This is a genomic window from Pseudomonas sp. LRP2-20, from assembly GCF_024349685.1.
Classification (GTDB): Bacteria; Pseudomonadota; Gammaproteobacteria; order Pseudomonadales; family Pseudomonadaceae; genus Aquipseudomonas.
In genome coordinates this window covers 4974733-5029979 of sequence record NZ_AP025944.1, presented here as the reverse complement: position 1 = coordinate 5029979, position 55247 = coordinate 4974733, and the positions used below count along the sequence as shown (strand labels likewise).

Annotated in this window: 52 protein-coding genes and 2 pseudogenes (2 of these 54 only partly in view); 29 read left to right on the top strand and 25 right to left on the bottom strand. The window is 63.5% G+C overall.

Going from position 1 to position 55247, the window contains the following annotated elements; genetic code table 11:
- Positions 1-1191 carry the 3' portion of an MFS transporter gene (locus tag OCX61_RS22540; protein WP_261941457.1) on the top strand. Its footprint begins 54 nt before the window's first position, so only the last 1191 of its 1245 coding nucleotides appear in the window; its start codon lies beyond the left edge, outside the window; the stop codon is at positions 1189-1191.
- Positions 1192-1366: 175 nt separating this feature from the next.
- Here OCX61_RS22540 and OCX61_RS22535 read toward each other — a convergent pair whose 3' ends face one another.
- A complete protein-coding gene (locus tag OCX61_RS22535) occupies positions 1367-2914 on the bottom strand; it encodes an AmpG family muropeptide MFS transporter (RefSeq protein WP_261941456.1) in 1548 nt (515 codons plus the stop codon).
- A gap of 43 nt (positions 2915-2957) precedes the next feature.
- A complete protein-coding gene (locus OCX61_RS22530) occupies positions 2958-3311 on the bottom strand; it encodes an MGMT family protein (protein ID WP_261941455.1) in 354 nt (117 codons plus the stop codon).
- A 153-nt stretch (positions 3312-3464) separates the two neighbouring features.
- Between OCX61_RS22530 and OCX61_RS22525 the strand changes: the two genes are divergently transcribed.
- The 5 genes from OCX61_RS22525 to groL all read left to right on the top strand — a co-directional run bounded on the left by OCX61_RS22525 (position 3465) and on the right by groL (position 8153).
- On the top strand, positions 3465-4475 hold the full coding sequence (locus tag OCX61_RS22525) for a DUF481 domain-containing protein (RefSeq protein WP_261941454.1): 1011 nt from the start codon (positions 3465-3467) through the stop codon (positions 4473-4475).
- 180 nt (positions 4476-4655) lie between these two features.
- Entirely contained in the window at positions 4656-5387 is a 732-nt protein-coding gene (locus OCX61_RS22520; RefSeq protein WP_261941453.1) for a HugZ family pyridoxamine 5'-phosphate oxidase, read from the top strand.
- A 67-nt stretch (positions 5388-5454) separates the two neighbouring features.
- Positions 5455-5916 (top strand): FxsA family protein, encoded by a 462-nt coding sequence (locus OCX61_RS22515; protein ID WP_261941452.1) that lies wholly within the window; start codon positions 5455-5457, stop codon positions 5914-5916.
- A gap of 253 nt (positions 5917-6169) precedes the next feature.
- On the top strand, positions 6170-6463 hold the full coding sequence (locus tag OCX61_RS22510) for a co-chaperone GroES (RefSeq protein WP_009684394.1): 294 nt from the start codon (positions 6170-6172) through the stop codon (positions 6461-6463).
- Between the two features lie 49 nt (positions 6464-6512).
- The gene (groL, locus tag OCX61_RS22505; protein ID WP_261941451.1) at positions 6513-8153 is read left to right on the top strand and encodes a chaperonin GroEL; all 1641 of its coding nucleotides are present in this window, start codon (positions 6513-6515) and stop codon (positions 8151-8153) included.
- 97 nt (positions 8154-8250) lie between these two features.
- Here groL and OCX61_RS22500 read toward each other — a convergent pair whose 3' ends face one another.
- Complete coding sequence (locus OCX61_RS22500) at positions 8251-8979, bottom strand: phosphatase PAP2 family protein (protein WP_261941450.1); 729 nt, start codon at positions 8977-8979, stop codon at positions 8251-8253.
- A gap of 180 nt (positions 8980-9159) precedes the next feature.
- On the opposite strand from OCX61_RS22500, the gene colR reads away from it, so the two are divergent.
- The 5 genes from colR to OCX61_RS22475 all read left to right on the top strand — a co-directional run bounded on the left by colR (position 9160) and on the right by OCX61_RS22475 (position 12848).
- Positions 9160-9843: a two-component system response regulator ColR gene (gene colR / locus OCX61_RS22495; RefSeq protein WP_003255215.1), complete on the top strand. Its 684-nt coding sequence runs from the start codon at positions 9160-9162 to the stop codon at positions 9841-9843.
- Complete coding sequence (locus OCX61_RS22490) at positions 9833-11134, top strand: sensor histidine kinase (protein ID WP_261941449.1); 1302 nt, start codon at positions 9833-9835, stop codon at positions 11132-11134. Before colR ends, OCX61_RS22490 begins: the two co-directional genes overlap by 11 nt.
- Positions 11135-11241: 107 nt before the next feature.
- A complete protein-coding gene (locus OCX61_RS22485) occupies positions 11242-11922 on the top strand; it encodes a class I SAM-dependent methyltransferase (protein WP_261941448.1) in 681 nt (226 codons plus the stop codon).
- A gap of 6 nt (positions 11923-11928) precedes the next feature.
- On the top strand, positions 11929-12630 hold the full coding sequence (locus tag OCX61_RS22480) for a lipopolysaccharide kinase InaA family protein (protein WP_261941447.1): 702 nt from the start codon (positions 11929-11931) through the stop codon (positions 12628-12630).
- Positions 12627-12848 (top strand): hypothetical protein, encoded by a 222-nt coding sequence (locus tag OCX61_RS22475; protein ID WP_261941446.1) that lies wholly within the window; start codon positions 12627-12629, stop codon positions 12846-12848. The genes OCX61_RS22480 and OCX61_RS22475 overlap by 4 nt, the downstream gene beginning before the upstream one ends.
- 130 nt (positions 12849-12978) lie before the next feature.
- Here OCX61_RS22475 and OCX61_RS22470 read toward each other — a convergent pair whose 3' ends face one another.
- The 9 genes from OCX61_RS22470 to OCX61_RS22430 all read right to left on the bottom strand — a co-directional run bounded on the left by OCX61_RS22470 (position 12979) and on the right by OCX61_RS22430 (position 26692).
- On the bottom strand, positions 12979-16023 hold the full coding sequence (locus OCX61_RS22470) for a multidrug efflux RND transporter permease subunit (RefSeq protein WP_261941445.1): 3045 nt from the start codon (positions 16021-16023) through the stop codon (positions 12979-12981).
- Between the two features lie 13 nt (positions 16024-16036).
- The gene (locus tag OCX61_RS22465; protein WP_261941444.1) at positions 16037-17185 is read right to left on the bottom strand and encodes an efflux RND transporter periplasmic adaptor subunit; all 1149 of its coding nucleotides are present in this window, start codon (positions 17183-17185) and stop codon (positions 16037-16039) included.
- 160 nt (positions 17186-17345) lie between these two features.
- Positions 17346-18443, bottom strand: coding sequence for a DUF1513 domain-containing protein (locus OCX61_RS22460; protein ID WP_261941443.1), 1098 nt, complete (start codon positions 18441-18443; stop codon positions 17346-17348).
- Between the two features lie 2 nt (positions 18444-18445).
- Complete coding sequence (locus OCX61_RS22455) at positions 18446-19510, bottom strand: imelysin family protein (RefSeq protein WP_261941442.1); 1065 nt, start codon at positions 19508-19510, stop codon at positions 18446-18448.
- A 19-nt stretch (positions 19511-19529) separates the two neighbouring features.
- A complete protein-coding gene (locus OCX61_RS22450) occupies positions 19530-20957 on the bottom strand; it encodes a di-heme oxidoreductase family protein (RefSeq protein ID WP_261941441.1) in 1428 nt (475 codons plus the stop codon).
- A gap of 277 nt (positions 20958-21234) precedes the next feature.
- Complete coding sequence (locus OCX61_RS22445; RefSeq protein WP_261941440.1) at positions 21235-22572, bottom strand: imelysin family protein; 1338 nt, start codon at positions 22570-22572, stop codon at positions 21235-21237.
- Positions 22573-22731: 159 nt separating this feature from the next.
- Positions 22732-24783, bottom strand: a complete 2052-nt coding sequence (locus OCX61_RS22440) for a putative bifunctional diguanylate cyclase/phosphodiesterase (RefSeq protein WP_261941439.1) — start codon at positions 24781-24783, stop codon at positions 22732-22734.
- A gap of 237 nt (positions 24784-25020) precedes the next feature.
- The gene (locus OCX61_RS22435) at positions 25021-25617 is read right to left on the bottom strand and encodes a superoxide dismutase (RefSeq protein ID WP_060508514.1); all 597 of its coding nucleotides are present in this window, start codon (positions 25615-25617) and stop codon (positions 25021-25023) included.
- Positions 25618-26092: 475 nt separating this feature from the next.
- Positions 26093-26692 (bottom strand): LysE/ArgO family amino acid transporter, encoded by a 600-nt coding sequence (locus OCX61_RS22430; protein ID WP_261941438.1) that lies wholly within the window; start codon positions 26690-26692, stop codon positions 26093-26095.
- A 90-nt stretch (positions 26693-26782) separates the two neighbouring features.
- Here OCX61_RS22430 and OCX61_RS22425 point away from each other — a divergent pair, with 90 nt between their 5' ends.
- The 3 genes from OCX61_RS22425 (at position 26783) to OCX61_RS22415 (ending at position 29623) form a co-directional block, all read left to right on the top strand.
- Positions 26783-27673, top strand: coding sequence for a LysR family transcriptional regulator ArgP (locus tag OCX61_RS22425; protein WP_261941437.1), 891 nt, complete (start codon positions 26783-26785; stop codon positions 27671-27673).
- Positions 27674-27718: 45 nt separating this feature from the next.
- Entirely contained in the window at positions 27719-28714 is a 996-nt protein-coding gene (locus OCX61_RS22420; protein ID WP_261941436.1) for an NAD-dependent epimerase/dehydratase family protein, read from the top strand.
- 87 nt (positions 28715-28801) lie between these two features.
- The gene (locus OCX61_RS22415) at positions 28802-29623 is read left to right on the top strand and encodes an ATPase (RefSeq protein ID WP_261941435.1); all 822 of its coding nucleotides are present in this window, start codon (positions 28802-28804) and stop codon (positions 29621-29623) included.
- 120 nt (positions 29624-29743) lie between these two features.
- Here OCX61_RS22415 and OCX61_RS22410 read toward each other — a convergent pair whose 3' ends face one another.
- Together OCX61_RS22410 and OCX61_RS22405 are read right to left on the bottom strand one after the other, a co-directional pair.
- Entirely contained in the window at positions 29744-30793 is a 1050-nt protein-coding gene (locus tag OCX61_RS22410) for an alkene reductase (protein WP_261941434.1), read from the bottom strand.
- A 17-nt stretch (positions 30794-30810) separates the two neighbouring features.
- Complete coding sequence (locus OCX61_RS22405; protein ID WP_261941433.1) at positions 30811-31113, bottom strand: ArsR/SmtB family transcription factor; 303 nt, start codon at positions 31111-31113, stop codon at positions 30811-30813.
- Between the two features lie 152 nt (positions 31114-31265).
- Here OCX61_RS22405 and OCX61_RS22400 point away from each other — a divergent pair, with 152 nt between their 5' ends.
- A complete protein-coding gene (locus tag OCX61_RS22400) occupies positions 31266-31850 on the top strand; it encodes an acyl carrier protein phosphodiesterase (RefSeq protein ID WP_261941432.1) in 585 nt (194 codons plus the stop codon).
- 132 nt (positions 31851-31982) lie between these two features.
- On the opposite strand, the gene OCX61_RS22395 is transcribed toward OCX61_RS22400, so the two are convergent.
- A complete protein-coding gene (locus tag OCX61_RS22395; protein WP_261941431.1) occupies positions 31983-32771 on the bottom strand; it encodes a lysophospholipid acyltransferase family protein in 789 nt (262 codons plus the stop codon).
- Entirely contained in the window at positions 32771-33526 is a 756-nt protein-coding gene (gene olsB, locus OCX61_RS22390) for an L-ornithine N(alpha)-acyltransferase (protein ID WP_261941430.1), read from the bottom strand. The genes OCX61_RS22395 and olsB overlap by 1 nt, the downstream gene beginning before the upstream one ends.
- A gap of 146 nt (positions 33527-33672) precedes the next feature.
- Between olsB and OCX61_RS22385 the strand changes: the two genes are divergently transcribed.
- The 6 genes from OCX61_RS22385 (at position 33673) to OCX61_RS22360 (ending at position 38517) form a co-directional block, all read left to right on the top strand.
- The gene (locus OCX61_RS22385; protein WP_261941429.1) at positions 33673-34560 is read left to right on the top strand and encodes an acyl-CoA dehydrogenase middle domain-containing protein; all 888 of its coding nucleotides are present in this window, start codon (positions 33673-33675) and stop codon (positions 34558-34560) included.
- 166 nt (positions 34561-34726) lie between these two features.
- Entirely contained in the window at positions 34727-35809 is a 1083-nt protein-coding gene (locus tag OCX61_RS22380; RefSeq protein WP_261941428.1) for a serine hydrolase domain-containing protein, read from the top strand.
- Positions 35806-36102 carry an amidase gene (locus tag OCX61_RS22375; RefSeq protein ID WP_261941427.1) on the top strand — a complete coding sequence of 99 codons (297 nt, stop codon included), beginning with the start codon at positions 35806-35808 and terminating at the stop codon, positions 36100-36102. The genes OCX61_RS22380 and OCX61_RS22375 overlap by 4 nt, the downstream gene beginning before the upstream one ends.
- Positions 36103-36146: 44 nt before the next feature.
- A complete protein-coding gene (locus tag OCX61_RS22370; protein WP_261941426.1) occupies positions 36147-36728 on the top strand; it encodes a YceI family protein in 582 nt (193 codons plus the stop codon).
- Between the two features lies 1 nt (position 36729).
- Complete coding sequence (locus OCX61_RS22365; protein WP_261941425.1) at positions 36730-37887, top strand: phospholipase D-like domain-containing protein; 1158 nt, start codon at positions 36730-36732, stop codon at positions 37885-37887.
- A gap of 51 nt (positions 37888-37938) precedes the next feature.
- The gene (locus OCX61_RS22360; protein WP_261941424.1) at positions 37939-38517 is read left to right on the top strand and encodes a DJ-1/PfpI family protein; all 579 of its coding nucleotides are present in this window, start codon (positions 37939-37941) and stop codon (positions 38515-38517) included.
- A 114-nt stretch (positions 38518-38631) separates the two neighbouring features.
- On the opposite strand, the gene OCX61_RS22355 is transcribed toward OCX61_RS22360, so the two are convergent.
- Entirely contained in the window at positions 38632-39030 is a 399-nt protein-coding gene (locus OCX61_RS22355) for a nuclear transport factor 2 family protein (protein ID WP_261941423.1), read from the bottom strand.
- Positions 39031-39145: 115 nt separating this feature from the next.
- Between OCX61_RS22355 and OCX61_RS22350 the strand changes: the two genes are divergently transcribed.
- Both OCX61_RS22350 and OCX61_RS22345 read left to right on the top strand, forming a co-directional pair.
- Positions 39146-39736, top strand: a complete 591-nt coding sequence (locus OCX61_RS22350) for a GNAT family N-acetyltransferase (RefSeq protein ID WP_261941422.1) — start codon at positions 39146-39148, stop codon at positions 39734-39736.
- Entirely contained in the window at positions 39733-40605 is an 873-nt protein-coding gene (locus tag OCX61_RS22345) for a carbon-nitrogen hydrolase family protein (protein ID WP_261941421.1), read from the top strand. Before OCX61_RS22350 ends, OCX61_RS22345 begins: the two co-directional genes overlap by 4 nt.
- A gap of 103 nt (positions 40606-40708) precedes the next feature.
- On the opposite strand, the gene OCX61_RS22340 is transcribed toward OCX61_RS22345, so the two are convergent.
- Entirely contained in the window at positions 40709-42232 is a 1524-nt protein-coding gene (locus OCX61_RS22340) for a fumarate hydratase (RefSeq protein WP_110635935.1), read from the bottom strand.
- A 250-nt stretch (positions 42233-42482) separates the two neighbouring features.
- Here OCX61_RS22340 and OCX61_RS22335 point away from each other — a divergent pair, with 250 nt between their 5' ends.
- On the top strand, positions 42483-43403 hold the full coding sequence (locus tag OCX61_RS22335) for an iron-sulfur-binding ferredoxin reductase (protein WP_261941420.1): 921 nt from the start codon (positions 42483-42485) through the stop codon (positions 43401-43403).
- A gap of 142 nt (positions 43404-43545) precedes the next feature.
- Here the strand turns inward: OCX61_RS22335 and pyk are convergent, their stop codons facing one another.
- Positions 43546-45000: a pyruvate kinase gene (gene pyk, locus OCX61_RS22330; RefSeq protein WP_085675130.1), complete on the bottom strand. Its 1455-nt coding sequence runs from the start codon at positions 44998-45000 to the stop codon at positions 43546-43548.
- 181 nt (positions 45001-45181) lie between these two features.
- Between pyk and OCX61_RS22325 the strand changes: the two genes are divergently transcribed.
- From OCX61_RS22325 to sbcB, 3 genes are all read left to right on the top strand, one after another.
- Positions 45182-45568 (top strand): tetratricopeptide repeat protein, encoded by a 387-nt coding sequence (locus OCX61_RS22325; protein ID WP_261941419.1) that lies wholly within the window; start codon positions 45182-45184, stop codon positions 45566-45568.
- A gap of 124 nt (positions 45569-45692) precedes the next feature.
- Positions 45693-46052 carry a PilZ domain-containing protein gene (locus tag OCX61_RS22320; RefSeq protein ID WP_085675132.1) on the top strand — a complete coding sequence of 120 codons (360 nt, stop codon included), beginning with the start codon at positions 45693-45695 and terminating at the stop codon, positions 46050-46052.
- 46 nt (positions 46053-46098) lie between these two features.
- On the top strand, positions 46099-47535 hold the full coding sequence (gene sbcB, locus OCX61_RS22315; RefSeq protein ID WP_261941418.1) for an exodeoxyribonuclease I: 1437 nt from the start codon (positions 46099-46101) through the stop codon (positions 47533-47535).
- Positions 47536-47605: 70 nt separating this feature from the next.
- On the opposite strand, the gene mvaT is transcribed toward sbcB, so the two are convergent.
- Positions 47606-47983: a histone-like nucleoid-structuring protein MvaT gene (gene mvaT, locus OCX61_RS22310; protein ID WP_261941417.1), complete on the bottom strand. Its 378-nt coding sequence runs from the start codon at positions 47981-47983 to the stop codon at positions 47606-47608.
- A gap of 296 nt (positions 47984-48279) precedes the next feature.
- Between mvaT and purU the strand changes: the two genes are divergently transcribed.
- A complete protein-coding gene (gene purU / locus OCX61_RS22305; protein WP_261941416.1) occupies positions 48280-49131 on the top strand; it encodes a formyltetrahydrofolate deformylase in 852 nt (283 codons plus the stop codon).
- A gap of 259 nt (positions 49132-49390) precedes the next feature.
- Here purU and gpgF read toward each other — a convergent pair whose 3' ends face one another.
- From gpgF to OCX61_RS27435, 5 genes and pseudogenes are all read right to left on the bottom strand, one after another.
- Entirely contained in the window at positions 49391-50383 is a 993-nt protein-coding gene (gene gpgF, locus OCX61_RS22295) for a glucosaminyl phosphatidylglycerol flippase (RefSeq protein WP_261941414.1), read from the bottom strand.
- Entirely contained in the window at positions 50380-51144 is a 765-nt protein-coding gene (gene gpgD / locus OCX61_RS22290; RefSeq protein ID WP_261941413.1) for an N-acetylglucosaminyl phosphatidylglycerol deacetylase, read from the bottom strand. The genes gpgF and gpgD overlap by 4 nt, the downstream gene beginning before the upstream one ends.
- Positions 51137-52258, bottom strand: a complete 1122-nt coding sequence (gene gpgS, locus OCX61_RS22285; RefSeq protein ID WP_261941412.1) for an N-acetylglucosaminyl phosphatidylglycerol synthase — start codon at positions 52256-52258, stop codon at positions 51137-51139. The genes gpgD and gpgS overlap by 8 nt, the downstream gene beginning before the upstream one ends.
- 216 nt (positions 52259-52474) lie before the next feature.
- Positions 52475-53071 (bottom strand): annotated as a pseudogene (locus OCX61_RS27440) (methyl-accepting chemotaxis protein); the annotation flags it as partial.
- A 309-nt stretch (positions 53072-53380) separates the two neighbouring features.
- A pseudogene (locus OCX61_RS27435) lies at positions 53381-54205 on the bottom strand (PDC sensor domain-containing protein); the annotation flags it as partial.
- A gap of 307 nt (positions 54206-54512) precedes the next feature.
- On the opposite strand from OCX61_RS27435, the gene OCX61_RS22275 reads away from it, so the two are divergent.
- On the top strand, positions 54513-55247 hold the 5' end (the start) of the coding sequence (locus tag OCX61_RS22275; RefSeq protein ID WP_261941410.1) for a helicase HerA-like domain-containing protein. Its footprint extends 741 nt past the window's final position; only the first 735 of its 1476 coding nucleotides appear in the window; it begins with the start codon at positions 54513-54515; the stop codon falls past the right edge of the window.

Sequence of the window (55247 nt, the reverse complement as noted above, 5' to 3'; positions counted from 1 at the left end):
CTGGCCCTGTTCGAGCTGCTTACCTACCTGGCCAGCGACGCGGTGATGCCGGCGATGCCAGTGGTGGTCGAGCATCTCAACGCCAGCCCCGAATACATCCCCCATGCGCTCAACCTGTACCTGCTCGGTGGCGTGGTGTTGCAATGGCTGATCGGCCCGCTGGCCGACCGCTATGGCCGCCGTCCGCTGCTGCTGGCTGGCTGTGCCTTCTTTGGCGCCGCCTGCCTGGCCACCTACTGGGTCCAGGATATCGGCCTGTTCAACCTGCTGCGCCTGCTGCAGGGCATCGGCCTTGGCTTCGTGGTGACGGTCAGCTACCCGGCGCTGAACGAGTCGTTCAGCGAAGCGGACGCGGTGCGCATGATGGCCTTGCTGGCCAACATCGCCTTGCTGTCGCCGTTGCTCGGCCCGCTGGTCGGTACCCTGATGCTGCAATGGCTGGACTGGCGCTGGCTGTTCGTGGCCTTTGCCATCGGCGCGGTGCTGTGCTGGCTGCTGCTGCATCGCCTGATGCCGGAAACCCTCGGTGTGGAGCGCCGTGATGGCTCACGCCTGCCGTTCACCCCGATCCACCTGCTGCCTCTGCTCGCCGGTTATGGCCAGTTGCTGGCCAACCGCAAGTTCGTCGCCGGCAGTGCCGCGCTGGGCCTGGTGGGCCTGCCGTTGATTGGCTGGATCGGCCTGTCGCCGGTGTTGCTGATCCACGATGAGGGGCTGAGCACGATGGAATATGCACTGTGGCAGTTGCCGGTGTTCGGTGGGCTGATCCTCGGTAACCTGATCATCAACCGCATCGCCGATCGTTACCCGCTGCCGGCCCTGGTACGTGGCGCGCTGGGGCCGTACCTGGCCGGGCTGTGCCTGATGGTGCTGGCGACCTGGAGCTGGCCGACGGTGACCAGCGTGGTCGCCGGCATGTCGCTGTATGCGTTGGGGCTGGGTGTGGCCAATGCGGTGCTGTACCGCATGACGCTGTTCGCCAGCGAGCAGAGCAAGGGGCTGGTGTCGGCGATGCTGGGGATGATCACCATTGCCTTGCTGGGGCTGGGTGGCGCGGTACTGGCGATGATCGGGGCAGGGGCGAGCTTGCTGCACTTTGCCCTGGCGGCGGGCGTGGCAGGTGCCTTGGCGCTTTGGCCATTGTGGTTTGTGGTGGGTGGGCGGCCTGGGGAAGGGGCTGTTGCTGAATAAGCTTCATTGCCTGCACTGGCCACTTCGCGGGTAACCCCGCTCCCACAAGGCTCTCGCTTTGGGCTGCCCCCAAGAAGTTGGACACCAATCCAACCCTTGGGGGCGGTCCACTTTGTGCGGCGGTTCGGCGCCCCGATTTACCCGCGAAGTGGCCAGTGCAAGCTGCAGAGAGCTATCAGGGTTGCTCGGCCGCCGGGTTATCCACCGGAACCTGCTTTCCCCGGCCCACTTCCTGGCGCCAGTGCAGCGCAATCAGGATCAGCGTGGGCACGCCCAGCAACGCAGTGATCAGGAAGAAGTCGTGGTACCCGTACTTCTCCACCATCACTCCTGAATAGCCGCCGATCAGGCGCGGCAGCAACAGCATGATCGAGCTGAGCAGGGCATATTGCGTGGCCGAGAACTTCAGGTTGGTCAGGCTCGACAGGTAGGCGACGAATGCCGAGGTGGCCAAGCCCGAGCTGAAGTTGTCCAGCGAAATGGTCACCACCAGCATCTCCAGGTTCGGCCCCATGTCGGCCAGCATCAGGAACAGGATGTTGGTGGCCGCCGAGGCCGCACCGCCGATGAACAGGATCGGCAGAATGCCGAAACGCACGATCAGCAAGCCGCCGACACCGGCACCGACCAGGGTCATGATCAGGCCGAAGACCTTGCTGACGCTGGCGATCTCGTCCTTGGTGAAGCCCATGTCGATGTAGAACACGTTGGCCATCACGCCCATGACCGTGTCCGACATGCGATAGGTGGCGATCAGCCCGAGCAGCAACAGGGCCTGCCAGCGATAGCGGGCGATGAAGTCGTGCACCGGTGTCAGCACCGGGGCCAGGCCACGACGGCCCAGGCTCGAAAGGCAGGCCCAGGTCAGCAGCACGTAGAGGATCAGGCGCAGGAAGGCACGGTCTTCCAATAGCAGATCGAGTGGTGTCGCATCGCCGGAAATCACGCTCGACCAACCGGTGTTGAACATCTGGGTGAAACTGGCCGGTACCGACACCAGCAGGATGATCAGCACGAATACCGAGGCCATCTGATGCATCAGGCCATAGCGCGCGGCCGACAGCTGGGTGCGCATGGGTACCGGTGGCTCACGCATCACCAGGGTGGTGAACAGTGCCGGCAGCATCATCACGCCGAACAGCACGTAAGTGCCTGCCCAGGCCTTGTGCAGGTAACTGAAACCGGTGGAACCGAACCATTCGGCGAAGAACAGTGCGCCCGCAGTCGCGAGCAGGGCGGCAACGCGGTAACCGGCCATGTAGCTGGCAGCCAGGGCCGCCTGGCGTTGATCGTCGGCAATCTCGAGGCGATAGGCATCGACGGCGATGTCCTGGGTGGCCGAGGCGAAGGCCACCAGCACCGCCAGGGCGATCAGCCAGGAAAGATGCTGCTGCGGGTCGCACAGGCTCATGCCGACCAGGCCGATCACCACCAGCGATTGCGAAAGCAGCAGCCAGGAACGCCGCCGCCCCAGGCCGCCGAGCAGCGGCAGGCGCCACTGGTCGAGCAGGGGGGACCAGACCCATTTGAAGGCGTAGGCCAAGCCGATCAGGCTGGCGTAGCCAATCGTTTCACGGGCCACGCCCGCTTCGCGCAGCCACACCGACAGGGTCGAGAACACCAGCATGTAGGGCAGGCCGGCGGCGAAGCCCAGCAGCAAAAGTACCAAGGTTGACGGGCTGGCATAGGCAGCGAGCGCAGCGCGCCAGGTTTTACGGGGCATGGGCCAACATCTGCCTCAAATTTGCGAAAACAAAGCGCGCACTCTAACCGCTGTGCTCCATTGGGCGCCAGCCATGGCGCGTCATATCCACACGATTTTTAGTCACATTCACACCCTCTGCGCGCAGTCTGGCCCGCTGTTCATCGCCCGAAGGCGTGCCCAGCGCCAGGCTCAGGCGCCCGCCTGCGCCGAGTACCCGGTGCCAGGGCAGGCGGGTATCGGCTGGCAACTGCCCGAGGGTGCGGCCGACCCAACGTGCCGCTCGCCCAAGCCCCGCCAGCTCGGCGAGCTGGCCATAGCTGACGACCTTGCCTTCGGGCACCTGGCCAAGCACCGAATACAGTGCCGTTCGTCGGGCTTCGGGTGACGCCAGCGTGTGCTCATAACCCTCAGACATCAGGGCAGCCCTGGCCTGGGATGAAACCGGACCAACGGTCACGGCAAATGAGAGTTGAACTCAACGGCATGCTCCTGGGTCTGTCCTTGCTCTGGTCGTCGGTATCTGGATAATGCCCGGCTTTTTTCGACAAATCGAACCTGTAGCGCGCTTATGTATTCTAGATCCTTGCTTTGCCTGTTGACCGTTTCCTTGTGCGCCGCCCCGGCATACGCCGACACCGTGTGGATGAAGAACGGCGATAGGCTCAGCGGCAAGATTCGTGTTTTCGACGGTGGCAAGTTGCTGCTCGAGACTCCGTATGGTGGTTCGATCTCGCTGGACTGGAAGCAGGTCCAGACCCTCGAGAGTGATCAGGAGCTGCTGGTGAAGCAGGACGCCTACTCGGGCGAGAAGGCAAAGTCGCTCAAGGCCGCCGAGCCAGGCAAGGTGACGCTAGCCAATGGCGATGCACCGAAGACGGTCGACCTGGCCAGTGTCCAGCAGATCATGAAGCCCAAGCCGCTGGTCGAAGACTTCATCTGGAAGGGCAACGTCGACGTGGCCATGGACTACAAGCGCGCCGAGACCGACAGCGATGACTACGATGTCGACTTCAAGACCACCGCCCGTCACGGCCGCTGGCGGCACAATGCCGAAGGCGAATACAACCGCGAGAGCAAGGACGACGTCACCACCACCGACAACTGGAGCGCCGAGTACGCGCTCGACCGCTTCATTACCGAGAAGTGGTTCTGGCAGGGGCGCATGGAGTACAAGCGCGACCGCATCGAGGACCTGGCCCGCCAGCGCACGGTCGGTACTGGCCCTGGCTACCAGTTCTGGGACGACGAGCTGGGCGCGTTCTCCCTGGGCTCGCTGATCAACCGCACCGATTTCGAGTACCAGGACGGTGCCAAGGACAACTTCTATTCGGCGGCGGTGAAGTGGGACTACACCCGCTACCTGATCGGCAAGAACGTCCAGCTGTTCACCAATGGCGAGTTTGCCAAGCCGCTGGGCGGCGTGGCCGACTACTCGCTGGATGCCGAGGTGGGGCTGCGCTACAAGGTCACCGAATGGGCCTCGCTCAACCTCAAGGCGGAGAAGGACATCATCACCGGTACGCGCGACAGCGACCTGGACAAGACCCGCTATACCGCCGGCTTCGGTGTGACCTGGTAAATCGCCGGGGCGCTTTGCGCCCCTTTCGCCGGCAAGCACGGCTCCCAGTCCATGAGGCCTGTGAGTTGCCTGTGTGAGTCACACTTGCCGGCGAGGGGCCGCGCATTGGCCCCATTGGCACTGGATCTGATAATGCTTATCTTGTCACCCATCCAGTCCGTATCCAGGAGCCGCGCTCAAGTGAGTACCAACGCCATCCGCCCCGCTCGGGAACTGCTGCTCAAGGAATACCGCGGCGTGCTCTCGACCCATTCCAAGTCCATGCCGGGCTTCCCGTTCGGTTCGGTGGTGCCCTACTGCCTGGATGCCGAGGGCAATCCACTGATCCTGATCAGCCGCATCGCCCAGCACACCCACAACCTGCTCAAGGACCCCAAGTGCTCGCTGCTGGTGGGTGAGCGTGAGGCTGAGGATGTGCAGGCCGTTGGCCGCCTGACGGTCATGGCCGAGGCGCACAAGCTGGCCGACGACGCGGCCATCGAGGCGGCGGCCGAACGCTACTACCGTTATTTCCCTGACGCGGCCAATTACCACAAGGCCCATGACTTCGATTTCTGGGTCCTGCAGCCAGTGCGCCATCGCTACATTGGCGGTTTCGGTGCCATCCACTGGCTCGACCAGGTGACCTTGGCCAATCCGTTCGCGGGCAAGGCCGAGGCGAGCATGATCGAGCACATGAACAGCGACCATGCCAATGCCATCGCCCATTACGTAGCGCTGACCGACCTGCCGCGCAACGTACCGGCACAGATGGTCGGCATCGACAGTGAAGGCATGCACCTGCGAATCGGCCAGGGCATCTACTGGCTAGCGTTCCCTGCTTCTTGCAACACGCCGACACAAGTGCGCGAAGCCTTGGTTTTGCTGGCGCGCGCCGACCAATGGCCGACCGCGTCTGAAGTCGAGGCTTGAAATCCCGAGCGCACGCATCCATCTGTGGGTCTTACAGGAAGGGTTTCTTCCAACGAGGAATGCTTTGATGCGTGCTTTTCTACTGCTGTTTCTATTGTTCCCGGTGCTGGAGCTGTTCGTCTTCGTCAAGGTCAGCGCCGCGATCGGTTTCTTTCCGGCGCTGTTGCTGATCATCGCCGGCTCCGCCCTCGGTGTGCTGGTGGTCCGTGTGGCAGGCCTGGCCACCGCGCTGCGTGCCCGTGAAAGCCTGCAGCGTGGCGAACTGCCCGCCGAGGACATGTTCCAGGGCCTGATGCTGGCCGTGGGTGGTGGTTTGCTGCTGCTGCCAGGCTTCATCAGCGACGTGCTGGGCCTGCTGTGCCTGCTGCCATTCACCCGCCACCTGGCGGCCCGCAAGATGAGCGAGCGTGCCGAAGCCCAGGCCATGCGCCAGCGCGCGTTCCAGGACGACCCATTCCAAGCACAGCCGCGTGATGGCGGCCATCGCCCGAACGTGATCGAAGGCGAGTACGAGCGCCGCGACAAATAGGCAAACCCATAATCCCCCGGGGCCGCACAAGCGGCCCCGGTGTTTTTCAAGTGTCTGAAAATTTTTGCATCTCAAGCCTTGTAATTGAATATGGCGGCCTCATGTATGTGGTCACCGTAAGGTTTCTGGTGGTAACACCAGTCATGACACAGGTGGTTCGCTCTTTGCGGACCATCCCCGGCAACGCCGGATTGCATTAACCCGCCGGTTTCGATACCGGCCGACAAAAACCACTATTTGGGAGAGATCGACAATGAAGCTTCGTCCTCTGCATGACCGTGTAGTCATCCGTCGCAGCGAAGAAGAATCGAAAACCGCTGGCGGTATCGTCCTGCCGGGTTCGGCCGCAGAAAAACCAAACCGCGGCGAAGTCGTTGCAGTTGGCACTGGTCGCGTCCTGGAAAACGGCGAAGTTCGTGCGCTGGCCGTTAAAGTCGGCGACAAAGTGGTTTTCGGCCCTTACTCGGGCAGCAACACCGTGAAAGTCGATGGCGAAGACCTGCTGGTCATGGCCGAGAACGAAATCCTCGCCGTTATCGAAGGCTGATTTCACCCGACTTCCCGTTACTCCAAAGTATTCCAAGGATTAAACGATCATGGCTGCTAAAGACGTAAAATTCGGCGATTCCGCCCGTAAGAAAATGCTGGTTGGTGTCAACGTTCTGGCTGACGCGGTAAAAGCGACCCTCGGCCCGAAAGGTCGTAACGTAGTGCTGGCCAAGAGCTTCGGCGCTCCGACCATCACCAAGGACGGCGTTTCCGTCGCCAAAGAAATCGAGCTGAAAGACGCCTTCGAAAACATGGGCGCCCAGCTGGTCAAGGAAGTGGCTTCCAAGGCCAACGACGCTGCCGGTGACGGCACCACCACCGCTACCGTTCTGGCTCAGGCCATCGTCAACGAAGGCCTGAAAGCCGTCGCTGCCGGCATGAACCCGATGGACCTGAAGCGCGGTATCGACAAGGCCACCGCCGCCGTTGTCGCCGAGCTGAAGAACCTGTCCAAGCCATGCGCCGACTCCAAGGCCATCGCCCAGGTAGGTACCATCTCCGCCAACTCCGACAACTCCATCGGTGAAATCATTGCCGAAGCCATGGAAAAAGTCGGTAAAGAAGGCGTGATCACCGTTGAAGAAGGCTCGGGCCTGGAAAACGAACTGTCGGTTGTAGAAGGCATGCAGTTCGACCGCGGCTACCTGTCGCCGTACTTCGTCAACAAGCCGGACACCATGGTTGCCGAGCTGGAAGGCCCGCTGCTGCTGCTGGTCGACAAGAAGATCTCCAACATCCGTGAACTGCTGCCAGTTCTGGAAGCCGTTGCCAAAGCCGGCCGTCCTCTGCTGATCGTTGCCGAAGACGTCGAAGGCGAAGCCCTGGCTACCCTGGTGGTCAACAACATGCGCGGTATCGTCAAGGTTGCCGCGGTCAAGGCACCGGGCTTCGGCGACCGCCGCAAGGCCATGCTGCAGGACATCGCCGTCCTGACCGGCGGCCAGGTCATCTCCGAAGAAATCGGCCTGACCCTGGAAACCACCACCCTGGAGCACCTGGGTAACGCCAAGCGCGTCATCCTGTCCAAGGAAAACACCACCATCATCGACGGTGCTGGCGTTGACGCCGACATCGAAGCACGCGTCAAGCAGATCCGTGCCCAGATCGAAGAAACGTCCTCCGACTACGACCGTGAGAAGCTGCAAGAGCGTCTGGCCAAGCTGGCTGGCGGTGTTGCCGTGATCAAGGTCGGTGCTGGCACCGAAGTTGAAATGAAAGAGAAGAAAGCCCGCGTTGAAGACGCCCTGCACGCTACCCGTGCAGCCGTCGAAGAAGGCGTGGTGCCTGGCGGTGGTGTAGCCCTGGTTCGCTCCCTGGCTGCCATTGCCGACCTCAAAGGCGACAACGAAGACCAGAACGTCGGTATCGCCCTGCTGCGTCGCGCTGTAGAAGCTCCGCTGCGCCAGATCACTGCCAACGCCGGCGACGAGCCAAGCGTTGTCGCTGACAAGGTCAAGCAAGGTTCGGGCAACTTCGGCTACAACGCCGCTACCGGCGAATACGGCGACATGATCGAGATGGGTATCCTCGACCCAGCCAAGGTCACCCGTTCGGCTCTGCAAGCCGCAGCTTCGATCGGCGGTCTGATGATCACCACCGAAGCCATGGTTGCCGACCTGCCGGAAGACAAGCCAGCTGCTGGCATGCCTGACATGGGCGGCATGGGTGGCATGGGCGGCATGATGTAAGCCAGCCTTACCCCCTGCGACAAGAAAAAGCCCCGCCTAGTGCGGGGCTTTTTCGTTTTCCGGTGCCGGCCACTGGGGCCGCAAAGCGGCCCCTCTGTCAGGCAATGCTATGTTCAGCAGCGGGCGCCTCGGCCATGCCCCTGCGATACAGCACCAGGTAATACGAGCCCAGGCCGATCAACCAACAGAACACCCCCGTCCATACGTTATGCGACAGGAAGTGCGCGCCCTGCAGCATCCGCCCCAGCCCCAGCGCCGAGCCGGCCAGCAGGGTCACCACGAACGCCACCCGCGCCAGTTTCGGCCGGCGGTCACGCAGCATGAAGAACAGGCCGAACAGGCAGAAACCGGTGGCGGCATGCCCGCCCGGCCAGCACAGGCCAGGTTTGTCGGTCGCCGGGCGGTGTTCCAGCAGCTTGCTGTAGGTTTCCTTGCCGCCGAACTGGGTCAGGCTCCACGGGCATTGCACCTGGGTCACCTTCTTCAGCGGCGTGACGAAGGCCGTCGACAGCCCCAACGCCAGAACCAGGCAACCCAGCTCGCGGCGCCAGCTGAACAGACGCTTCCAGAAGAAGCTCGAGGCGAACGCGACCAGGGAAATCAGCCCGAGCAGGATCACGCCTTGCTTGACCCGGTCATGCATCACGGTTTCCAGCAGGTAACTGTGACGGCCGATGAACTGCCCGGCAACAGGGTCGAAGAACAGGTTGGCGACGTCCATGTCGAGCGAAGTCAGTTCCAGCAGAAGCAAGGCCACGGCGATAGCCAGAGGTATGCCCAGATATAGCCAGAGATTGATCGGACGCGGACGAGTGCGTTGTTGCATGACGACTCCAGGGGGTAAAAAGACCGGGCATTGTCATGCGCCCGCTATCCTCTGTCCGTGAAGGATCAGTGAAAAAACTGTCAAGTTCGCTGAATTTGCCCAAGGGCTGGCACAGTACCGGCGATGGCCTTAAGCTGCGCCTGCCGCGCACCCTAGCGAAGCGCCGCACAGGAGAACCCGATGCGTATTCTTTTGGTTGAAGACAACCGCGACATTCTTGCCAACCTTGCCGATTACCTGGGCATGAAAGGCTACACCGTCGACTGCGCCCAGGACGGCCTCTCAGGCCTGCACCTGGCCGCCACCGAGCACTACGACCTGATCGTGCTCGACATCATGCTGCCCGGTATCGACGGCTATACCCTGTGCAAGCGTCTGCGTGAGGATGCCCGCCGGGATACCCCGGTGATCATGCTGACGGCCCGCGACCAGCTGGACGATCGCCTGCAGGGCTTCCGCTCCGGTGCCGATGATTACCTGCTCAAGCCGTTTGCCTTGTCCGAGTTGGCCGCGCGCATCGAAGCGGTGCTGCGCCGGGCCCAGGGCGGCGGCCGCCGTACCCTGCAGGTCGCGGACTTGAGCTACGACCTCGATACCCTCGAAGTGACCCGCCAGGGTCGCCTGCTCAAGCTCAACCCGGTCGGCCTCAAACTGCTCGCCGTGTTGATGCAGAAGAGCCCGCACGTGCTGCGCCGCGAGGTGCTGGAAGAAGCCCTGTGGGGCGATGACTGCCCTGACAGCGACAGCCTGCGCAGCCATGTGCACCAGCTGCGCCAGGTGATCGACAAACCGTTCGAAAAACCTCTGTTGCACACCGTGCATGGCGTCGGCTATCGCCTCGCCGAGGGCCGCGATGGAGTTTAAGCAGAGCCTTGCCCAGCGCATCATCATCGCCTTTGCGTTGATGAGCGCGCTGGTGGCCGGTGCCTTCGCCTTCGGCATCGTCGCCACCGTGCACCTGGTCGAAGAGCGCCTGATCTCATCGGTGCTCGGCGGCGATCTGCAGCGCTTGCTGCGCATGGACAGCGTCAGTGACTGGAGCCATCGGCCACGGCCTGACCAGCTGTTCTATTTCAGTGGCGGGCGCGATGATTTCGAGCTGCCCAAGGACCTGCGCCGCCTCGATGTCGGCTTCCATGAGGTGTTTCGCGACCAGCTGTCCTACCACGCGATGGTCGAGATCGTCGATGGTCGCCGCTATGTACTGCTGCAGGACCAGAGCGATTTCGAAGAGCGCGAGCGCGTGCTGTTTGCCGTCGTGGTGGTGGGTTTCGTGCTCAGCCTGGTGCTGGCGGTGGTGCTCGGCTGGCTGTTGGCGCGCAGGGTGATGGCACCGGTCATCCGCCTGGCACGACAGGTTCGCCATCGTGATCAGTTGCTTGGCCTGGCGCCGCCGCTGGCACCGGACTACGCGGCCGACGAAGTCGGCCAGCTGGCGGTAGCGTTCGACGATACCCTGGGCCGGCTGCGCGACGCCCTGACCCGCGAGCGCTTGTTCACCAGCGATGTCAGCCATGAGCTGCGAACGCCGCTGATGGTGCTGGCCACTTCGTGCGAACTGCTGATGGAAAACCCCAATCTGGATACCCGTTCTCGCAGCCAGGTGGAACGTATCGCCCGTGCCACGGAAGAGATGCGCGAGCTGGTCAAGACCTTCCTCATGCTCGCCCGTGCCCAACGTGACCAGGGGGCGGTGGCGTCCCAGGCAACGCTGCGTGAAGTCGCCGACGACCTGACCGGGGTGTGGCGCGATACCATCGAGCAAAAGGGCCTGACGCTCTACTACGATGGCCAGGTCAGTGCAGGCCCTTTGCTGTACAACGCCACGTTCCTGCACTCGGTGATGGGCAACCTGTTGCGCAATGCCGCGCATTACACAGACAGCGGTTATATCCGCCTGAGCCTGGAGCTCAACGGCTTCAGTGTCGAGGACAGTGGCGTGGGGATTCCGGAGGAGCAACGCGAAGCAATGTTCCAGCCGTTCGTGCGTGGCGAGGAGCGGCGTGGAGAGGGCCTTGGCCTGGGCCTGTCGCTGGTGCAGAGGATCTGCGACGACCAGGGCTGGCGAGTGACGCTGACCGCGACGGCACCGCATGGCTGCCGCTTCCAGGTAGACCTGAGCCAGAGCGCGGAAAAGACCGATCCCACGCAGTAACAAGATGAAACATAGCTACAGGTTCGTGACATTATTTTCACATTGGCATGACCTGTTTCCAACGATCCGATACCTAAGGTAAGCGCATTGGAAACTGGAGATGTCCGATGCGTAGCCCGATCAAACTCGAATTTTCCGAGAAGTACGACCAGCAACATGCCAAGGAGTACTTCCTCAAGCACCAGGATGGACTCGCCCGTCGCCTGTCCCACAAGCGTGACGAGCAGCTGGCTCGTCGTGCCCTGGCGCTGGCCGGAGAGCCGGGTCTGGTCCTCGACTTGCCCTGCGGCGCTGGCCGTTTCTGGCCGCTGTTGGCGGAAAAGCCGAACCGGGTCATCATCGGTGCCGACAACTCGGAAGCGATGATCCAGACGGCCTGTGCCGCGCAACCGCCAGAGGTGGTGGCGCGGGTACGCCCTTTGCAGACATCGGCATTCGCGATCGACTTGCCGGATAATTCGGTCGACAGCATCTTCTGCATGCGGCTGTTCCACCATATTGGCGAGTCGGCTCACCGCAAGACCATTCTTGACGAGTTTCAAAGGGTTAGCCGTGACAGTGTAATCCTGTCATTGTGGGTGGACGGTAACTTCAAGGCCTGGCGCCGCCAGAAGCTCGAGCAGAAGCGCAGTGCCAAGGCCGAGCAGGGCGCCTATCAGAACCGTTTCGTGTTACCGGCAGAAACGGTTGAAGCAGAATTCAAGGCCGCCGGCTTCAGAATCCAGGAACACCTCGACTTCCTGCCGTTCTATGCCATGTGGCGGGTATATGTATTGCGTAAGGGGTAGTGTTTGATGGCTGTAGCCCAAAATGGGGAGTCGCGGTTCGATTATTACTGGCGCCAGCAGGGTGAATGGGTCGAGGAACCCAACCAGCGGCGCGGTGGTGAAAGTGGTGTGCAACGGCTGAGCGATGGCAACGGCAAGGTGCTGTATGCCAAGCGTCAGGTTGGCCATATCTATCGTAGCCTGTTGCACCCATTCGGCAGGCCGACCGTCCTGCGCGAACTCGATGCGCTGAACAGCTTCGAGCAACTGGGTGTTCGCGTGCCGCGCATCGTGTTTTGTGGTGCCGAGCGTGACCCCGAGCATCAATGGCGCGCGCTGCTGGTCAGCGAGGCGCTGGACGGCTTTGTCGAACTCGACACGTGGCACGCCGAAGGCGCGCGCGAGCGCTATCCTCAGGTAGTGCATGAACGCATGCTCAAGGACCTGGCGGACAACCTGGCGCGCATGCACCTGGGCCACTGGCAGCATGGCTGCTTGTACGGCAAGCACGTCTTCATCAAGGTCATCGGCGAGGGTGAGCAGGCCCGCGTCGAAGTAGCACTCCTGGACCTGGAAAAGTGCCGACGACGCATCAGCTGTCAGCGGGCTGCGGGTAACGACCTGCGCCAGCTGCGCCGCCACTCGTCGCTAAATGACACGGAATGGCAAACGCTGCTCTATTTTTACCAGATGGCGTTTGGCAGCGCTGTCAAAGGGTTAGGGCAATGAAACTAGAAATCGCTCGAGCTTTGTTCCTGGTGGCTGGGTTGGCTGTGACCACGGCGGCGGTAGCGGCCTGGGAAGAGCCACGGCCTGTGGTATTCAGCAAGCCAGACCAGTGCGCGGTGCCGCGTGAGGTCAAGGCACAGCAGAGCCAGGCCCAACCGGATCAGGACCTGTTGCTGTTCCTGTTCGGCATGCGCCAGGGGCTACGGCCGTTTGGCTGATACAGCTCGAGCAAGATGAAGGCCTCGCAATCGCGAGGCCTTTGTTTTTGTGTATGCCTTGCTGGCCCTTAGCGGCCTTTGAGCACTGTGCGGTACCTGTGGGAGCGGGTTTACCCGCGAAGAGGCCGGATCAGGCGACGACAGCATCCTTGGTAGCCGACTTGTGTGCCAGCAGGGTGTAGATGCAAGGCAGCACAAAGAGGGTAAACAAGGTCCCGATCGACATCCCGGTGGCAATCACCGTGCCGATATCGAACCGGCTCACCGCGCCGGCCCCGGAGGCCAGAATCAGCGGCACCATGCCGAATACCATCGCCGCCGTGGTCATCAGTACCGGCCGCAGGCGAATGGCGGCCGCTTCCTCGATGGCCTGGCGAACGTTCAAGCCCTTTTCCTCGCGCAACTGGTTGGCGAACTCGACGATCAGGATGCCGTGCTTGCTGATCAGACCGATCAACGTCACCAGCCCCACCTGGGTGTAGATGTTCATGCTGGAAATGCCCAGGAACAGCGGTAGCAGGGCACCACAGATCGACAGCGGCACGGTCACCAGAATCACCAGCGGGTCGCGGAAACTCTCGAATTGCGCGGCCAGCACCAGGAAGATGATCGCCAGCGCCAGGCCAAAGGTCACCCACAGTGCGCTGCCTTCTTGCACGTACTGCCTTGCCGTGCCGGCATAGTCGAAGGCGAAGCCCTCCGGTGCCTCTTCCCGGGCGATCTCGCGTACCGTCTGCAACGCCTCGCCAATGCTGACCATCGGCACCCCCTGGATGATCGCCGAGTTCAATTGCTGGAACTGGTTGAGCTGGCGGGGGCGCGCGCGGTCACTGAGGGTGATCAGGGTCGACAAGGGCAGCAACTGCCCTTGTTCGTTCTTCACGTAGTAGTTGTTCAGCCAGCCGGCGTTGTCCCGATAAGGCCGCTCGACCTGGGCAATTACCTTGTAGCTGCGGCCCTCGAGGGTGAAACGGTTGATTTCCGCCTCGCCCAGCAGGGTGGCCAGGGTGCCGCCCAGCGCATCCATCGAAACGCCCATCTGCGCTGCCTTGGCCCGGTCGATGTCGACGACCACTTCGGGTTTGTCGAAAGCCAGGTCGATGTCGAGGAAGGCGAACTTGCCCGATTCCTGGGCCCGTTGCTTGACCCGCTGGGCGACTTCCAGCAGGGCAGGGTAGTCGCCGGCGGTGTTGATCACGAACTGGAACGGCAGGCCCTCACCGGTGCCCGGCAATGAAGGCAGGTTGAAACCGAAGATCTGCAGCCCGCCGATCTGTTCGAGCTTGGCCTGGACCAGCGGTAGCAGCTCCATCTGCGTGCGCTTGCGTTCGTTCCAGGGCTTGAGCAGGAAGCCGCCGATGCCGCTCTGCACACCGTTGAAGCCGTTGATCTGGAACGACGAATAGTACTCGGGGAAGCTCTTGAACAGCGGGGTGAACTGGTCGGTGTAGGCGTTCAGGTAGTCGAGGTTGGCCGGCTGCGGCGAGCTGCTCATCATGAAGATCACGCCCTGGTCTTCGTTGGGCGCCAGTTCGTTCTGGGTGAACTTGAGCAGCACCGGGATCAGGCACAGGATGATCACGGCGAACACCAGCACCACCGGGCGGCTGTCGAGGGTGGCGTGCAGCAGGCGCTGGTAGCGGACCTTGAGGCCTTCGAACAGCACGTCGAGGCGATGGGCCAGGCCGCTGGGGTTCTGCTCCTGGCGCAACAGCAGGGCGCACATCATCGGCGACAAGGTCAGGGCGACAATGCCGGAGATGACCACCGCGCCAGCCAGGGTCAGGGCAAACTCCTTGAACAGCGCGCCGGTAAGCCCGGTGAGAAAACCGATGGGGGCGTAGACCGCCGCCAGGGTGATGGTCATCGACACCACGGGCATGGCAATTTCCCGGGCGCCTTCCAGCGCTGCATCGAAGGGTGACTTGCCTTCCTCCATGTGCCGGTGGATGTTCTCCACCACCACGATGGCATCGTCCACCACCAGGCCGATCGCCAGCACCATCGCCAGCAACGTCAGCAGGTTCAGCGAATAGCCCATCATCTGCATGAAGAACAGCACGCCGATCATCGACAGCGGAATGGTCACCACCGGGATCAGCACTGAGCGCAGGGCACCGAGGAACAGGAACACCACCACGATGACGATCAGCACCGCTTCGCCCAAGGTCTTGATCACTTCGTCGATGGAGGCCTGGATGAACAGCGTGGCGTCGTAGGCGATCGATACCTTCAGCGCTGACGGCAGCTGGCTTTCCAGCTCCGGCATGATGCGCCGCACTTCCTTGATCACGTCCAGCGGGTTGGCCGCCGGGGTGGCCTTGATGCCGATGTAGACCGATGGCGTACCATCGAACGAGCTGACCGTGTCGTAGTTTTCCGCACCCATCTCCACCCGTGCCACGTCGCCGAGCAGCACCCGGCTGTCACCGGACACCTTGAGCGGCAGCGCGGCGAAGGCTTCGGCGGACTTCAGCTCGGTGCTGGCGTTGATGCTGGTGACCACGTACTCGCCCTTCACCTCGCCTGCTGCCGAGAGGAAGTTGTAGCGGCGTACGGCATTGGTCACGTCGGTGGCCGCAAGGCCGAAGCCGGCCAGCTTCACCGGGTCGATCCAGATGCGCATGGCGAACACCTGGTTGCCGAGGATCTCGGCCTCGGCCATGCCTGGCAGGGTCGCCAGCTTGGGCTGGATCACCCGCGACAGGTAGTCGGTGATCTGCGGGTTGCTCATTTCCTTGCTGTAGAAGCTGATGTACATCAGCGCCGAGGCATCGGCCGCTTCCTTGCTCAGGACCGGGTCTTCGGCGTCCTGCGGCAGCTGGTTGCGCACTTCGTTGGCCTTGGCCAGCAGTTCGGTGAACAGGCGGTCGCTGTCGGCGCCGATGCGTGCATAGATGGAAATCACCGAGAAGTTCTGCCGGCTGACCGAGGTCATGTAGTCGATGCCTTCGGCGCTGGCCAGGCTCTGTTGCAGCGGCTGGGTGATGTAGCCCTGGATAGTCTCGGCGTTGGCCCCGGGGTAGGCGGTGGTCACCGTGATCAGGGCGTTTTCCATTTTCGGGTACTGGCGGATCTGCAGTTTGTTCCAGGCCTGGAAGCCGAGCAGCAAAATCAGCAGGCTGACCACGCTGGCCAGCACCGGGCGGCGGATGAACGGATCAGTGAACGCCATGCCTGCCTCCTGCTCAGTCGGTGCGCGGTGTGCCCTGTTCGGGCTTGAGCGCGCTGTCCTGGCCAATGCGGATGGGCGCACCCGGGGTCAGCTTGAGCTGCCCGGCGGTGACCACCTGTTCGCCGGCCTTGAGGCCCTTGCTGACCACCACCACGCCATCGCGGCGCTCGCCGGTCTGTACGGTGCGTTGTTCGGCGCTGAGCCGGGGCTGGCCGTTGTCGTCGGTTTCCGGGTTGCCGTCCTTGTCCTTCTTCGCGGTGGCGACGTACACCGAGTTGCCGTAAAGGGTGTAGGTGATGGCGCTTTCCGGGACGACCACCTGGGGCTGCGGGTCGGGCAGCAGGATCAGCAGGTTGGCGAACATGCCGGGCAGCAGCTTGTCGTCCGGGTTGGCCAGGGTCGCGCGCACCAGCAGGTTGCGGGTGTTCTCATCGACCTTGGGGTTGATCGCGCTGAGGCTGGCCGGGAACGTCTGCCCCGGATACGCCGCCACCTGCACCAGCACCTGCTGGCCCAGGCTCAGGTGCGGCAACGCCTGTTCCGGTACGTTGAAGTCGACGTACAGGCTGGACAGGTCCTGCAGGGTGGCGATCACCGTGCCGGCGGCCAGGTACTGGCCGATATCCACCTGGCGAATGCCGATGGTGCCATTGAACGGTGCGTTGATGCTTTTCTTGATCTTCTGCGCCTTGAGCTGCTCGACCACTGCCTGGTTGCGCCGGTACTGGGAGGACAGGCGATCGAACTCGCCGCGGGAAATGGCGGCATCGCCGACCAGCTGGCTGCCGCGGCCGAAGTCGACCTTGGCCAGCCCCAGGTCGGCCTGGGCGGTGCCGAGCAGGGCGGTTTCCTGGTCGTCGTTGAGCTGTAGCAGCGGTTGCCCGGCTTTGACCTTCTGCCCGGAGTCGAAGTACAGGGCCTTGACGATGCCTTCGACTTCCAGGCTCAGCTCGACGCCCTGCAATGCCTTCAGGCTGCCTACGGCCGGCAGGCGCTCCTGCCACTGGCGCTGTTCGGCCGGGGCGGCGGCAACGGTGATGGGCGGCCGGGGGGCGGAGAACATCTGGATCTGTTTGTAGATCGAGAAGCCTTTGTATCCCCCCAGGGCCAGCACGATCAGCAGAACGACGGCCAACATGATGAGCATGCGGCGGCGTAGCATAAGTCCGGTTCCTTGGATGCGTGGTTGTTATTCGTTTTGACACGACAACGGGCGATTCTGCCCACGTGCGGATCAGGGAAGTATTGCAGAAGGGGGAGGGGATTGCCTGTGCCGGCCCGATCGCGGCTCTAGCCGCGAAGAGGCCGGTACTGGCGGTAGATCAGACCAGGTGCAGGTGGTTGTCCCAGAACCCGGACGGCAGGTCCATCGGTTGCCCGATCAGTTCGGCCTTGCGGCAGTCGTAGAAGCGGCAACGGCCCTGCCCGGAGGTGACGACAAAACCATCCTTGACCGCGCCGACCCCGGCGCAATCGGGCATCGGTGCGTCGAGCTTCACCGCGCCGCTGTCCAGGTCCCAGACAAACAGGCGGTTGGCCCGCGGCGCGGTCAGCGCCACCAGGCGCAGGTCGCTGTGGATGGCGACGCTGGCGGTGTACTGGGCCATCGACTGCAGCTGGCGCTCGGCTACCGGGAAGGCCTTGAACGGCTCACCCGGGCGTTTGATCGCCAGCAGCTCGGCGGTCTCGTCGGCAGCCCCCATGAATTGCTGGCAGGTGGCGATGGTGCCATCGTCGCCCACCGCCAGGTGGCGCACGCTGTTCATCTGCTGGGCCAGGGTTTCCTTGCTCAGCAGGGTGCCGTCGCGCTGCATCAGTACCAGGCTCGGCTGCATGGCGTCGAGGTTCATCTCGACCCGGCTTTCGGCCTCGGTGCGGATACCGCCGTTGGCCACGACCAGGGTCTCGCCGTCCGGTAGCCAGGCCACTTCATGTGGGCCGATGCCATGGGTCGGGATCTCGCCGGTGTGCACCAGGCGTTCACCCTCGAAGCGGTAGACGCCGAGCACGCCACGGCCTGGGTCGGTGGTGTCGTTCTCGGTGGCATACAGCCATTCGCCACCCTTGTGGATCACCGCATGGCCATAGAAGTGCCGGTTCGGTTGCGAGGTGACGGTCTGCAGCAGGCGCCCGTCGCGCAGGTCGACCAGGTAGCTTTCGGTGCCGGGGCGACGGGCGACGAACAGGGCGATCGGCAGCTCGGGGTGGTTGATGATGGCATGGCAACGCTGGGCGACCTGGGTGCTGAACACCTGGGTGCCGTCCAGGCGGAACCCGACCGCATAATGCCTGCCGTCGCCATCGTCACGCGCCGACAGCAGCAAGGGTTCGCTGCCTTTGTTGCGCAGCAGGCTCCAACCGCCCAGGGTCAGGGCGCTGAGCAATACGCTACCGAGTTTGAGGGCCTGGCGTCGCAGCATGATCAGTCACCGTCGTTGGCATTGAAGCCCAGCTGGATGTTCAGCGCCTTGGCCAGGTCGCCTTCATGCAGGCGGTGCACGGCGTTGAGGGCATCGTAGATCTGGTTGAGGGTCTGCTGCCCGGCGTCGTCGGCCAGCAGCTCGCCGAGGGTCTTCTGGTTGTCGGCCAGCACTTTGAGCGCCGTAGCGTAAGCGTCGTCGATCTTCTGCGCCAGGGCTTTCTGATCGCTGGGCAGCAGGCTGCGCAGGCCCTGATTGTCGACCCCGACCCACACTGCCTGGGCGGCCTTGAGGGTGGCTTCCAGGCTCTTCAGCGAGGAGTGGCTACGCCAGGCCTCGGCCTGCAGCGGCTGTGGAATGCCCTTGGTCTGGCGGCCCATCGGCGCCCCCAGCTTCTTCTTCAAGGTATCCAGGGCGGTGACCTGGGAGCGCAGCAGGTCGGCGATCGCCTCGTGGGAGTCGGCGTAGCGCTGGTTGGGGAACTTGGTCATCTGCGACAGCATGCCGTCGGTGCTGTTCCAGGTCTTGAGGATATCCTCGGCCAGGCCCTTCTGGTGATCGGCGATGGCCACCAGCAGCGGGCAGTAGCGGGCCTTCTGCTCGGCAGTGGCGATGTCCGGCTTGCTGTCGAAGAGGATGTACTCGTAAGCCGACAGGCCGCGTACCACGACGCTGGCCTTGCCCAGGGCGGCGGCATCGACCGGCTTGTCGCCGTTGACCAGTTGCTCGACCTGGCGGCCGACCAGGTTCTTCTTGTCGGGCCAGAACTGTACTTGCCAGGCGCGGTTGCCTTCGGCCAGCGGGCCGACCAGCAGTGGTTGCAGTTCGGCCCAGGCCTTCTGCGCATTGAGGAAATCGGCGCGCGCGGTGTCCAGGCTTTCCTTGCCTTCACAGTAGGCCAGGGCGCTGGCGGCCAGCTGGCGGTCGGCTTCGACCCAGCGGCTGTAGGTCGGCAGGATCACCTGCTTGGCGATGGCGGCGGAAGTCACTGCCTGCGGGTCCTGCGGCGAGCAGGCACCCAGGGCGAGTGCGGCGAGGCTGGTGAACAACAGTTTGGGTCGGAACATGCCCGGCTCCTTGCGCGTTTTAAAGTGAGTTCAGGAAGGCCAGCAACGCGGCGCGCTGCTCGGCATTGAAGGTCAAGACATGGTCGCGCGCCGGCTGGGCTTCGCCGCCATGCCAGAGCACGGCTTCAAGCAGGTTGCGGGCGCGGCCGTCATGCAGGTACTGGGTGTGGCCGCTGACGGCTTCGGTCAGGCCGATGCCCCACAACGGTGGGGTACGCCAGTCCTGGCCGTTGGCAGCGAATTCGGTGCGCTCGTCGGCCAGGCCTGGGCCCATGTCGTGCAGCAGCAGGTCGCTGTAGGGGCGGATCACCTGGTTGGCCAACTCCGCTTCGGCGGTGTTGGCGGCGGTGGTGAACTGCGGGGTATGGCAGGCCTGGCAACCGGCCTGGAAGAACAGGTTCTTGCCGGCCAGCACTTGCGGCGCGCCGACGTCACGACGGGCAGGCACACCGAGGTTGCGGGTGTAGAAGGTGACCAGGCGCAGGATGTTGTCGCTGACTTCCTTCTCGTCTCCTTCGCCGTTGCCATTGGGCGCGGCCAGGCAGGCGACCTGGGCCGGTGTGCAGTCGTCCTTCGCTTGCAAGGTGCTGGTCAGGCCCATGTCGCCGTTGAAGGCGTGCACGTTCTGCTGATTGACGTTGGGCTGCCCGGCCTTCCAGCCGAAGCGGCCGATCACGGTCTTGCCCTGGGCGTCGTCCCAGACCCGGTTGGCGCGGCCGCGGATGCCATCGTGGTTGCGGTCGTCCGGGTCTTCGTTGGCCAGGATGTCGGCCTCGGGGATGGCTTCGAGCAGGCCCAGGCCGATCATTGGCGGGGCCACACGGGCCGAGAAGCGTGTGTCGGGGTGCATCGGGCCGTAGCCGAGCTGGGTGATCTGCAGGGTCGGGCGGCGCAGCTCGACCGGGTGGCCGTCCTTGAAGGTGACGGTCTGGGTGGTGTAGCTCACCCGCACCTTGCCCTCTGGTGCCACGCCGGGGATGGCCATGTCCTGCAACTGGGTGCCGTAGACGGGCTCGGGGACCACGCCCAGGCGCTCGATCACCTTGGCCAGGTAAGGCTGATCGGGGATCGACAGGCGCACCAGCATGCCCACGGCATTGCTGTCGCCGGGCTCCGGCGGGTGGCCGCGGCCGTCACGCACGTGGCAGTTCTGGCAGGCCGTGGTGTTGAACAACGGGCCCAGGCCGTCACGCGCGGTGGTCGTGGATGGGGCGATCACCCAAGGGCTGCGGAAGAAACTGTTACCCACGGCGAAGTCCAGGCGCCGCTCGGCCGAGAGGTTGGCCGAGGGCAGGGAAAACGCCTTGCGGTCGTTGCTCTGAACCGTTGCCAGGCCGCCAGACAGCGCTTCGCCGGGCTCGGCCTGGGTGAAACGCGGGGCGTCGTCACAGGCGGCAAGGGTGAGGGCCAGCAGCAGGGGGGAGAGACGGGACAGCGACGAGGACATGCAAAATCCTGGGCGTGAGCGAAAAACCGGCGTGCAAGCTTAGCAGGACGGCGTTGTTTGAATAAGAGCAATTTGCAATTACCCGGGTGAAAAGGATGTGAAATTCCAGCATTTTCATGAACCTGTACCGGCCCTTTCGCGGGTAAACCCGCTCCCACAGGTTCATCACAGGGCCCAGGTCTTGTGCAATACCTGTGGGAGCGGGTTTAGCCGCGAAGGGGCCGGCACAGAAAAAAGGCGACCCGAAGGTCGCCTCTTTGTGAACCGAAACGGCTGATCAGAATTCGTGATCGGCGGTGTCCGGGTTCAGGTTGGCAATACCCAGCTTGCCTGCAGCCTGCTCGATCGAACCGGTCTGCTTGACCAGCGAGGCGATGGCATCGCGCACGATCTGGTTGCCGGCAGCGTTGTCGGCAGCGATCAGCTGGTCGTAGTGCTCGCCTTTGAGCGCGTGATCGACAATAACCTGGATCTTCGCTTCGGTGGCTTCGAGGTCGGCCTTGAGAGTGGCGTCCGCCGCCGGGTCGGCCTTGGCCACCAGCGAGGACAGGCTCGGGCCGCTCAGCTTGGTGCCGTCGACACGGGTGTACTCACCCAGGTAGACGTTGCGGATGCCCTTGGCGTCGTAGAAGTGCGAGTAGTGGGTGTTGTCGCTGAAGCAGTCCTGTTCGTCTTCTGGCGAGTTGGCTTCCAGCGAGACCTTCATGCGCTCACCGGCCAGTTCACCCAGCGACAGGCTGCCCATGCCGAACAGCATCTTGCGCAGGCCGTCGGCCACTGGCTCGGCTTCCAGGGTGGCACGGTAGTTGTCGGCGACGTTCGGCGCCCAGTTGCCGACCATCTCTTCGAGGTCCTTGACCAGCAGCTCGGTGACCGCCTTCAGGTAGGCACGACGACGGTCGTTGTGGCCGCCGGTGGCGCCTTTGCCTTCCAGGTAGTCGGACGCCGGGCGGGCGCCTGCACCTGGGCCGGTGCCGTTGAGGTCCTGGCCCCAGAGCAGGAACTCGATGGCGTGGTAGCCGGTGGCGACGTTGGCTTCGGAACCTGCCAGTTCGTTCAGGCTGGCCAGCTTCTCAGGGGTGATGTCCTTGACGTCGACCTTCTCTTCGCCGACCTGGATCTCGGTGTTGGCGATGATGTTGGCGTTGGCCGCCGGGTTGCCCAGGGCATGCTCGTAGCTCTTGTCGACGTAGTCGATCAGGCCTTCATCCAGCGGCCAGGAGTTCACTTGGCCTTCCCAGTCGTCGATGATGGTGTTACCGAAGCGGAACACCTCGCTCTGCAGGTACGGAATGCGCGCGGCGGCCCAGGCCTCTTTGGCGGCCTTCAGGGTTTCGTCGTTGGGCTTGGCGAGGAACGCGTCGACGGCGGTCTGCAGGGTTTTTGCGGTGCTCAGCGCGTCGCTGTAAACGGCGTAGACCATTTCGGTGTAATGCTTGACCACGGCTTTGCCAGCCGCTTCGTCGACAGCCCCGGGCGCAGCAGCGGTGGTGCTGGCAGCAGCAGGTGCCTGAGCTTGCGGGGCGGCGGCCTTGTCATCCTTGCCTTCTCCGCAACCGGCGAGAGCGATGGCGATGGCCAGCAGACTGGCGGAGGCCAGAGGCATTCGAATCATTATTGGTTTCCTGCGTCGTGTGGTTGGACCATGGGGTTAGGCCGTGCGCCGTGGCACGCGAAACGGTAACATCATGCGAAAGATTTGCATTTGCTGTAAAGGGGCGGGCGCGCAATTCATGTAAATGCGCGTCACGGCCTGTAAGCGGAGGGGCAAGCGTTACAGCGCGGTGACCTGGTTGCGCTGTGCCTGCTTGAGGAAACTGGTCAGCTCGCGCGCCGACAGTGGCTTGCTGTAGTGGTAGCCCTGACCCTCATGGCAACCCTGGGCGATGATGTAGGTTTCCTGCTCGGCGGTTTCCACGCCTTCGGCGATCACCTGCATGCCCAAGCTCTTGCCCAGCTGGATGATGGCGCGAACGATGGTGGCGTCATCGTCGTCGTCGAGCAGGTCCTGGACGAAGCTCTTGTCGATCTTGATCTTGTCCAGCGGCAGCGACTTCAGGTAGCTGAGCGACGAATACCCGGTGCCGAAGTCGTCGATGGCAATCATCGCCCCGGAACGGCGCAGGCTCAGCAGGTGCTGGGCGGCGGTGCTGATGTCTTCCATCAGGCCGGTCTCGGTCACTTCCAGCTCCAGGCTGCGCGGCGGCAGGCGGTAGGCCTGCAGCAGGTTGTTGACCACCCGCGGCAGCTCGTTGTGGTGCAGCTGCACGGTGGACAGGTTGACCGCCATGCGCAGTTCGCTGAAGCCCATGTCATGCCATTCGCGCAATTGCCGACAGGCCTGGTCGAGTACCCACTCGCCGATGCTGATGATGCTGCCGTTCTGCTCGGCCAGCGGGATGAACTGGTCGGGCGGGACCATGCCCAGCTCCGGGTGTTGCCAGCGCAGCAAGGCCTCGACGCCGACCACGCGGTGGTCGCGGTAGCTGATCTGCGGTTGGTAGACCAGGTACAGCTGGTTGCGCGGCAGTGCTTCGCGCAGGTCTTTTTCCAGCTCGCGACGGCGGCGCATTTCGCTGTCGACGCTGGCAATGTAGAACTGGTAGCGATTGCGCGAGCGGGCCTTGGCCAGGGTCATGGTCTGCTCGGCCTTCTGCAACAGCTTTTCGGTGCTGTCGCCGTCCTCGGGGAACAGCGTGATGCCGATGGTGGCGCGCAGGCGGATCTGTTGGTGGTCGAGGCCGAACGGCAGTTCCAGGTCGTCGAGGATGCTCTGGGCCAGCTCGGCAGCCTCGTAAGGCTGCTCGATATTGGCCTGGACCAGGGCGAACTGGTCGCCACCCAGGCGTGCCAGGGCACCCAGGCGCCCACTGTGGGCGCGCAGGCGATCGGCCAGGGCCAGCAGCAGCTGGTCGCCGGTCTGGTAGCTGAACTGTTCGTTGATGCCCTTGAAGTCGTCCAGGCCTACGCACAGTACAGCCACGCGATGCTGCAGGCGGCCGGCGTCGGCGAGAATCTTGTCGAGCTGCTCCTGCAGTTGCTGGCGGTTGGGCAGGCCGGTGAGGAAATCGTACTGGGCCATGCGTTGCAGGCTGTTCTCGGCTTCGTGGCGCAGGTGGGTATTGCGCTCGATCGAGGCCAGCAGCTGGTTGGCGGTATTGACCCAGATGCCCAGCTCGTTCTTCTCATGCCCCTTGAGCAGCGGGATCTGGTGCTGGCTGGGGCGGTCAGGGTTGATCTGGGTAAGGTGCTCGATGATCTTCGACAGCGGCTTGGTCAGCAGCCAGTGGTAGACCAGGTACAGCACCAGGCCCATGGCCAGGGCGCGCAACACCCCGGAAATGAAGATGATCACCGCATTGATGAGGAAGTCTTCGCCATAGGACGAGGTGTCGAGGGTGATGCTCAGGTCGCCGTAGTACTCGCTGTACGGGCCCCGACCGACCAGCTGGGTGGTATAGGTGCGCTCCTGGCCGAGGATCAGGTCGGTCAGCCAGCGCATCGACATGTCCTGCAGCGGGCGGGACTTTTCCGCCAGCATGGTTTCGTTGGGGTGGCCGATCGAGGCCATGCGCACCGATTCGTCCTGGAACAGGCCTTCCATGACCTGCATGCCCATTTCCCGGTCAAGGCTGTACACCGCCTGGGTCGAGGGGTCACGGAACATGTCGAGAATGCGTTGGGCGTCGTTGTTGACGGCCTGGCGGGTCTTGTAGGTGTCGTAGACGATTTGCGCGCAACTGAGGACGACGCCGACCGCCAGCGCCGAAAGGAGCACGACCCTGAGCAACTTGACCGATAAGCTGTTCCGCAATTCCAGCTTCAATGGGGTTTCCTTAATCCATGCGCATGGCATCATTTTGCCATTAACGTTGGCAATACACTATCGGCCGACCTTGGGTAGTGTATCGGTTGCCCGACCCTGCAACTTGAGTGCGCGCCATCAAACTTCCAGACGTTTGATGTTAGCGCGCTATGCGTACTGAGCAAGACTTTGGGGAAAAACGCTCAGGCACAAAAAAGCCCGGCATTGGGCCGGGCTTTTCGTTCAGGGCTGAATGAATCAGGCCTTGAAGGTCTTGCCTTCGAACTGTTCGGCAACGAAGGCCCAGTTGACCAGGTTCCAGAATGCCTCGACGTACTTCGGACGCAGGTTGCGGTAGTCGATGTAGTAGGCGTGTTCCCAGACGTCGCAGGTCAGCAGCGGGGTGTCGCCGCTGGTCAGCGGGCAGCCGGCGCCGATGGTGCTGGCCAGGGCCAGGGAGCCGTCAGCTTTCTTCACCAGCCAGCCCCAGCCGGAACCGAAGGTGCCAACCGAAGTCTTGGTGAACTCTTCCTTGAACTTGTCGAAGGAACCGAAAGCGGCGTTGATGGCATCAGCCAGGGCGCCAGTTGGCTGGCCGCCGCCGTTTGGCGACAGGCAGTTCCAGTAGAAGGTGTGGTTCCAGACTTGAGCGGCGTTGTTGAAGATGCCGCCCGAAGAGGCCTTGACGATCTCTTCCAGGGTCTTGCCTTCGAATTCGGTGCCTGGGACCAGGTTGTTCAGGTTCACGACATAGGTGTTGTGGTGCTTGTCGTGGTGATACTCCAGGGTTTCCTTGGAGATGTGCGGCTGCAGGGCATCGTGGGCGTACGGCAGCGGCGGCAATTCAAAAGCCATGGTGGATCTCCTGATTCAGGTCTGTTTGCGGTTTGCGCAAGGCCGATCACGGGCGGCCCGATGTACGTCGGCGAGTTTGTACTCTTTGCGACGCAAGGGCTGGATCATAGCACCGGGCCCTGCGCATAACCACGCAACAAAGATAGGGAATAGAGGTTCCAGAGCGGTTGGCGGTTGCCGACCGGTGGTGTTTGACTTGAGGCTTGTGTTGCCTGTGAGATCGAGCGCCGCCCGCGCGGCGCATCGCGAGCTGCGCTCGCTCCTACGTTTGTTTCGGGCCAGTAAAGCCTGTGACAGGCGCGCGCGACCGCCTTGTTGGTACGACGCGACAGCGTGCCATGCGCCAAGACGTTCGCGCGCAAATCCTCCAGGAATAATGGGCCCGAAACAAACGTAGGAGCGAGCGCAGCTCGCGATGCGCCGCGCGGGCGGCGCTCGATCTCACAGGCGCTGCAAATGTTGTGACAAGCCCAGGTCAGCTGAAGATCAACTGCGCCGCCACCGCGAACATCATCACTGCCACCATCAGGTCAAGCATCCGCCAGGTCGCTGGCCGTGCCAGCCAAGGTGCCAGCCAGGCCGCTCCGATCGCCAGGGTCGAGAACCACAGCAGCGAGGCGCTGGCCGCCCCGGCCACGTAGGCCCCTGGAGCAGTCTGCTGGGCACCTAGCGAACCGATCAGCAACACCGTGTCCAGATACACGTGCGGGTTGAGCAGGGTGACCGCCAGGGCACTCAGCAACACTGCCCGGCGCGAGCGCAGGCCTTGGCCTTCCTGATGTTGCAGGCTCTGCTTGGAAAAGGCACTGCGCAGTGCCTTGGCACCGTACCAGAGGAGGAACACCGCGCCGCCCCAGCGGGCGATCGCCAGCAGCGTCGGGTTGTGCGCCAGCACCGTGGCCAGGCCGAACACCCCGGCGGCCACCAGGATCGCGTCACACACGATGCACAGGGCAGCCACCGGCAAGTGGTGCTCGCGGCGCAGGCTCTGGGCGAGAACGAAGGCGTTTTGTGCACCGATGGCCATGATCAGGCCGAAGGCCACCAGCATGCCGTTGAGATAGCTTTGCCACATGGCGAATACTCCACAAAAGATGCTGGATATTGTGGCGAGTCAGGCTGTATAAGAAAAACAAATAGCGCTGATCCGTCATTAGGAAAATCGATGTTCGACTACAAGCTGCTGGCTGCCCTCGCGGCGGTGATCGAGCAAGGCGGTTTCGAACGTGCCGCGCAGGTGCTGGGGCTGTCGCAATCGGCCATTTCGCAGCGCATCAAGCTGCTTGAAGCGCGGGTCGGCCAGCCGGTGCTGGTGCGTGCCACGCCACCGAGCCCGACCGAGGTCGGCCGCCAGTTGCTCAACCATGTGCAGCAGGTGCGCCTGCTCGAGCGCGACCTGCAGCGCCAGGTACCCGCGCTGGACGAGGAAGGCATGCCCGAGCGCCTGCGTATCGCCCTCAACGCCGACAGCCTGGCGACCTGGTGGGCCGGTGCGGTGGGGGCATTCTGCGCCGAGCATCAGTTGCTCACTGATTTGGTGGTGGAAGACCAGGAAGTCGGCCTCAAGCGCATGCGTGCGGGTGAAGTGGCCGCCTGCCTGTGTGGCAGCGAGCGGCCAGTCGCCGGCGCACGCAGCCTGCCGCTGGGGGCCATGCGCTATCGCGCGCTGGCCAGCCCAGGGTTCATGGCGCGCTATTTCCCCCAAGGCTTCGCGGCTCAGCGCCTGGCCCGCACGCCGGCCATCGTCTACGGGCCGGACGATTTCCTGCAGCATCGTTACCTGGCATCGCTGGGGATCCAGGACGGTTTCCTGCACCACCTGTGCCCGTCGTCCGAGGGTTTTCTGCGCATGACCGAGGCCGGCCTGGGCTGGGGCCTGGTGCCCGAGTTGCAGGCCCGTGAGCAGTTGGCGAACGGCCAGTTGGTGGAAATCTGCAGCGATACCCCCATCGATGTGCCGTTGTACTGGCATCATTGGCGCAACGGCGGGCACCTGCTCGGGCAACTGACCGAACACCTGCGGCATACGGCACAGCACTGGCTGGTGCCCTTGTAGCGGCGGCTGGCGTCTGTTGCATCTGAAATCAAGGCGGAGTCATACATGCAAATTCTGGTCACCGGCGCGAGCGGCTTCATTGGCGGGCGCTTCGCGCGCTTTGCCCTGGAGCAGGGCCTGGCTGTACGGGTCAGCGGCCGGCGTGCCGAAGGCGTGGAGCACCTGGTCAAACGCGGGGCACAGTTCATCCCCGGCGACCTGGGTGACCCTGAGCTGGCCCGCCGCCTTTGCCAGGGTGTCGAGGCGGTGGTGCATTGCGCGGGCGCCGTGGGCAACTGGGGGCGCTACCAGGACTTCTATCAGGGCAACGTGGTGGTCACGGAAAATGTCGTCGAAGGCTGCCTCAAGGAGCATGTGCGGCGCCTGGTGCACCTGTCGTCGCCGTCGATCTATTTCAACGGCCGTTCGCGCCTGGGTATCCGTGAGGACCAGGTGCCGCGACGCTTCCACGATCACTATGCGCAGACCAAGCATATCGCCGAACAGAAAGTGTTTGGTGCCCAGGAGTTCGGCCTGGAAGTGCTGGCGCTGCGCCCACGCTTCGTTACCGGGGCCGGGGATGCGAGCATCTTCCCGCGTTTGATGCAGATGCAGCGCAAGGGCCGTGTGGCGATCATCGGCAATGGCCTGAACAAGGTCGACTTCACCAGCGTGCACAACCTCAACGAGGCATTGCTCAGTGCGTTGTTCGCCGAAGACCGCGCCCTGGGCCAGGCCTACAACATCAGCAACGGCCAGCCGCTGCCGCTGTGGGACGTGGTCAACTACGTGATGCGCCAGATGCAGTTGCCCCAGGTTACCCGTTATCGCTCCTATGGCCTGGCCTACAGCCTGGCCGCCTTGAACGAGGCCGCTTGCCTGCTTTGGCCAGGGCGCCCGCAGCCGACCTTGACGCGCCTGGGCATGCAGGTGATGAGCCGTGATTTCACCCTGGATATCAGCCGCGCTCGCCAATACCTGGATTACCAGCCCAAGGTCAGCCTGTGGACCGCGCTGGATGAATTCTGCGCCTGGTGGAAGCATCAACCGCTGGGGCAGTGAACCAGTACTGCAGATGATGGTCATCAGTGCGCCGCGTGAGCGGTTTATACTCATGTCTCTTTGCTACCACCGCGGTTGAAACCACCTATGCGAAACGATGCCCACGACGATTTCGATGATGTACCTACCTTGCGGGCAGGTACCCCCGATGACGACGAATTGCTGCCCGCGCACGTCTCGCGCAACCGCCAGAAGGCCGCCAGGCCCGCCAGCACCGGGGCACTGTGGGCGTTGCTGGGGGCGTCGTTCATCGCCTTGGCGGGGCTGGGCTGGTGGAGCTTCCAGCAGATTTCGCTGATGGAGCAACAACTGGTGGCCACCCAGGAAAGTTTTGCGCGGATCAGCGAAGAAGCCGCCGGGCGTTTGCAGGCCATCAGCGGCAAGGTCGCTGCCAGCGAGTCGTCGAGTACCACGGGCAGCGAAGCGCTGAAGCTGCAGATCCGTCAGTTGCAGGCCAGCCTGGCCGAGCAGGGCAAGCAGCAGCAAGGTGTGGCGGGGCAGGCCGGTGACCTGGGCAAGCGCCTGGAGCAGGTGCTGGCCGATACCCGTGAGCAGCAGAAGGCGGTGACCGAGTTGCAGACCCAGCTGCAGGCACAGTTGAAGGCGGTGAACGCCGAATTGGCGGCGCTGAAATCGGGGCAGGTGGATGGTGGCAAGCTCGATGGCCAGCTGAAGAACCTGAGCGATGAAGTGGCTGCGCTGAAGAAGCAGGGCAACCAGAAAGCTGCGCTAGAAAGCCTGGAACAGGATGTGCTGGTGCTCAAGACCCAGATGGATAACCGCTCGCCGTCGTCGGGCGGGGCGACGGTGCAGGAGTTTGATGCGTTCCGTGGGCAGACCACGCGTAACCTCAATACCCTGCAGAGCCAGATCCAGAACCTGCAGCAGCAGATCAATTCCCGGCCTTGAGCATGCAGGGGGGCTTTGCCCTCCTATCGCGACACAAGGCAGCTCCTACAGAAATACGCGATCCCTTGCAGGAGCGGCCTTGTGTCGCGATGGGCCGCAAAGCGGCCCCGGCGATCTTGATTACAGGCGCGGGTAGTCGATGTAACCCACCGGCCCTTTGCCATAGAAGGTCTCCGGGTGTGCCGCGTTCAGCGGTGCATCCGCCGCCAGCCGCGCCGGCAGGTCAGGGTTGGCGATGAACGGCACGCCAAACGCCACCGCATCCGCCTTGCCCGCCGCCAATGCAGCATTGGCACTGGCTTTGTCAAAGCGCTCGTTGACGATGTACGGACCGCCGAAGGCTTCCTTGATCAGCGGGCCAATGCTGTCGTCGGCTTCCTTCTCCCGCGAGCAGATGAAGGCAATGCCGCGCTTGCCCAGCTCACGCGCCACATAGGTGAAGGTCTCGGCGCGGTCGGCATCACCCATGTCATGGGCATCGGCGCGTGGCGCCAGGTGCACGCCGACGCGACCTGCGCCCCATACGTCGATGGCCGCATCGGTCACTTCCAGCAGCAGCCGGGCACGGTTTTCCAGCGATCCGCCGTAACGGTCGCTGCGCTGGTTGGTGCTGCTCTGCAGGAACTGGTCGAGCAGGTAGCCGTTGGCGCCGTGGATTTCCACACCGTCGAAACCGGCAGCCTTGGCGTTCTCGGCAGCGCTGCGGTAAGCCTCGACGATGTCGGCGATCTCTTCGGTTTCCAGTGCGCGCGGGGTTGGATAGTCGCTCAGTGGGCGCACCAGGCTGACGTGGCCCTTGGCCTGGATCGCGCTGGGTGCTACCGGCAGCTCACCGTTGAGGTAGCTGGGGTGAGAGATACGGCCGACGTGCCACAGCTGCAGGAAGATGCGCCCGCCAGCACCATGCACGGCCTTGGTGACATTGTTCCAGCCACGGACCTGCTCATCGTTCCAGATGCCGGGGGTGTCGGGGTAGCCGACGCCCATCGGCGTGACCGATGTCGCCTCGCTGAGAATCAGGCCGGCGCTGGCACGCTGCACGTAGTATTCGGCCATCAGTGCATTGGGCACGCGGCCTTCATCGGCGCGGCAGCGGGTCAGCGGAGCCATGATGATACGGTTGGGCAGTTGCACATCGCCCAGTTGGATCGGATCGAAAAGCGTGGTCATAACGGTTTCCTGCCTTGTCAAAGCGCTTGGCGCAGTTGTTCGAGGAACGCCTCGATGGTGGCTTCGTTGCGTTTGAAGAAATGCCACTGGCCGACCTTCTGGCTGCTGATCAGACCCGCCCGTTGCAAGGTGGCCAGGTGGGCAGACACGGTCGACTGCGATAACCCGCAGCGCTGGTCGATCTGCCCGGCACAGACACCGTTTTCGATGCTGTGGTACTGGTCGGGAAACTGCGTTGCCGGGTCTTTCAGCCAGCTGAGAATTTCTCGCCTGACCGGGTGGGCCAGTGCTTTTATGATTTCGTCGAGATCGAGTGGCATGGGTTGAGGCTCGTGCTGTAGCGGTATATCGCGATAGGACGAAACGTACATCGGTATTTCGCGATATACAAATATGAAGTGGTTCTGAACACAGTGCGAATCGCTATATCGCGTTATAACGATATACGCAGTGGGGGTGCTAGACTGCGTCCATGAACTACCTCGCACACCTGCACCTGGGCGGCCCGGCGCCGCAACAACTGCTCGGCAGCCTGTATGGCGACTTCGTCAAAGGTTCGCTGGAGGGGCGCTTCCCGCCTGCGCTGGAGGCGGCGATCCGACTGCACCGGCATATCGACAGCTACACCGACCAGCACCCCCTGGTACTGGCGGCGCTGGCGCGTTTTCCGCGGGAGCGGCGGCGCTTTGCCGGGATTGTCCTGGATGTGTTTTTTGACCATTGCCTGGCGCGGCACTGGGAGGATTACGCCGAGCAGCCGCTGGTGCAGTTCACCGGGGATTTTTATCGGGTGTTGCTGGCCGAGCCCGAGTTGCCAGGGCGCTTGGCTCGGATTGCGCCGTTCATGGCGGCGGATGACTGGCTGGGGGCGTATGGTGATTTTGCCACGCTGGAGCAGGTGTTCAACGGCATAGCCCGGCGCTTGTCGCGGCCGCAAGGGATGGCCGGGGTGATGGCCGAGCTGGAGCGGCTGTATGAGCCGTTGCTGGCGGACTTTCGCGAGTTCTATCCACAGCTGCAGGCGTTTGCTGCCGCAGGAAGGCTGTCAGACAGCTAAGCCTTGTGTTGTCTGTACTGGCCTCTTCGCGGGTAAACCCGCTCCCACAGGTATTTTGCTGCTTTCAGATTCAGCACAATACCTGTGGGAACGGGTTTACCCGCGAAGAGGCCAGTGCAGGCACTACAAAGCTCAGGCAGCTCGCGCCTGTCGCCGGGGCACCACCGCCACTTCCTCAACCCCGAACAACGCCATGTGAATCGCCTGCTGGGCCTGAAACGCCAGCGCCGCACGTTCCTTTTCGACACTGACGATCGGCTTCAACAGGTGAATGCACACCTCACCGCGCGGCTCGGCAAACAAGCGCATCAGGTGCGAAACCAGGTCATCGTCGCCAATGAACGGCGCAATCGGGTCCGCCTCGCCATTGCGCAGGTACTGAATGGCCACCGGCTGCACCGCCACGCCCTGATCAATGGCACCGGCCAGCAGGCGACCGTGGAAGGTGCGCAGCTGGCGGCCGTCGGTGGTGGTGCCTTCGGGGAAGATCAGCAGCGGCCGAGCCTGGCCCAGCTGCGCGCTGATCTGCTCGCGCAGGCGCTGGCCGTCACCGCCACCGCGGCGAATGAACAGCGTGCCGGCTTTCTCTGCCAGCCAGCCGGCCACCGGCCAGTGGCGGACTTCGGCCTTGGACAGGAACGACAGCGGCAGCAGCATGCCGAGCAGGGGAATGTCGGTCCAGGAAACGTGGTTGCTGACCCACAGCATTGGCCGTTGTGGCAGCTCACCGATCACCCGCACCTCGAAGGGCAGGGCGCCGACCAGGCGCCTCATGAACCAGCAGGACCAGCGCTGGCGAAGTTCGATGGACGCCTTGATCCCCAGGCGTTCGCCCACGGCGATGACGCCAGCCATGAGCATGCCGAGCGACAGCACCAGCAGCAGCCGCAAGAGGCGGGCGAGCACCCGCAGGCCAGGCATCAGACCGCTGCCTTGAAGTGGCGGGCGTAGCGCGGGCATAGGTCGTCACGCTTGAGCAGGATGAACACGTCGGCGACCTGAAAGTCCTCGTCCCAGCATGGCTCGCCGCAGATCTTCGCGCCCAGGCGCATGTAGGCCTTGAGCAGTGGCGGCATCTCGGCGATGACGTTGTTCGGCAGGGCCAGGCTGGGCAACGGGTTCTTCGGTTCGGCGCGCAGGTGCTCGGTGCACAGGTACCGCTCGCGCAGGCGCTGCATGACCGCGTGGGCCTGTACGCCGCCGTCCTGCATGGGAATGCTGGCGCAACCCATCAGGTAGCTGTAGCGGCCTTCGTTGAGGACTTCGGCCAGTTCGCCCCAGAGCACGGCGATGGTGCCCCCGTTGCGGTAGTCGGGGGCGACGCAGGTGCGGCCCAGTTCGAGGATCGGGCCCTGCAATTGCAGCAGGCCGTGCAGGCTGAACTCTTCTTCGCTGTAGAAGCGCCCCAGGCTGCTGGCGGCCTGGTGGTCGAGCAGGCGGGTGGTGGCTACCAGCTCGCCGGTACTCAGGTCGCGCACGCCGATGTGGCGGCAATGAACGTCGTAGTCATCCATGTCCAGGCCCTGTTCGGCGCCTTTGAGCTTGGCCTTGAATTCCGCGCTGAACACCTTGTAGCGCAGGGCCTGTGCTTCCTGCAGGGCCGCAGCGCCAACCAGGCGTTCGGCTTGCAGACGGCGTGCAGTGCTGTTGTCGCCAGCGTGAGCGATCCGAGTCATTACGAGTCTCCATAAGCCAGCCATGAAGGGTTGCGGCCGGTCGGCTTTGTTGTGCAAAGTCAGCCTAGGTAGGCGCGGTGTCACCCCTGTGAATCTTTGGTGATGCTTGCATGACACCCCAGCACAGTCCTTTGAAGGAGCGTCCGATGGCCTGGTTGCAACGACTCAACGACCCTCTACGCCAGCCCCTGGCTGGCACCTTGGGCGAGACCTATGCCGCGCTGCTCGAGCGCCTTGGCGCGGTTGCCCCGTTCGAACTGGCGGTGCTGGGCGCACGTGCCATGGCCACGCCGGGCCTGGCGTTCCTCATCGGTTACCAGGCCGCATTGCGCGTGCTCTGGCCCAGTGCCCCCGCCAGCCTTGGCGCGCTGTGCGCCACCGAGCGGCGCAGCGTGCGCCCGGCGGACATGCATACCCGGCTGGTCGGTTTGCGCCTGAACGGCAACAAGGATTTCGTCACCGCCGGCCTCGACGCGGAATGGTTGTTGGTGGCCGCGCGCAGCGAAGCGCTAGGCGAAGCGCCACGGCTGAACCTGGCGGTGGTTTATCCGGGGGAGCCGGGGGTGACACTGGAGGCGTTGCCGACCCTGCCGCTGATGCCTGAAGTGGGGCATGCTCGCTTGCACTTGCAGGACGCGGCCTGCGAGCTGCTGGCTGGCGATGGCTGGGACGCCTATGTCAAACCGTTCCGTTCGCTGGAAGACCTGTACGTACTCACGGCGCTGACGGCCTGGTTGTACGGCGTAGGGCAAGAATGTGGCTGGCCGCAGGAGTTGCGCCTGCGTTTGCTGGGGCTGTTGGCGGGATGTGCCGAGGGCAGCCGGCAGTGCGCTGACAGCATCGGCTGCCACCTGTTGCTGGGGGGCTTGTTTTCGCAGTTTCAAGAGCTGCGCGGGGCGATCGACAAGGCGCTGCTGGCGGGGCCGGAGCAGTGGGCGCAGCTGTGGCAGCGGGATCAGGGGGTGCTGGCATTGGCTACGGCAGCGCGAGAAAAGCGCCTGGCCAAGGCCTGGCTGGCCGCAGGGCTGTCATGAAAGCCTGAGAAACTGTGGGATCTTTCAGATCCTGGGGCTGCTGTGCAGCCCATCGCCGGCAAGCCCGGCTCCCAGAGGTTCGGTGCAGTCCTGAAGCATTGCACTGGACCTGTGGGAGCCGGGCTTGCCGGCGATGGGGCGCGAAGCGCCCCCAACAAGGCCCCCCATGATAAAGACCCTGTTGGCAATCATCGGCCTGACCATCATGCCCGCCTGGGCCGAAGTCTGGCCCGAACCTGACTGGCCGATCGACGACACCGCCTTCGACTGGCAGGCCGTCGACGCTTATGCCTTCCCGGAGCGCAACGCCGGCGAACGCAGCGGCATTCGCACCGACGCCTTGTTGATCATCCGTGACGGTCGCATCCTTCACGAACGCTACAGCGCTCCCACCACTGCCAATACTGCCCATCTGACCTGGTCGGTCAGCAAGAGCGTGCTGGCCACTGTGCTGGGCGTTGCCCAGGGTGAAGGGCGGTTCCAGCTGCACGACCCAGCCGCGCGCTACTACCCACCGATGCAGGCCCACCCCGATGTGCGCCTGGCCGATCTGCTGCACTGGGCCAGTGGCCTGGACTGGCAGGAAGACTACGAATACGCGCCGTTGAAGTCCTCTGTCGTGGCCATGCTCTACACCCGCGGGCGCAACGACATGGCGGCCTACACCGCAACCCGTGCCAATGCCGAACAGCCAGGCCAGCGTTTTCTCTATTCCAGTGGCGACAGCAATGTGCTGGCCGCCGCGTTGCGCGGCATGCTCGGCACCGCTAGCTATGCCGACTACCCCTGGCAGGCGCTGTTCTCCCCGCTAGGCATCGACAGCGCAGTCTGGGAGCGTGACGGCGCCGGTACCTTGGTCGGCTCCTCCTACCTCTATCTCAGTGCCCGGGACCTGGCGCGCATCGGCTTGCTGATGCAGCGCGATGGCCGCTGGCAAGGTCGGCAGCTGCTGCCAGCGAGCTGGGTGGCCTTCAACCGCACTTTGTTCACTCAGGCCACTGCAGTGCCCGGCGAGGCCAGCCCGGGCGGCCATTGGTGGCTTAACCTGCCATTGCCGGGAGGCCCGACACCATGGCCCGACGCCCCGCCAGACACTTACGCCGCACTCGGCCACTGGGGCCAGGCGCTGTATATCGTGCCGTCGCAGAAACTGCTGATCGTGCGCTATGCCGATGACCGCGACGGCAGTTACCGCCACAACGAACTGCTCAAGCGGGTGCTGGCGGCGCTGGCCAAGGAGCGCGCATGAAGCGCGTGCTGTTGCTGCTGATCGTCGCCTTGCTCGGCTGGGCCTGGCTGGAGCGCCAGGCGCTGGCGGACTTCCCGGGCATCCTTTCGGCCTATTCGGCCAAGGAGTACTGCTCGTGCCGCTTCGTCATGGGCTTCGACCAGGCCTATTGCCGAGGGTATGTGCAGCAATGGTTGCCCCTGGGCCGGCTGGAGGAAGACGGCCCGCAACGGCGGGTCAGCGCCGAGGGCCTTGGCCAGCGCAACCAGGCGGCCTGGCAGGGCGCGCAGGCCGGCTGCCGCTTGCTGCCATGAGGGCAGCCGGGTAAGGTTGGCGGTCAAGTTTCACGAGACCTGTCATGTTCAAGCTGCCCCGTCTTCTGCCTGCACTGCTGCTGGCTTTGTGCCTGCCCGCCCATGCCAACTGGCACCTCGATGGCGAGTCTTCACGCCTGTCATTCGTCACTGGCAAGAACGGTGATACCGCCGAGGTGCATCGCTTTTTGGTGTTGCACGGCACCGTCAGCCGCAAAGGCTCGGCTGAGCTGAGCATCGAGATGGACTCGGTGAGCAGCGGCATCCCACTGCGCGACGAGCAGATGCGCGACAACCTGTTCGAGGTGGCGCGCTTCGCCGAGGCGAGCGTGAAGGCGCAGATCGACCTGCGGCCGCTCAACGACCTGGCCGATGGTGCGCAGATCGAACTGCGCCTGCCGCTGACCGTCACCCTGCATGGCCAGTCGCACAGCTACAACGCGCTGTTGCTGGCCACCCGCCTGGATCAGCGGCGCTTCCAGGTGGTGACCCTCGAACCCCTGGTACTGCGGGCCTCGGACTTTGGCCTGCTGCCAGGGCTGGAAAGCCTGCGCAAGTTCGCCAGGCTGAAATCCATCAACCCGTCGGTACCGGTCAATGCGGTACTGATCTTCAACGCCCGCTGACATGCCGGGGCCGGTTTTCCCCTGGCGGGGTGGCAATGAATTCGAACTGCTGATCGACGGCCCTGAATTCTTCCCGCGCATGCTCCAGGCGATCGAGCGTGCCGAGTTCCAGGTCGACCTGGAGTTGTACCTGGTCGAGGCAGGTGCCTGTGCCGAGGCGGTGGTCGAGGCGCTGGAGCAAACGGCACGGCGCGGCGTGCGGGTACGGTGCCTGTTCGATGACTATGGCTCGCTGGCCTTCACTGCGGCGTTGCGCCAGCGCCTGCTGGAGGCCGGGGTGTACTTGCGCTGGTACAACCGGCTGCGCTGGAAGCGTGGTTTTCGCAACCTGTACCGCGACCATCGCAAGCTGTTGTTGGTGGATGAGCGCTGGGCCGTGGTGGGGGGGACGGGCGTCACCGACGAGTTCTGGACGCCAGGCGAGACAAGCAGCGCCTGGCACGAGGTGATGGTGCAGATGCAAGGGCCGGTGGTGGCCGACTGGCAGTTGCTGTTCGACCGCCAGTGGCAAGCCAACAACCGCCGCACCGCCTGGCGCCCGGCCGAGGGCTTTGGCCTGCCGCGCTTGCCCAAGGTGCCGGTGCAAGGCCAGGGCATGGGCCGGGTGGCCTATGCCGACGCCCGCCAGCACCAGGACATCCTGCATTCGCTGGTCCGGGCGATCAACAGTGGCAAGCAGCGGGTATGGCTGGCCACGCCGTACTTCCTGCCGACCTGGAGCGTACGCCGGTCGTTGCGCCGGGCCGCCGGCAAAGGCGTCGACGTGCGCTTGCTGTTGACCGGGCCGCGCACCGACCACCCTTCGGTGCGTTATGCCGGGCACCGCTATTACCCGCGCTTGCTGCGTGCGGGGGTGCGCATCTACGAATACCAGCCGTGTTTCCTGCACCTGAAGATGGTGCTGATCGACGATTGGGTCAGTGTCGGTTCGTGCAACTTCGATCACTGGAACCTGCGCTTCAACCTGGAAGCCAACATCGAGGCACTCGACCCACCCTTGACGACCGCCGTGCAGGCCAGCTTCGAGCGGGATTTTGCCTTGAGCGAGGTGGTCGACCTTGATCACTGGCACGCCCGGCCGCTGTGGCGTCGGGTGAAGCAGCGGGTGTGGGGCTGGCTGGACCGGCTGGTGGTCAACTTGCTCGACCGGCGCGACTGAGAGCGGCTATCGTGCAGTGACTGTCCCTAGGCAATCGAAGGAGTGGGTGCGATGACGGCGAAGAAGATTCTCATGCTGGTTGGCGACTATGTCGAAGATTACGAGGCCATGGTGCCGTTCCAGGCGCTGAGCATGGTCGGCCACACGGTACATGCGGTGTGCCCGGAGAAGGTCGCGGGGCAGACCGTGCGCACGGCGATTCATGATTTCGAAGGCGAGCAGACCTACAGCGAAAAGCCAGGGCACAACTTTGCCCTGAACTACGATTTCGTGCGGGTGCGGGCCGAAGGCTACGACGCTTTGCTGATCCCAGGTGGCCGTGCGCCCGAGTACCTGCGCCTGGATGAAAAGGTGCTGGAGCTGGTGCGGGCGTTCGACCAGGCCGGCAAGCCGATTGCGGCGGTGTGCCACGGCGCGCAGTTGTTGGCGGCGGCAGGCGTGCTGGAAGGGCGCGAGTGCAGTGCGTATCCGGCCTGTGCACCGGAAGTGCGCCTGGCCGGTGGCACGTACATCGATATCGCGGTGGACCAGGCACATGTCGATGGCAACCTGGTGACGGCACCCGCCTGGCCGGCGCACCCGGCCTGGCTGGCGGCCTTTCTCAAGGTATTAGGTACCCGTATCGCCTGACTGACGCGGTCAAGTTGTGGGAGCGGGCGCGCCCGCGAAGAATCCAACGCGGTGCATGGCACCGGCTGCGCCGGTGTTCGCGGGCTCGCCCGCTCCCACAGAGACCGTGTTGCTTCAGGCAACCTGCTCGACCCAGTCATTGAGGTTGTAGTAGTTGGTCACCCGGGAAATCTTGCCGCAGTGAATGTAGAAGAATGCCCCCGCCGGCAGCACATAGGTCTGCCCATTGGCCGCCGGCAACCCTTCGTCGTCGGCCAGGTATTCGCCATGCACGGTGAACTCCGCCGCCGCGCGGCTACCGTCGGGGTTCTGCATCACCACGATGTCGGCCAGGCGCTCGCGGTAGCAACGGTTCATCTTGTCCATGAATGCCGCGAACTTTGCCTTGCCCATCTGCCGCTCGCCCTGGTTGATGTCGTGGATCACGTCTTCGCTGAGCAGGGCCAGGAAGGCTGGCATGTCGCCGGCATTGAAGGCGGCGTAGTAAGCATTTACCAGTTCGGTAGCGGTCATGGAACAATACCTGTCGTGTAGGGAAAAGGCGGTGTGCTGGCTCGGATGATAGGGTTTCCCCTCAAGCCCGGCTTAGCCGAGCGCGTCATCCACATCGACAAAACGACCGCCAAGCATGGAAATACGCCTGTTGCACGGCGCCGCTATCGCGCCCTACATCGATGACCTCGCTCGCCTGCGCCTGACCGTGTTTCGCGAGTTTCCCTACCTCTACGACGGCACCCCGGAGTACGAAGCCGACTACCTGGCCAGCTACACCCGTTCCGGGCGCAGCCTGGTGGTGCTGGCCCTGGACGATGGCCAGGTGGTTGGCGCTTCGACCGGCCTGCCGCTGGTGGATGTGGCCCCGGAGTTCCAGCAGCCGTTCCTGGCCCTGGGGCGCGACCCGGCCAGCGTCTACTACTTCGGTGAATCGCTGGTACTGCCAGAGTACCGTGGTCGTGGCCTGGGCGTGCGCTTCTTCATCGAGCGCGAGTCCTATGCCCACAAACTGGCCGAATTCGACTTCTGTGCGTTCTGTGCCGTGGAGCGCCCGGGTATGCATCCGCGCCGGCCTGCGGACTACAAGCCACTGCACGGCTTCTGGCGTAACCGCGGCTTCCTGCATGATCCCTCCTTGCGCACCCGCTACGCCTGGCGTGATCTGGACGAGCCGAAAAGTTCGGAAAAGATCCTGTCGTTCTGGACCAAGGAGCTGCCGATTTGATCCGCCTTGCGGCCTGCCAGTACGCCATCGAACTGCATGAAACCTGGGATGCCTATGCCGACCACCTGCAGGCTTTGTGTGCCGAGGCCGTGGAGGCGGGCGCCCAGCTGCTGTTGCTGCCGGAATACGCCGGGCTGGTGCTCAGCGGCCAGTTGCCGGCCGAGCAGCGTGGCGACCTCAAGGCCTCGATCGCCGGCATCCAGCCGCTGATCGAGCCTTGGTTGGCGTTGTGCGAAGGGATTGCCCGGCGCTGGGGTATCTACATGCAGCCAGGTAGCCTGCCGGTGCTCGACCTCGATGGGCTATACCGCAACCGTGCCTGGCTGTTCGGCCCCAAGGGTGTGCTCGGCTACCAGGACAAGCTGATGATGACTCGCTTCGAGCGGGAGCAGTGGGGCATTGCCGCAGGTGACGGGCTGCAGGTTTTCGACACCGATCTTGGCCGCCTGGGCATCCTGATCTGCTATGACAATGAGTTCCCGATGCTGGCCCGGCGCCTGGCCGAGGGTGGTGCCGACCTGATCCTGGCGCCGAGCTGCACCGACACCGAGGCAGGCTACCATCGGGTGCGCATTGGTGCGCAGGCACGCGCCCTGGAAAACCAGATAGCCGTGCTGCAAAGCCCGACAGTAGGTGTGGCGCCATGGTCGCCGGCCCTGGATGAGAACATCGGCCGGGCTGGGCTGTTCGTTCCGCCAGATCACGGGATGCCGGGGGACGGAGTGGCGGCGTTGAGTGAGGCGTTGAGCCCGGTGAGCAGCCAGTGGCTGATGTGTGAGGTGAGTCTTGAGGAAGTGCGGCGGGTGAGGCAGGAAGGGCAGGTGTTTACCCGCAGGGACTGGCCGGAGCAATTCGACAGAGTTGTGTAGACCTGTTGCGGCCTGTTCGCGGTGAACCCGCTCCCACAGGGAGATTGCGATCCCTTGTGGGAGCGGGCTTGCCCGCGAAGCAGGCGCCGCGTTTACATCAGGCTTACTTCACTTCGACTGCCAGGCTCTGGGCAATCTTGCTCTGCCACAGGGCAGGGCCAGTGATGTGCACCGACTCACCGTTGCTGTCGACGGCGACGGTCACCGGCATGTCCTTGACCTCGAACTCGTAGATCGCTTCCATGCCCAGCTCGGCGAAGGCCAGGACCTTCGACTTGCGGATGGCCTGGGCCACCAGGTAGGCAGCGCCGCCCACGGCCATCAGGTACACGGCCTTGTTGTCCTTGATCGCTTCGATCGCGGTCGGGCCACGCTCGGACTTGCCGATCATGCCCAGCAGGCCGGTCTGCTCGAGAATCTGGCGGGTGAACTTGTCCATGCGGGTGGCAGTGGTCGGGCCGGCTGGGCCTACCACTTCGTCACCGACCGGGTCGACCGGGCCGACGTAGTAGATGAAGCGGCCTTTGAGGTCGACCGGCAGTTCTTCACCGCGGTTGAGCATCTCGACCATGCGCTTGTGCGCAGCGTCGCGGCCGGTGAGCATCTTGCCGTTGAGCAGGATGGTCTCGCCCGGCTTCCAGCTGGCGACTTCTTCCGGGGTGATGTCGTCGAGGTTGACGCGACGGGCGCTCGGGCCGGCTTCCCAGACGATTTCCGGGTAGGCGTCCAGCGACGGCGCTTCGAGCTCGGCCGGGCCGTTGCCGTCGAGCACGAAGTGGGCGTGACGGGTGGCGGCGCAGTTCGGGATCATGCACACCGGCAGCGAGGCGGCGTGAGTCGGGTAGTCCATGATCTTGACGTCGAGCACGGTGGTCAGGCCACCCAGGCCCTGGGCACCGATACCCAGCTGGTTGACCTTCTCGAACAGCTCCAGACGGATCTCTTCGAGGCGGTTCTGCGGGCCACGGGCTTTCAGTTCGTGGATGTCGATGGATTCCATCAACACTTCCTTGGCCATCACCGCAGCCTTCTCGGCGGTACCGCCGATGCCGATGCCGAGCATGCCAGGCGGGCACCAGCCAGCGCCCATGGTCGGCACGGTCTTCAGCACCCAGTCGACGATCGAGTCGGACGGGTTGAGCATGGCCATCTTCGACTTGTTCTCCGAACCGCCGCCTTTGGCTGCGACGTCGACTTCGACCTTGTCGCCCGGGACGATGGAGTAGTGGATGACCGCCGGGGTGTTGTCCTTGGTGTTCTTGCGGGCACCGGCCGGGTCGGCCAGGATCGAAGCGCGCAGGACGTTTTCAGGCAGGTTGTAGGCGCGACGCACACCTTCGTTGATCATGTCGTCGACGCTCATGGTGGCGCCGTCCCAGCGCACGTCCATGCCCACGCGGATGAACACGGTGACGATACCGGTGTCCTGGCAGATCGGGCGGTGGCCGGTGGCGCACATGCGCGAGTTGATCAGGATCTGGGCGATCGAGTCGCGTGCGGCAGGCGATTCTTCACGCAGGTAGGCTTCGTGCATCGCCTGGATGAAATCGACGGGGTGGTAGTACGAGATGAATTGCAGGGCGTCGGCGACGCTCTGAATCAGGTCGTCTTGCTTGATCACGGTCATGCAGCGCGCTCCTCTTAAAGACGGGAACATTCAAAAAGACGCTCGACGGTGCCGACCAGCGTGTCGAAGCGCCTTGCAAGGCGCGCCGGCAGGCTGGCCGACGCAAAAGGGCGCGGCAGTATAGCGCGCCTCACCGCGCGAAACACCTGCGCGTGGTCTGGACCATGGTCGGCAGGGGGCAGGCATCCTTTTTGCTGCCAATGCGCGCTTGGCATACAGTGACCCGGTGATCGATGGAGAAAGACTTACCATGCCTGAACTTTGCGTGGGCGCGCGCCGCTGGACGGTGCCGACCGGCAGCAACCTGCTCGATGCCCTCAACGAGGCAGGGCTGAATGTGCCCTACAGCTGCCGTGCCGGCAGCTGCCACGCCTGCCTGGTGCATTGCCTGGAAGGGCAGCCGGTGGATGCCCTGCCCGAAGCCCTGACGCTGGACAAGCACGCCCAGGGCTGGCGCCTGGCCTGCCAGTGCCGGGTGGTTGACGACCTGCGCGTGGCGGTGTTCGACCCGCAGCAGGACGGGGTGCCGGCGCGAGTGTGTGCAGTAGATTGGTTCGGCGATGTGTTGCGCTTGCGGCTGCGAGCGGAGCGGGCGTTGCGTTATCAGGCGGGGCAGCATGTGGTGCTGTGGAACGGCGCTGTTGCAAGGCCCTACTCACTGGCCAGCCTGCCGGGCGAAGACGACTTTCTGGAGTTTCATGTCGACTGCCAGCGGCCGGGGGCCTTTTGCGACAAGGCCCGTGCGCTGCAGGTGGGTGACCAGCTGCGTCTCGGTGAGTTCAGGGGCGGGGCTTTGCACTACGACCCGGATTGGCAGGCCCGGCCGCTCTGGCTGTTGGCAGCGGGCACCGGGCTGGCGCCGTTGTGGGGCATCTTGCGCGAAGCTTTGCGCCAGGGGCATCAAGGGGAGATTCGGGTGGTGCATGTGGCGCGGGACAGCGCTGCGCACTATCTGGCCGAGCCGCTGCTGCAACTGGCGGGGGTGAAGGTCGAGCTGGTGCTGGCGCAGCGGATGGATGAAGCGCTGGCCGGGTTGCGGCCGTCATCGCGGCAGACGGTGGCGCTGGTGTGCGGGGCGCCGGGGAGTGTCGAGCGATTCGCGCGGCAACTGTTCATTGCCGGGGTGCCGCGGGGGCAGGTGTTTGCCGATGTGTTCCTGGAACATGCCTGAGGCATTTTATTGAAAGTGCTGGCCCTTTCGCGGGCAAGCCCGCTCCCACAGGTGCCGCGCAAGCCCAAGGCGGGCACAGAACCTGTGGGAGCGGGCTTGCCCGCGAATGGGGCCGCAAAGCGGCCCCCTTTGCAGCGGCAGATCAGCCGACCAGCGGATCACCGACGTGCAGGATCTTCATGCCGTTAGTGCCACCGATGGTGTGGTAGCTGTCACCCTTGGTCAGGATCACCCAGTCACCTTGCTCCACCAGGCCGCGCTTGAGCAGCTCGTCGACGGCCGCCTGGCTGACCTTGTCGGCCGGCAGCGAAGCCGGGTCGAAGGCGATCGGGTAGACGCCGCGGAACATGTTGGCCCGGGCTTGGGTGGCGCGGTGCGGCGACAGCGCGAAGATCGGCACGTGCGAGCGCAGGCGCGACATGATCAGCGGGGTGTAGCCACTTTCGGTCAGGGCGATGATCGCCTTCACGCCCGGGAAGTGGTTGGCCGTGTACATGGCCGCCAGGGCGATGCTTTCGTCGCAGCGCTCGAAGGTGGTGTGCAGGCGGTGGCTGGACTTCTGGCTGGTCGGGTGCTTCTCGGCGCCCGAGCAGATACGGGCCATGGCCTGTACGGCTTCGATCGGGTAGGCGCCAGCGGCGCTTTCGGCCGAGAGCATCACCGCATCGGTGTTGTCCAGCACGGCGTTGGCCACGTCGGACACTTCGGCGCGGGTCGGCATCGGGTTCTGGATCATCGACTCCATCATCTGGGTCGCGACGATCACTGCCTTGTTGTTACGGCGGGCGTGCTGGATGATCTTTTTCTGGATGGCGATCAGCTCGGCGTCGCCGATTTCCACACCCAGGTCGCCACGGGCAACCATCACGGCGTCGGAGGCAGCGATCAGCTTGTCCAGGGTCTCGTCGTCGGCAACGGCCTCGGCACGTTCGATCTTGGCCACCAGCCAGGCGCTGCCGCCGGCTTCGTCACGCAGCTTGCGCGCATATTCCATGTCGCTGGCATCGCGCGGGAAGGAAACGGCCAGGTAGTCCAGGTCCATTTCTGCGGCCAGCTTGATGTCGGCCTTGTCTTTTTCGGTCAGGGCCGGAGCGGTCAGGCCGCCACCTTTGCGGTTGATGCCTTTGTGGTCCGACAGCGGGCCACCGATGATCACCACGCAGTGCAGGGCATCTGCGGTGGCAGTCTCGACGCGCATGACCACACGGCCGTCGTCGAGCAGCAGTTCGTCACCGACGCCGCAGTCCTTGACCAGGTCGGGATAGTCGATACCGACGATGTCCTGGTTGCCTTCGGTCAGCGGGTGGGCGGTGGAGAAGGTGAACTTGTCACCGATCTTCAGTTCGATGCGCTTGTTGGCGAACTTGGCGATGCGGATCTTCGGACCCTGCAGGTCGCCCAGCAGTGCGACATGGCGGCCGTTCTTGGCGGCGATGTCACGGATCAGGCGGGCGCGTGCCTTGTGCTCGTCCGGCGTGCCGTGGGAGAAGTTCAGGCGTGCCACGTCCAGGCCGGCGAGGATCAGCTGTTCGATTACTTCCGGCGAGTTGCTGGCGGGGCCAAGGGTAGCGACGATTTTGGTACGGCGGATGCTCATGCACAGACTCCTATAGTGAAGCGCAGCGAAAGGCTACTCCTCAATTGCGCTGTAGTCATTGTTCCGTTGCACTACCTGCGGCCAATGCAGGGTGGCATTTGAACGGGTGGGAGTATCCTTGCAAAAGGCTGTGAAGATTTGCCGGCAATGGCCGATACACTGGCATCAAAGGAGATACCCCATGCGCGCCCTGATCGTAATCGCCCTGGCGGCCAGCACTGTCGGCTGCACCCGCTGGTCCATGGACCACCACCTGAACAACGCCTACCGCGCCTATGACCGTGGCGATTGTTCGAAGGTCATGCTGGAGTTGTCGCAAGTCGACCGCACCAGCCGTGCGCGGCCGTTCATCCACCCGGAAGTGTCGCTGCTGCGTGGCCAGTGCCTGGAGCGCGACATGCTTTATGTGGATGCCGCGCAGACCTACGAATACCTGATCCAGCAGTACCCGGGCAATGAGTATGCCTATCGGGCCAAGGCGCGCCTGGAGACCCTGGAGAAGCTCGGCCACTACCGTGCTGCAGAGGCGGCGGTGGCCAACCCGGTCAATACCCCCACTTGGCGTTAACACCAAGGTATCGTTAATTTCACGGGATTTGCCCGGCGCGCTGCGCTAATCTGTAACTCAGCTGTTACAACAACCGCCAGTACCTTGCATTCCTGGCATCAGGTACGGGACTGCAATCGCGATCATGTTCAACCAGCGCCATATCGAACGCCATCAGTTGCCTTGTGTGCTCAAGGTCTACAACCGCTTTACCGATCAGCCGATCGGTCAGCTGGGCAATGCCTCCGAAGATGGGATCATGCTGATCAGCTCGTTGCCTGTGCTGGTTGGTCCGGACTTCGAGCTGCAATTGCGCTTGCCACTGGCCGGTGGCGGGTTTCAGTTCATCAACCTGACCGCCAGTTGCCTGTGGTGCCGCGAAGACCAGACCCCGGGCCACTACGATTCCGGCTTCATGCTGCTGCAGGCGCCGCGCGAATACGATGAATTCGTCCGCTCGCTGCGCGACTATTTCAGTTTCCGCCCTGCCAACGCTTCCGCCTGAGCCTGGCTCCGCTAAAATCGGGTCGACCTCGAAACAGGACGACCCCGTGACTTCCAGCATCTTCTGGCACGACTACGAAACCACTGGCATCAACCCGCGCTGTGATCGGCCGCTGCAGGTTGCCGGTGTACGCACCGATCTCGACCTCAATGAGATCGAAGACCCGATCAGCCTCTACTGCCGCCCTTCGGACGATATTCTGCCGCACCCGGCCGCCTGCCTGGTCACCGGTATCACCCCCGAGCAACTAGCCAACCAAGGCCTGTGCGAAGCCGAGTTCATGACCCGGGTCCATGAGCAGTTGGCGCGCCCCGGCACCTGCGGTGCTGGCTACAACACCCTGCGCTTCGACGACGAAGTGACCCGCTACAGCCTGTACCGCAATTTCTTCGACCCTTATGCCCGCGAGTGGCAGGGCGGCAATAGCCGCTGGGACCTGATCGACGTGGTGCGTACCGCCTACGCCTTGCGCCCGGAAGGCATCGTCTGGCCGCAACAGGATGGGCGCACCAGCCTGCGTCTGGAATTGCTCAGCCAGGCCAATGGCATCGACCATGGGCATGCTCATGAAGCGCTTTCTGACGTACGGGCCACCATTGCCCTGGCTCGCTTGATAAGGCAGAAACAACCCAAGTTGTACGAGTGGCTGTTCCAGTTGCGCAGCAAGCACAAAGTGATGGAGCAGATCCGTCTATTGCAGCCACTGGTGCATATATCCGGGCGCTTTTCTGCGGCGCGTAATTATCTGGGCGTGGTGCTGCCGTTGGCCTGGCACCCGCGTAATCGCAATGCACTGATTGTGTGCGACCTGCATCAGGAAACCCTACCGTTAATAAGGGAAAGTGCCGAGGTGCTGCGCGAGCGGTTGTACACGCGACATGAGGAACTTTCTGAAGGACAATTACCGGTCCCGCTCAAGTTGGTGCAGATCAATCGCTGCCCGGTAGTCGCTCCGCTTTCGGTATTGCGCCCGGCCGATCAGCAACGACTGGGTATCGACTTGGCATTGATGCAATCACGTGCTGAACAACTGGCTAATCAACAGTCTGCATGGCAAGACAAGCTCGAGCTTATCTACGGCAAAGAGGATTTTACGGCGGTTGAAGACCCCGAGCAGCAGTTGTATGACGGTTTCATCGGTGACCGCGACCGACGCTTGTGCGAGCAAGTTCGCACGCTGGACCCTGCACAATTAGGCCACGGCCATTGGATGTTCGATGATCCGCGCCTGCCTGAGTTGTTGTTCCGTTACCGCGCGCGGAACTTCCCCGAGACCTTGAACAGCGAAGAGCGCCAGCGCTGGTATGGTTTCTGCCAGCAACGCCTGAGTGACCCGCACTGGGGCGCACCGAACACCTTGGGTGATTTCGAGCAAGCCAGGCTGGGCGCCTTGGCCACCGCTGACGAGGCCGGGCGGCGGTTGCTGGACGCCTGGCAGGCGCATGCCCGCAACTTGCGTGAGCAGTTTGCTATCAGCCTTTGAGTGAGCAAACAAAAACGCCGGCTTCATGCCGGCGTTTTTGTATGTATATGCAGCGCTTTAGTGTGGACAATCAGTCCAGCAGGGTCGCCCAGCGTTCAACCTCATCACTACCCCATTTGGCTTTCCATTCTTTCAGGGTCTTGTGGTTGCCGCCTTTGGTTTCGATCACTTCACCGTTGTGCGGGTTCTTGTATTGCTTGACCTTGCGCGCACGTTTGGTGGCGACAGGTTTGGCAGCACCGCGTGGGGCTTTGCTCAGTTTCGATTCCGGGTCGAGCAGGGCGATGACGTCGCGCAGCGACTTGGAGTATTCGCCCATCAGGGTGCGCAGTTTGCCTTCGAACTCCAGTTCTTTCTTCAGCTTGTCATCCTGAGACAGGTTGGCCAGGCGGGCCTGAAGTTCCTTGATGGCTTCTTCGGTAGCGCGGTATTCGTTGATCAGGGACATGGAGTGTTCCTTAATGCGTGTTCAGAAATGTGTGAAGCAATAATAGACAGGCAATACTCTCAAGTAAACATATTATTCGGCACGTAACTGTTATTAACCCTGTGACAAAATATCTCAAGATTAAGAAAAATTTACATATGCCCTGCAGTTGGTCCTGAATGCCATCAGGCTGTCGTCAGCCTGGCTCATACACTGCCTTTGCCGGCCTGCGGCTACCGGCGGGTGCAATGCTTACTGCGTTTTTCTGGTCGGGCCGCTAGAATGAGCGCCTTTGCGAAGTTCTGGAGTCTTAATTCATGCGCACCTATCGTCTGGTGATCGCCTGCCCCGACCGTGTTGGCATCGTGGCGAAAGTCAGTAATTTCCTGGCCTTGTACAATGGCTGGATCAACGAAGCCAGCCACCACTCCGATGAGCAGAGCGGCTGGTTCTTCATGCGCCATGAAATCCGTGCTGAATCGCTGCCATTCGGTATCGAGGCGTTCCGCGAAGCCTTTGCGCCGATCGCCGAAGAGTTCTCCATGACCTGGCGTATCACCGACTCGGCGCAGAAGAAGCGCGTGGTGCTGATGGCCAGCCGCGAATCGCACTGCCTGGCCGACCTGCTGCACCGCTGGCACACCGATGAACTGGATTGCGAGATCCCTTGTGTGATTTCCAACCACAACGACCTGCGCAGCATGGTCGAGTGGCACGGCATTCCGTTCTTCCACGTACCGGTAGACCCCAAGGACAAGGCCCCGGCTTTTGCCGAAGTGTCGCGTCTGGTGCAGGAGCACTCGGCTGACGTGGTGGTACTGGCGCGTTACATGCAAATCCTGCCGCCGCAGTTGTGCCAGGACTATGCCGAGAAGGTCATCAATATCCACCACAGCTTCCTGCCGTCGTTCGTCGGTGCCAAGCCTTACCACCAGGCGGCCCTGCGTGGCGTGAAGCTGATCGGTGCGACCTGCCACTACGTGACCGAAGAGCTGGACGCCGGCCCGATCATCGAGCAGGACGTGGTGCGTGTGAGCCACGCCGACAGCATCGAAGACATGGTCCGCTTCGGCCGTGACGTCGAGAAGATGGTGCTCGCCCGCGGCCTGCGCTATCACCTTGAAGATCGCGTTCTGGTGCACGGCAACAAGACCGTGGTATTCGACTGATAGCGCATGGGGGCTGCTGTGCAGCCCATCGCCGGCAAGCGCGGCTCCCAAAGCAGCGCAGTCCTTGTGGGAGCCGCGCTTGCCGGCGATGGGGCGCGAAGCGCCCCCAATCGAGAGTAATCCATGGCCAAGCGTAATAATCCCACCGCGTCACCACCCCCTACCTTGGGTGAAGGTTGCCTGGCCCGCTACGACCCCGAGTCCCTGAGCGACGAAGACGGCACCGACTTCCCGGACGCCGCCGAGCTCTGGCGCCAGCTCAACCCGTCTGACGCCGCCAGCGCTCCAGCAACGGACGCGCCAGCAGGCAGACAAACACCGGCCCGCCCGCCAGCAGATAAAAGTAGTAAGTGATCGCCCGCCAGATCAGGATCGCCGCCGCGGCTGTGGAACTGCCCACCAGTGGCGTCAGCAGGCTGGCCGAGGTCAGCTCGGCAGCACCGGCACCCCCCGGTAGCAGGCTGAATTGCCCGGCGCTGAGCGACAGCATCTGCACCAGGAAACTCGGGATCCACGACAGCTCCGCCCCCAGGCCTTGCAGCACCAGGTACAGCACGCTGTAGCGCAGGCTCCAGTGCAGGCAGGTAAGGCTGAACACCAGCGCCAGGGTGCGTTTGGGCAACTGCCAAGTCTGTGCCAGGGCGTCGATGAAATGCAGCGCCTTGCGGGCCCAGCGGCGTCTGCGCCGGCCGGGCATGCCCAGGCGTTGCAGCATGCGGCCGTTGAAGCGCATCACCGCCCGGCGGTAACGCAACAGCACCACGATCATGGCCAAGGCCGCGCACAGCAGCAGTGCGCTGCCCAGCAGCATGCTTTGCTGGCTGCGACCAAGACTGTGGAACAGGGCATAGCCGGCGATCGCCAGCATGGCGCAGAAAAAGAACAGCAAATCGTTCAACTGATCCATGGCAAACACCGCACCGCTGCGTGCCGGGCCGATGCGGTCACGGGCGAGCAGGGCCATGAGGGTGATCGGCCCACCGCTGCCGCCAGGGGTGGTGCAGATGGCGAACTCGGTGGCCATCACCACGCCGAGGCTGCGCACACGGCCAAGCTGCGCCGCTTGCCGGCCGAGCAGCAGGCGCAGGCGGATGGCATTGATCACCCAGCACAGCAGGATCATGCCGAGCAGCACCAGCAACAGCCTGTTGTCGAAGGCCGCCAGCCTGGGCAGCAGCTGGTTGCCACCGAGCAGCGCCGGTACCATCAAGGCAGCAGCCAGTGCCAGGGCCAGCCAGCCGAGGCGGTTCATGCGATCACCTGCCGCTCCAGCCAGGCCGACTTGGTCAGCGGCTCACGGCCTTGCAGCAGCAGGTTGTCGAGGGTGCGCAGCCAGTAGTTGCGCGCTGAGTGGTGGCGCATGTCCACCGGGTGCAAGCCCAGGCGCAGGGTTGTGGCCGTGCGCCAGCGCCGACACTGCCAATCGCAGACCACTTTTGACAGCCCCCGGCGCCAGGCGCTGCGTGCGCTCCATACCAGCCCTGGCGCCTCGAACGCGGTGAAGTCCGGCAAGCGATAAAGGTGCTGGGGCGTGCTGGTGTACCGCAGCGGCAGCTGGCTAAGGGCCTGCCGGGTGCCCTGGCTCATCAGCCAGGCTGGTGCGACAAAACCGGCCACTGGCCAGCCTTGCTCGGCGAACAGCGCCAGGCCTTGTTCCAGACGCTGCAGGGCTTGCGCCTGATCAAGGGCATAGAATTCGCCTTCGTGGGTGTAGATGCGCCGCATGAAGTATTCACCGAGGCTGCGCGGCGTGGGGCCGTCGTCGGCGTGATAGAAGCCGTGCAGCGCCAGTTCGTCACCCCGCGCCAGGCGCCGTTCGAGCAGGCGGCAGAAGGTCGGTGAGCGGGTCAGTGGGTTGCGGTGATGAAAGTCTGGCACCACCAGCCAGGTCATCGGCACATTGCCCATCTCGTCCACGGCCTGCACGAACGGCTGATAGTCCGGCCAGGTTTCCGGTGCGATATCGTGCAGCACCAGCATCAGGCTGCGCGGTGCACAGTCGAGTTCAGCCATGGGCGCGCACCTGAGGCTGATGGCCGAGCACTGCCTGGTAGTGTTGCAGCAAGCCGGCCACCACCTTGTCCCACGAGTAATGTTGTTCCACATGCTGACGGGCCTGGGCGCCGAGCCTGTGCACACCGGCCTCGAATGCTTCGCGCACGGCCAGGGCCATGGCCTGGCCATCGTTGGCCCGGCACAGGCGGCCGCAGTGCTCGTTGACGATCTCGCCAAAGGCCCCGGCGCGAACCGCGACGACCGGCGTGGCACTGGCCATGGCTTCGAGGATGACCAGGCCGAAGGTTTCCTGGTCGCCGGCATGCACCAGCAAGTCGGCACTGGCCATCAGGCGCGCGACTTCCTGCGGCGGGCGGAACTGGTCGATGACGCTGACGTTCTCGGGCACGTTGGCCGGCATGTTCGAACCGACCAGCAACAGGTGATAGGGGCGCCCCAGGTGTTGCATGCATTCGAGCAGCACCGGCAGGTTCTTTTCCCGTGAGCCGCGCCCGGCGTAGATGAGCAGGCGGCTGGTATCGGCGATGCCCAGCTGGGCCCGCAGGTGTGGGTCGCGATGGTCGGGGTGGAAGGTTTCCAGGTCGACACCCAGGCGCTGCACGTGCACGTCGCGCACCCCCAGGCGGCGCAGCTTGTCGGCCATCACCAGGCTCGGCGCCAGCACCCGGTCGAAATTGCCATACAGCTTGCTGACATAGGCTTCGACATTGGGCGTGAACCAGTTGCCCATGCGGTTGCTCACCAGCAGCGGCAGGTCGGAGTGGTAGAAGCCGATTACCGGCACGTCGAGCTTGCGCCGTGCTTCCAGTGCGGCCCAGGCGGTGAGGTAGGGGTCGCCGACTTCGATCAGGTCGGGCTTCAGGCGGCGCAGCACGTTGCACCAAGGGGCCAGGCGCACCGGGAAACGGTAGCCCTTGCCGAATGGCAGCGGCGGAGCGGGGACCTGGTAGATACCATCGGCATGGCTGGCGCTGGCGCCGGGGATCAGGAGGCTGTGGCGCACGCCCGGTAAGGCGTCGAGGCGGTGGTGTTTGGCATCGAGGTACGTCCGCACGCCGCCGCTGGCCGGGGCGTAGAACATGGTGATGTCGGCGATGTGCACGATCAGCATCCCTCCAGGATCGTCTTTGGGTCTGTCATCTGGCAATGACGCGCCTAAAGGTTGACCTACCAGAAGGATAGTTTGTTCGATCAGGGTTGGGCGGGAGGGCAGTGCTGCAATCTTCGCGGGCAAGCCCGCTCCCACAGGTCATGCACCAGCCGGTAGGGCTGTGGGGTACCTGTGGGAGCGGGCTTGCCCGCGAAAAGTACGACGCGGTGATTCAGGTCAGATGCGGAAGCTGCCGACCAGGTGTTTCAGGCGGGTGGCCTGCTGCTCCAGGTCCGAGCAGGCACGCAGGGTGGCCTGCAGGTTCTCGACACCTTCCTGGTTGAGCATGTTGATCTCGTTGATGTCCATGTTGATCGAGTCGACCACGGCAGTCTGCTCTTCGGTGGCGGTGGCCACCGACTGGTTCATGCCGTCGATCTCGCCGATGCGCACGGTCACGCTGTCCAGGCGCTCGCCGGCCTGGTTGGCGATCTGCATGCTGTCCTGGCTGTGGCGCTGGCTCTGGCCCATGGTGTCGACCGACTCGCGGGCACCGACCTGCAGCTCTTCGATCATGGTCTGTACCTGCTGCGCCGACTCCTGGGTGCGGTGCGCGAGGTTGCGGACTTCGTCGGCGACCACGGCAAAGCCACGCCCGGCCTCACCGGCGCGGGCCGCTTCGATCGCGGCGTTGAGCGCCAGCAGGTTGGTCTGCTGGGAAATGCTGGTGATCACCTCGAGGATCTGGCCGATGTTCACGGTCTTGCTGTTGAGCGTCTCGATGTGCGCGCTCGACGTGACGATCAGGTCAGACAGGCGGTTCATTGCCGCGATGTTGCGCTCCACCACTTGCTGGCCTTCCTCGGCCAGCAGGCGCGCGGAGCTGGCGTGCTGAGAGGCCTGGGCGGCATTGCCGGCGATTTCCTGGGCGGCGGCGCCGAGTTCGTTGATGGCTGCGGCGACACTGTTGGTGCGGTTGGACTGCTCGTCGGAATTGGCCATCGACGAGTTAGAGGCGCTGATGACGCGCAGGGCCACTTCATTGACCTGCTCGGTCGCCGACGACACTTCGCGGATCGAGCCGTGGATGCGTTCGACGAAGCGGTTGAAGGCCTTGCCGAGAATGCCGAACTCGTCGTGGTTGTGGATGCTCAGGCGCTTGGTCAGGTCGCCTTCACCTTCGGCGATGTCCTCCATGGCGCGGGTCATGGTGTGCAACGGCTGCATCAGCACGCGGATCAGCAGGCCGAGCAGGCCGATGATGATCACCACGGCCACCAGGGTGGCGATCACCGCCGAGGTGCGGAAGGTGCTGAGCATGGCAAAGGCCTTGTCCTTGTCCACCGACAGGCCGATGTACCAGTTGGCCGAAGGCAGGCCCTTGATCGGGGTGAAGGTCAGCAGGCGGGCCTGGCCGTTGGCGTCGACTTCGGTCAGCTCGCCGGACAGTTTCGGCGTGTGCTGCGGGAACAGGTCCGACAGCGACTTCATGACCAGTTCCTTGTCCGGGTGGACCAGGATCTTGCCCTGGTCGTTGACCAGGAACGCATAACCCATGCCGCCGAAGTTCAGCGAGTTGATGATCTGCACCAGGCCGTCGAGGGCGAGGTCGCCACCGACTACGCCGACGCTGGCGGAGACCTTGCTCAGGATACCGATGACCATCTTGTTGGTGGTCAGGTCGATGTAAGGCTCGGTGAGAATCACGCCCTGAGCGTTCATGCCGTCCTTGTACCAAGGGCGGGTGCGCGGGTCATAGCCGTCAGGCATCTTGGCGTCCGGGCGCACGCTGAAACCACCATCGACCTTGCCAAGGTAGACCGTGAGGAAACTCGAGATCAGGGCATTCTGGCCCATCAGTGTTTCGGCATTGGCCGGTTGCTGGGCAATGTTCTGCGCCAGGTTTTCCACCAGTTTGATACGGCCATCGAACAGGTTGCGGATGTTGGTCGAAGTGGATTCGCCCATTTCAGCCAGATAATTCTCCAGATTCTCGCGGATCGCATTACGCTGGAGGTAATCGTTGTAAAGGGTGAACAGGCTGAAGGCGAGTATCACGATCAATGACGCAGCCAAAAGGATCTTATGGCTGAAACGCAGGTTTTTGTTCATGGCGTAATCGGTTCCGCTAAGGTTTTTATCGGGCGTTCGCACGGTATCGCTGCAAGCAGTGCAAATCCCGAAAAGTCCTTTTCGGTTGCTCCTGTCTATTAAGGCGAATATCACCCAACGGTATCGGCTGAATTAAGCCAAAGCTTGAGCGGGGATGAGAGAGATGTCGGAAACTTCGACCATAGTTGTAGGCGCTGACCCCAGTGGTCAGCCAGTGCAGCAAGCCATGCGCCTGGCCAATCGCCACGGCCTGGTCGCCGGGGCTACCGGTACCGGCAAGACCGTGACCCTGCAGCACCTGGCGGAAGTGTTCAGCGACGCCGGTGTGGCGGTGTTCGCGGCAGACGTCAAAGGCGACCTGTGTGGCCTGGGTGTGGCAGGTGCGCCACAAGGCAAGGTGGCTGAGCGAATCGCTGGCATGCCTTGGCTGGGACATACGCCCAAAGCCTATCCGGTGACGCTCTGGGATGTGGCCGGGCAGTCCGGCCACCCGTTGCGTACCACCCTCAGCGAAATGGGCCCCTTGCTGCTCGGCAACCTGCTGGAATTGACCGACAGCCAGCAGGCCGCGCTGTATGCGGCGTTCAAGGTGGCGGATCGCGAAGGCTTGCTGCTGCTCGACCTGAAAGACCTCAAAGCCCTGTTGGCGCACCTGAAGGACAACCCGCAACTGCTGGGCGAAGACAGCGCGCTGATGACCACCGGCTCGACCCAGGCCTTGCTGCGTCGGCTGGCAACCCTGGAGCAGCAGGGTGCCGAGGCGCTGTTTGGCGAGCCGGCGCTGCAACTGGAAGACCTGTTGCGGCCGGGTGCCGATGGCCGTGGGCGTATCCACCTGCTTGACGCCAGCCGGCTGGTGCATGAGGCGCCGAAGGTGTATGCGACTTTCCTGCTGTGG

What these genes read in the sequence shown, in the direction of transcription:
- OCX61_RS22460 (WP_261941443.1), bottom strand. Translation starts at nt 18,443, where the DNA reads ATGCTGCGACGCCAGGCCCTCAAACTCGGTAGCGTATTGCTCAGCGCC.
- OCX61_RS22510 (WP_009684394.1), top strand. Translation starts at nt 6,170, where the DNA reads ATGAAGCTTCGTCCTCTGCATGACCGTGTAGTCATCCGTCGCAGCGAA.
- OCX61_RS22445 (WP_261941440.1), bottom strand. Translation starts at nt 22,572, where the DNA reads ATGATTCGAATGCCTCTGGCCTCCGCCAGTCTGCTGGCCATCGCCATC.
- OCX61_RS22320 (WP_085675132.1), top strand. Translation starts at nt 45,693, where the DNA reads ATGTTCAACCAGCGCCATATCGAACGCCATCAGTTGCCTTGTGTGCTC.
- purU (WP_261941416.1), top strand. Translation starts at nt 48,280, where the DNA reads ATGCGCACCTATCGTCTGGTGATCGCCTGCCCCGACCGTGTTGGCATC.
- OCX61_RS22500 (WP_261941450.1), bottom strand. Translation starts at nt 8,979, where the DNA reads ATGCAACAACGCACTCGTCCGCGTCCGATCAATCTCTGGCTATATCTG.
- OCX61_RS22355 (WP_261941423.1), bottom strand. Translation starts at nt 39,030, where the DNA reads ATGACCGCTACCGAACTGGTAAATGCTTACTACGCCGCCTTCAATGCC.
- OCX61_RS22350 (WP_261941422.1), top strand. Translation starts at nt 39,146, where the DNA reads ATGGAAATACGCCTGTTGCACGGCGCCGCTATCGCGCCCTACATCGAT.
- OCX61_RS22470 (WP_261941445.1), bottom strand. Translation starts at nt 16,023, where the DNA reads ATGGCGTTCACTGATCCGTTCATCCGCCGCCCGGTGCTGGCCAGCGTG.
- OCX61_RS22425 (WP_261941437.1), top strand. Translation starts at nt 26,783, where the DNA reads ATGTTCGACTACAAGCTGCTGGCTGCCCTCGCGGCGGTGATCGAGCAA.
- OCX61_RS22415 (WP_261941435.1), top strand. Translation starts at nt 28,802, where the DNA reads ATGCGAAACGATGCCCACGACGATTTCGATGATGTACCTACCTTGCGG.
- gpgF (WP_261941414.1), bottom strand. Translation starts at nt 50,383, where the DNA reads ATGAACCGCCTCGGCTGGCTGGCCCTGGCACTGGCTGCTGCCTTGATG.
- groL (WP_261941451.1), top strand. Translation starts at nt 6,513, where the DNA reads ATGGCTGCTAAAGACGTAAAATTCGGCGATTCCGCCCGTAAGAAAATG.
- olsB (WP_261941430.1), bottom strand. Translation starts at nt 33,526, where the DNA reads ATGACTCGGATCGCTCACGCTGGCGACAACAGCACTGCACGCCGTCTG.
- OCX61_RS22435 (WP_060508514.1), bottom strand. Translation starts at nt 25,617, where the DNA reads ATGGCTTTTGAATTGCCGCCGCTGCCGTACGCCCACGATGCCCTGCAG.
- OCX61_RS22485 (WP_261941448.1), top strand. Translation starts at nt 11,242, where the DNA reads ATGCGTAGCCCGATCAAACTCGAATTTTCCGAGAAGTACGACCAGCAA.
- OCX61_RS22335 (WP_261941420.1), top strand. Translation starts at nt 42,483, where the DNA reads ATGCCTGAACTTTGCGTGGGCGCGCGCCGCTGGACGGTGCCGACCGGC.
- OCX61_RS22360 (WP_261941424.1), top strand. Translation starts at nt 37,939, where the DNA reads ATGACGGCGAAGAAGATTCTCATGCTGGTTGGCGACTATGTCGAAGAT.
- OCX61_RS22400 (WP_261941432.1), top strand. Translation starts at nt 31,266, where the DNA reads ATGAACTACCTCGCACACCTGCACCTGGGCGGCCCGGCGCCGCAACAA.
- pyk (WP_085675130.1), bottom strand. Translation starts at nt 45,000, where the DNA reads ATGAGCATCCGCCGTACCAAAATCGTCGCTACCCTTGGCCCCGCCAGC.
- OCX61_RS22370 (WP_261941426.1), top strand. Translation starts at nt 36,147, where the DNA reads ATGTTCAAGCTGCCCCGTCTTCTGCCTGCACTGCTGCTGGCTTTGTGC.
- OCX61_RS22450 (WP_261941441.1), bottom strand. Translation starts at nt 20,957, where the DNA reads ATGTCCTCGTCGCTGTCCCGTCTCTCCCCCCTGCTGCTGGCCCTCACC.
- OCX61_RS22465 (WP_261941444.1), bottom strand. Translation starts at nt 17,185, where the DNA reads ATGCTACGCCGCCGCATGCTCATCATGTTGGCCGTCGTTCTGCTGATC.
- gpgS (WP_261941412.1), bottom strand. Translation starts at nt 52,258, where the DNA reads ATGCTGATCGTGCACATCGCCGACATCACCATGTTCTACGCCCCGGCC.
- mvaT (WP_261941417.1), bottom strand. Translation starts at nt 47,983, where the DNA reads ATGTCCCTGATCAACGAATACCGCGCTACCGAAGAAGCCATCAAGGAA.
- OCX61_RS22365 (WP_261941425.1), top strand. Translation starts at nt 36,730, where the DNA reads ATGCCGGGGCCGGTTTTCCCCTGGCGGGGTGGCAATGAATTCGAACTG.
- OCX61_RS22475 (WP_261941446.1), top strand. Translation starts at nt 12,627, where the DNA reads ATGAAACTAGAAATCGCTCGAGCTTTGTTCCTGGTGGCTGGGTTGGCT.
- OCX61_RS22385 (WP_261941429.1), top strand. Translation starts at nt 33,673, where the DNA reads ATGGCCTGGTTGCAACGACTCAACGACCCTCTACGCCAGCCCCTGGCT.
- OCX61_RS22325 (WP_261941419.1), top strand. Translation starts at nt 45,182, where the DNA reads ATGCGCGCCCTGATCGTAATCGCCCTGGCGGCCAGCACTGTCGGCTGC.
- colR (WP_003255215.1), top strand. Translation starts at nt 9,160, where the DNA reads ATGCGTATTCTTTTGGTTGAAGACAACCGCGACATTCTTGCCAACCTT.
- OCX61_RS22480 (WP_261941447.1), top strand. Translation starts at nt 11,929, where the DNA reads ATGGCTGTAGCCCAAAATGGGGAGTCGCGGTTCGATTATTACTGGCGC.
- OCX61_RS22515 (WP_261941452.1), top strand. Translation starts at nt 5,455, where the DNA reads ATGCGTGCTTTTCTACTGCTGTTTCTATTGTTCCCGGTGCTGGAGCTG.
- OCX61_RS22405 (WP_261941433.1), bottom strand. Translation starts at nt 31,113, where the DNA reads ATGCCACTCGATCTCGACGAAATCATAAAAGCACTGGCCCACCCGGTC.
- OCX61_RS22420 (WP_261941436.1), top strand. Translation starts at nt 27,719, where the DNA reads ATGCAAATTCTGGTCACCGGCGCGAGCGGCTTCATTGGCGGGCGCTTC.
- OCX61_RS22490 (WP_261941449.1), top strand. Translation starts at nt 9,833, where the DNA reads ATGGAGTTTAAGCAGAGCCTTGCCCAGCGCATCATCATCGCCTTTGCG.
- gpgD (WP_261941413.1), bottom strand. Translation starts at nt 51,144, where the DNA reads ATGGCTGAACTCGACTGTGCACCGCGCAGCCTGATGCTGGTGCTGCAC.
- OCX61_RS22535 (WP_261941456.1), bottom strand. Translation starts at nt 2,914, where the DNA reads ATGCCCCGTAAAACCTGGCGCGCTGCGCTCGCTGCCTATGCCAGCCCG.
- OCX61_RS22430 (WP_261941438.1), bottom strand. Translation starts at nt 26,692, where the DNA reads ATGTGGCAAAGCTATCTCAACGGCATGCTGGTGGCCTTCGGCCTGATC.
- OCX61_RS22530 (WP_261941455.1), bottom strand. Translation starts at nt 3,311, where the DNA reads ATGTCTGAGGGTTATGAGCACACGCTGGCGTCACCCGAAGCCCGACGA.
- OCX61_RS22525 (WP_261941454.1), top strand. Translation starts at nt 3,465, where the DNA reads ATGTATTCTAGATCCTTGCTTTGCCTGTTGACCGTTTCCTTGTGCGCC.
- OCX61_RS22375 (WP_261941427.1), top strand. Translation starts at nt 35,806, where the DNA reads ATGAAGCGCGTGCTGTTGCTGCTGATCGTCGCCTTGCTCGGCTGGGCC.
- OCX61_RS22340 (WP_110635935.1), bottom strand. Translation starts at nt 42,232, where the DNA reads ATGACCGTGATCAAGCAAGACGACCTGATTCAGAGCGTCGCCGACGCC.
- OCX61_RS22380 (WP_261941428.1), top strand. Translation starts at nt 34,727, where the DNA reads ATGATAAAGACCCTGTTGGCAATCATCGGCCTGACCATCATGCCCGCC.
- OCX61_RS22395 (WP_261941431.1), bottom strand. Translation starts at nt 32,771, where the DNA reads ATGCCTGGCCTGCGGGTGCTCGCCCGCCTCTTGCGGCTGCTGCTGGTG.
- OCX61_RS22455 (WP_261941442.1), bottom strand. Translation starts at nt 19,510, where the DNA reads ATGTTCCGACCCAAACTGTTGTTCACCAGCCTCGCCGCACTCGCCCTG.
- OCX61_RS22410 (WP_261941434.1), bottom strand. Translation starts at nt 30,793, where the DNA reads ATGACCACGCTTTTCGATCCGATCCAACTGGGCGATGTGCAACTGCCC.